The sequence below is a fragment of the Cellulosimicrobium sp. BMG9.22 genome, assembly GCF_059159975.1.
On record NZ_JBZGBY010000032.1, the window covers coordinates 1 to 44,436 of the forward strand.

Below are 44,436 nucleotides of genomic sequence, written 5' to 3' on the forward strand. Positions count from 1 at the left end.
GGCCTCTCCGCAGACGCCGAACCCCGGGTCACGCGTCGATCGAGACCACGATCGGCGCACAACCCGGGGTTCGGCGTCGTCCTGACTACTCGGCGGCGGGGGCGCCACCCTGCTGCTCGACCGGCTTGCCGCCGCGCGTGCGACGACGGCTGCGCGAGCGACGACGGCGCTCGCCACCCTCGGCGGACCCGGCCGGGTCCTCACCCGTCGCGGCGGCACGGTCGCCGTCGGGACGCTCCTCGGTGCGGCCCTGCTCGGCCGGACGGCCACCACGCTCAGCGCGCCCGCCACGGTCGGAACGCCCGCGGTCGCTGCCGCGCTCGCCCGACCGGTCGCGCCCGCCGCGGTCGCCCTGCTCGGGCCGGCCGCCGCGCGACCCGCCCGCCGGCGTGTGGCGCTTGCCGGTCTCGCCGAGGTCCTCGATCTCCTCCGCGTCCAGACCCGCGAGCGTGCGCTGGTCCCTCGGCAGGCGTCCCTTCGTGCCCTCGAGGATGTGGAGGTCGGCGTACAGGTGCGGCGAGCTCGAGTACGTCTCCGCCGGCTCGGGGATGCCCAGGTCGAGCGCCTTGTCGATGAGGCCCCAGCGGGGGAGGTCGTCCCAGTCGACGAACGTCACTGCGGTGCCCTTGTTGCCCGCGCGGCCGGTGCGGCCGGTGCGGTGCAGGTACGTCTTCTCGTCCTCGGGGCACTGGTAGTTGACGACGTGCGTGACGTCGTCGACGTCGATGCCGCGCGCCGCGACGTCGGTCGCGACGAGCACGTCGATCTTGCCGTTGCGGAACGCGCGCAGCGCCTGCTCGCGCGCGCCCTGGCCGAGGTCGCCGTGGATGGACCCGGCCGCGAAGCCGCGGTCGACGAGCTCGTCCGCGACCTTCGCCGCCGTGCGCTTGGTGCGCGCGAAGACGATCGTGCGGCCCCGGCCCTGGGCCTGGAGGATGCGCGCGAGGACCTCGACCTTGTCGAGCGCGTGCGCGCGGTAGACGACCTGCTCGATGTTCTTGACCGTCTGGCCGCCGTCGTCGGGGTCGTTCGCGCGGATGTGCGTCGGCTGCTTCATGTAGCGGCGCGCCATCGACACGACGGCGCCCGGCATGGTCGCCGAGAAGAGCATCGTGTGCCGCTGCGCCGGCGTGCGGGCGAGGATCTTCTCCACGTCGGGCAGGAAGCCGAGGTCGAGCATCTCGTCGGCCTCGTCGAGCACGACCGTCGCGGCCCGTGTGAGGTTGAGGTGCCCCTGGTTCATGAGGTCGATCATGCGGCCGGGGGTGCCGACGACGACCTCGACGCCGCGCGTCAGCGCGTCGACCTGGGGCTCGTAGGCGCGCCCGCCGTAGAGCTGGACGATGCGCACCGAGCGGCGCTTCGACGCCGTGGCGAGGTCGTTCGCGACCTGGACCGCGAGCTCGCGCGTCGGCACGACGACGAGCGCCTGCGGCTTGCCGGGGGAGGGCAGCTCGTCGAAGCCGGGCTCGCCCGGCGCGACGACGCGGTGCAGCAGCGGGACGCCGAAGCCGAGCGTCTTGCCCGTCCCTGTCTTGGCCTGGCCGATGATGTCGTGGCCCGACATCGCGACCGGCAGCGTCATCGCCTGGATGGGGAAGGGGTGCGTGATGCCCGCGTCGGCGAGCGCCTCGACGATCTCGGGGCGCACCCCGAAGTCGGCGAAGGACGTGTTGGCGGCCTGCACGCTCGCGGCGACGGCGGTCGCGTCGGCGCTCACGTCAGGGGTGGCGTCCGTGGTGGACGCGTCGGTGGTGGTCACTGGATGCCTCTGTCTCGTTCGGGCACGCGCGACCGTCCGCGGGCCCTGGGGCCCGGTCCCGGGAGGCTCCCGGTCGCGGTCGTACGCGCCTCGTGGCCGGCAGCCGATCGCGGGATGTCGTGGCAGGTCCGCGGGGCGGATCCGGCCTGCCGTCGTCGGGCGTCGTGCCGGACGACTGGAGTTCCTGGCGTATGAGGTCTGGACGACCGGGCAACCGATGTACGCGGGCCATGATATCCGAGAACTATCCTGGCGGGATGAGCGACGCCGAGCACGCCACCGAGACGACCCTGCCGTCGGCGGAGCCCGCCGACGCGACCGAGCTGCTCGGGCTCGTCGCGTACACCGAGCTCGCGGGCTTCGGTCGACTCGCGGGAGACGCCGCGCACGCGCCGACGCTGCGCCAGCGCCAGGCGCTGTCCCGCCTGGCCGCGGCGATGCTCGACCGGCAGGAGACGGTCCTGGACCGCGTGGCCGAGCTCGGGGGCGACCCCGCGACGTGCATGGCCCCGTTCGACGGGATGTTCGACGACTTCGACGCGCGCACGCGGCCGAGCACGTGGTGGGAGGGCATCCTCAAGGGCTACGTGGGCCAGGGCGTCGCCGACGACTTCTGTCTGCTCGCGGCGCAGGGACTCGACGAGCGGTCGCGCGGCGTCGTGGTGGACGCGCTCACGCAGGACGCGCCGTCGCAGCGCTACGCGCCCGTCATCGCGGAGGCGGCGCAGGCGGACCCGGTGCTCGCGTCGCGGCTCGCGCTGTGGGGCCGGCGCCTCGTCGGTGAGGCGCTCGGTGTCGTCGGGGTCGTGCTCGCCGAGCGGCCCGCGCTCGCCCGGCTCGTCGTGCTGGGCGTCGCCGCGGCGGCCGACGGCGCGGTCGCGAGCGGGACGAACGGCCCCGCTCCCGCGACCCAGTCGTGGGTCTTCGCGCGGCTCACCGCGGAGCACACGCGGCGCATGGACCGCCTCGGCCTGGCGGCCTGACCGCGCGAGGGCGCGGCCAGGCCGATCTGCCTGACCACCTGCCAGGCGACCGCGTCAGAGCGAGCCGAAGCCCACCTTGCGCTGCTCCTCGGTGCCGATCTCGACGTACCCGAGGGACCCCGTCGGGACGATCACGCGGCGACCGCGTGAGTCGGTGAGCTCGAGCGCAGGAGCGCCGCCCAGGGCGTCCGCGACCGCGGTCGCCACGTCCTCGGCGGACAGGTCCGTGTCGACGACGAGCTCGCGGGCCAGGTTCTGCACACCGATCGTGACTTCCACAGCTTCTCCTCACAGTGGCCGCGCGCGAGGCGCGGCGATGACGGCCCGGTGACGGACTCGACCGCACGGGGGGCGGTCCCACCGGCGACAACGCGAACGATAGTAGTCAGATTCCCTCGGCACCGGCGGCGTCGGGCGTGCCGGGTCGGTCCCGGCGCAGCATCCCGTGCACCCCGCGCCACACGAGCCGGGGCACGAGCCGAGTGACGTCGTCGGCGGTGGCGACGCCGTCGGCGCGCACCGCCTCGGTCGCCGCGGCGCGCCCGACCGCCGTGCACGTGCGCGCGACGACCAGCGCCTCGTCGGTGCGGAGCTCGGTGATCCGGACGAGCACGTCGGCGAACGCGCCCGCGATGTGCGTGTCGGGTGCGAGCACCCTGGCACGCACGACCGGGTCGCGCATGACGTCCGACTCGAAGAGCAGCGCCGCGGAGCGCCCGGCCGACAGCGCGTACGCGACGTAGGCGCGCACGATGCCCTCGATGACGGCGAGGCCGTCGACGGCGAGCGCGTCGAGGTCGCCGGGGGCGGTCCCGGGCGGGGCCTCGCGGAACGGGTCGAGCGTCGTCTCGACGGACCGCACGAGACGGTCTCCCTGCTCGTCGACGATCGCGAGGTAGAGGTCGAGCTTCGACGGGAAGTGCCGGTAGAGCACCGGCTTGCCGACGCCGGCCCGGTCGGCGATGTCGTCCATCGAGATGTGGTGATAGCCGTGGGAGGCGAAGAGCTCCTCCGCGATGCGCAGGAGCTGCGCGCGGCGCTCGTCGCGCGGCATGCGGGTGCGGGCCCCCGGCACGACGGCGGCTCGCGTCCCTCGCTCACCGGCTCCCGTCATGGGGCGAGGATACGGAAACGGGCCGCGGTGTCGACCGGTCGTCGCGAGGAGTGGGACGATGGGTCGGTGCCCGACAGACATACCGTCCCGAACCGCCCGATCGGCACCTCGACCGGTGCCGCGCGCAGACCCGCGCGGCGGCTGCGGCGGCTCACGGCGGTCGCGGCGTGCCTCGCCGTCGGGTTCTCGGCCGGTGCCGCGACGGCGGAGGTGTGGGACGTCCCGGGACGCGCGCCCGACCCCGGGGGCGCCGTCCCCGTGACCGCCGGCCGGGAAGCACCCCCGGAGCGCGACGGCACCGTCGCCGCGAGCCGCTCGGGCGTGGAACGCGCCGAGCACGAGGACGACGGGCCGGGGCTCGTCGACCTCGCGTCGCCACGACCGCTGCCGCTCGTCGCGCCCACGCCGTCCTCGTCGCCGTCCTCGTCGCCCGCACCGACCACCCCGCCGGCGCCGGCGCCGGAGCCCCCTGCGGCGCCGCCCGCCCCGGCCGTGCCGCTCCCCGAGCCGGGCTCGGGTCTGGTGGGCGAGGTCGCCGTGGTGCCCGACCTGGGCGGTGCGCTCGTCGTCGTGCCCGGCGAGGCGCCCGCGCCGGGGGCAGGCACCGTGCGCTCCGTCCGGGTCGAGGTCGAGGCCGGCCTGCCGGTCGACGGGGAGACGCTCGCGACGGCCGTCCTCGCCACGCTCAACGACGCCCGCGGCTGGTCCGTCCCGGACGGCGTCACGTTCTCCCGGACCGCGGCCGACGACGCGTCGATCCGCGTCGTGCTCGCGAGCCCCGCGACGACCGACCGCCTGTGCGCGCCCCTCGCGACCGAGGGGAAGTACTCGTGCGGCAACTCGGTCGCGGGCGTCGCGGTGCTCAACTTCGAGCGCTGGGTGGTCGGCGCGCCGGACTTCGGCGACGACGTCGCGACGTACCGCCAGTACCTGGTCAACCACGAGGTCGGGCACGTGCTCGGGCACGGGCACGAGGACTGCCCCGCACCGGGCGCGGTCGCGCCGGTGATGGTCCAGCAGACGATCTCCGCGCAGGGCTGCGTCCCGAACGGCTGGCCCGTCCCGTAGCCTCGCCCGTCGCGTCCCCGGGCGCGCCGCGCCCGCTCGTGTGGGTGGCCCGTGATGGGATCTGGACCGTGCTCAGGACCCGACCCCCGCAGGGGCCCCGCCTCGTCGCGAGGGCCCGCGACCACGAGACGGACGTGGAGCTCGACGTCTCCCAGCGCGCTGCGGTCGTGGCGGCCGCAGGACCGGGAGCCACCCTCGTCGTCGGTGCGCCGGGCACGGGCAAGACGCTCGTCGCGCAGGAGGTCGTGCTCGCCGCGCTGGCCGACGGCGTCGCACCCGAGCGCGTCCTGCTCCTCGCGTCCTCGCGCCGCGCCGCCGCGGCGCTGCGCGACCGGCTCTCGGCCCGGGCTCGCCGCACGGTGGGCGCCCCCATGGTCCGCACCGCGGCGTCCGTGGCGTTCGCGGTGCTGCACGAGCGGGCGGCCGCACTGGGCGACCCACCGCCCACGCTCATCTCCGGGCCGGAGCAGGACCTCGTCCTCGCGGACCTCCTCGAGGGACACCTCGAGGGCGAGGGCGCACCGCTCGCGCTGCCACCCGGCGTCCCGGAGGAGGTGCTCGGCCTGCGCGGTCTGCGCCAGGAGCTGCGCGACCTGCTCATGCGCGCCGCCGAGCGCGGGCTCACGCCCGCCGACCTCGAGGCGCTCGGGCGTCGGTACGACCGGCCCGAGTGGACGATGGGCGCGCACCTGTTCGCCGAGTACCTCGACGTCACCGCGCTGCGCGCGGGCACGCCCGACGCGGGGGCGCGGTTCGACCCGGCCGTCGTCGTGGACGAGGCGGCGGAGGCGCTGCTCGCGTGGGACGACGAGGTGCCCGACGCCCCGCGGCCGCGCTGGGACCTCGTCGTCGTCGACGACTACCAGGAGGCGACCGTCGCCACCGCGCGCCTGCTCCACGTGCTGCACGACGACGGGGCGCGGCTCGTCCTGCTCGGCGACCCGGACTCCGCGGTCCAGACGTTCCGCGGCGCGAGCCCCGGCCTCGTCGGCCGGGCGTCCGCGCCGGCGCGTCGTGACGGTGCGCGCCGCGGGGAGCTCGGCGCGCGCGTCACCGTCCTCGGGACGGCGTGGCGCCAGCCCGCCGCGCTGCGGGCCGTGACGCGACGCGTCACGACGCAGGTCGGCACGGTCGCGGGAGCCCTCCACCGCGGCGCCGCAGCGCGCCCGGACCCCGAGCGCGCACCGGCGGTCGAGGTCGCGGTGCTCGCGGGCGCGGCGCAGGAGGCGGCGTACGTCGCGCGCGAGCTGCGCGCGGAGCACCTGCTGCACGCCACGCCGTGGCACCGCATGGCGGTCGTCGCTCGCACAGGGACGCGGCTGGCCGCACTGCGGCGCGAGCTGGTCGCCGCGTCCGTCCCGGTCACGCTCCTCGGCTCGGACGTCCCGCTGCGCGACGAGCCGGCCGTCGCGCCGCTCCTGGCCGCGGTCCGCGTGTGCGTCGCACCGCGCGGCGACGTGTCGGAACCGTTCGGAGCCCTCGACCCCCTGACCGCCGCGGCGCTGCTCACCTCCCCGTTCGGCGGGCTCGACGTCGTCGCCCTGCGCCGGCTGCGCAGGGCGCTGCGCGCGGAGGAGCTCGACGGCGGGGGCGGGCGCTCGTCCGACACGCTGCTCGTCGAGGTGCTCGACGACCCGGCGCGGGCTGCGACGCTCCCACCGGCGGTGCGGCGCGGGCCGGTCGCGGTCGCGCGGGCGCTCGCGGCGGGACGCGCGGCGGCGGCCGAGCCGGGCGCGACCGCGCAGACCGTCCTGTGGGCCGTGTGGGCGGCGACCGGGCTGGCCGAGCGCTGGCGCTCGGCTGCGCTCGACGGAGGACCCTCGGGCGCGCGTGCCGACCGCGACCTCGACGCGGTGCTCGCGCTGTTCCGCGCGGCGGAGACGTTCGTCGACCGCATGCCGGGCGCACCCGTCGAGGCCTTCGTCGAGTACCTCGCCTCGCAGGACCTGCCGGCGGACTCCCTCGCGGCCAGCACGGGCGGTTCCGACGCCGTCGCCGCACTCACCCCCGCGGGCGCGGCCGGGCGCGAGTGGGACGTGGTCGTCGTCGCCGGCGTGCAGGACGGCGTGTGGCCGGACCTGCGGCTGCGCGACTCGCTGCTTGGGTCGCAGGCGCTCGTGGAGCTCGTCGCGGGCCGCGCGCAGGATGCGCACGGCGTCGGTTCCGAGGCGCGCGCGCAGGTCCTCGCGGACGAGCTGCGCGGCTTCGTCGTCGCGACCTCGCGCGCGACGCGGCGCCTCGTCGTCACCGCGGTCGACGACGCCGAGGAGACCCCGTCGGTGTTCTGCGACCTCGTCGTCCCGCCCGGCGAGCCGGACGGCGACCCGACGGGTCCGGGGGACGGCGGCGGTGAACCGGGCGGTGACGGGCCGGGCGGCGACCGCGGGCCGGACGGCGGTGTCGCGCCCGGTCAGGAGGTGCCCGGTGACCGCCGCCGGGTGCTCGTGGGCGCGCCGCTCGACCTGCGCGGCCTCGTCGCGTCCGCGCGCGCCGTCCTCGTCGCCGACGCGGCGCGCGACCAGGCCGCCGGCCGGCCGGACGACGAGGTCCCGGTCGGTCCGGTGCCGGGTGACCCCGGGCCTGGGCTCGACCCGCGCGCCGTCGCCGCCGCGACGCTGCTCGCCGACCTCGGGGCGCTCGATGTCGCCGAGGCCCGGCCGGAGTCCTGGTACGGCGTCTCGGGCGTGTCCAGCACGGCGGCGCTGCGCCGCGAGGACGAGACGGTGACGGTCTCGCCCTCGAAGGTCGAGACCGTGACGACCTGCCCGCTGCGGTGGTCGCTCGAGGCCGCGGGCGGGACGGCACCCGACGCGACGCACCAGAACCTCGGCACGCTCGTGCACTCGATCGCGGAGACCACGCCGTCGGGCTCCCTGGCCGAGCTGCGGGCCGAGCTCGACCACCGCTGGGCCGAGCTCGCCCTGCCCGAGGGATGGCCCTCGCGCCAGCTGCGCAAGCGGGCCGACCGCATGATCGAGAAGCTCGCGGCCTACCTCGCCCAGGCCGGGGAGCCGCTGCTCGTCGAGCCCACGTTCGACGTGACGGTCGGGCGCGCGCGCCTGCGAGGAACCATCGACCGGGTCGAGGACGCGGGCGACGGGAAGGTCCGGGTCGTCGACCTCAAGACCGGGCGCCGGACGGCGACGAAGGCCGAGGGGGCGGAGCACCCGCAGCTCGGCGCGTACCAGCTCGCGGTCGAGGTGGGCGGTCTCGACGTGCCCGAGGAGACGCGCAGTGCAGGGGCCCAGCTCGTCTACGTGGGCAGCACCCACGTCGGGCCGGCCGTCGTCACGCAGCCCGCGCTCGACCCCGCGCCCGACGGCACGAGCTGGGCGCGCGACCTCGTCGACGACGCGGCGACGACCATGTCGTCGGCGACGTTCACGGCCCGGGTCAACGGGCTGTGCGAGATGTGCCCCGTGCGCCGGTCGTGCCCCGTGCAGCCCGAAGGACGGAAGGTGGTGGCATGAGCAGCGAGCTCTTCGAGCTCCCGGAGCCCGAGCCGCGGGTGCGGCTCGTGGCGGCGGAGGAGCGGGCGGTCGAGCCGGCGCGTCCGATCCTCTCCGCGACCCGCATCGCCGACCTCCTCGGCCGTCCGCGGCCCACGCCGGAGCAGGTCGAGGTCATCGAGGCGCCCCTCGAGCCCGCGCTCGTGGTCGCGGGCGCCGGGTCGGGCAAGACCGAGACGATGGCCGCGCGCGTCGTCTGGCTCATCGCCAACGGGCTGGTCGCACCCGACGCCGTGCTGGGCCTGACGTTCACCCGCAAGGCCGCGGGGGAGCTCGCCGAGCGCGTGCAGGTGCGCCTCGCGCAGCTCGCGCGGGCCCGGGGTGGCGCGACGTCGGCGCTCTCGTTGCTCGACCGCCCGACCGTCGCCACGTACAACGCCTACGCGGCGTCGCTCGTCGCGGACCACGGCCTGCGGGTGGGCGTCGAGCCCGGGTCGCGGCTGCTGGGCGAGGCGCAGCAGTGGCAGCTCGCCTCCGAGGTCGTCGAGGGCTGGGACGAGGACCTCGGCACGGAGCGTGCCGTGAGCACCGTCGTGGCCGCCGTCCTCGGCCTCTCGGGCGCGCTCGGTGAGCACCTGCTCGAGCCGCGGGAGGCGCGCGACCGGCTGGAGGAGATCGTCGGGGCGCTCGACGCCCTGCCGCCCGGCCCCAAGCAGAAGGCGCGGACCAAGGAGGTCGAGAAGCTGATCGGCGACGTCGCGGAGCGTGTCCGGCTCCTCGACGTCGTCGCCGAGTACCGCCGGCGCAAGCGCGCGACGGACTCGCTCGACTTCGGCGACCAGGTCGCGCTCGCGGCGCGCCTCGCGGCCGATGTCCCGGTCGTCGGGGTGACGGAGCGCTCGCGCTTCCGCGTCGTGCTGCTCGACGAGTACCAGGACACGTCCCACGCCCAGGTCGAGCTGCTCGCCGGCCTCTTCGGCGACGGGCACGCGGTCACCGCGGTGGGCGACCCCCACCAGTCGATCTACGGCTGGCGGGGGGCGAGCGCGGGTGGCCTCGCGCGGTTCCCCGAGCGGTTCCGCCGCGAGGCGGGCCGGCCCGCAGCGGTGCACTACCTGTCCACGTCGTGGCGCAACGACGCGGCGGTGCTCCGGGCGGCGAACGTCGCTGCCGCGCCCCTGCGCGCCGCAGCGGGTGGCGCCGGGAGCGACGGGGCGCACGGTGCTCGGGGCGACCGGGTGGACGTCCCGCCGCTCGCGCTGCGCCCGGACCACGGACCCGGGGCGGTCACCGCGCACGTCGGGGCGACCGCCGAGGAGGAGGCGGCCGCCGTCGCGGAGTACGTCGCAGCCCGCTGGCGGCCGGCGGGCGCCCCCGGCGGCCGCGTGACGGCCGCCGTCCTGTGCCGCAAGCGCAGCCAGTTCGCCGCGCTGGAGGTCGCGCTGCGCCGCCGCGGCCTCCCGGTCGAGGTCGTGGGCCTCGGTGGGCTCCTGACGACGCCGGAGGTCGTCGACGTCGTCGCGCTCCTCGAGGCCGTGCACGACCCGTCGCGCGGGGACGCGCTCGTCCGGCTGCTCACCGGCCCCCGGATCAACCTCGGCGCCGCCGACCTGCACGCGCTCGGCAGCCGGGCGGCCGACCTCGCGCGCCGCGAGGAGCGGCTCGGCAGGCGCCGCTCGCCCGGTGCCGGGCAGGACGGGGACCCGGTCGTCGTCGAGGGCGACGTGGCCGACCACCGGTCGATCGTCGACGCGCTCGACGACCTGCCCGAGCCCGGCGAGGCGGCGGGCGACGGGCGCACCCTCACCGCGGACGGTCACGCCCGTCTGCGGGCGCTGTCGGCGACCCTGCGCACGCTGCGCGGGCTGACCTACCTCTCCCTGCCGGAGCTCGTCGTCGAGGCGGAGCGCGCGCTGGGCCTCGACGTGGAGGCCGCGACCAACGCGGCGCTCCTGCAGTCGCACCGGCTCGTCGACCCGGACGCCGTGAGCGACCGCGCACGCGAGCACCTCGACGGCCTCCGGGACGTCGCGGCGACGTTCGCGCAGACGGCGGACGTGGTGACGCTGGGGGCGTTCCTCGCGTGGCTCGGTGTCGCCGCGAACCGTGAGAACGGTCTCGACCTCCCCGTGCGGGAGCCGGACCCCGACGCGGTGCAGGTCATCACGGTGCACGCGGCGAAGGGCCTCGAGTGGGACGTCGTCGCGGTCCCGGGCCTCGTCGACGGCGTGTTCCCCACGGTCGTGCAGTCCTCGACCGGTGTCCGGGCGGACAGCGGCTGGCTCACCGACGTCTCCCAGCTCCCGTACCCGCTGCGCGGGGACGCCGCCGACCTGCCCGCGTTCCGGCACGAGCTGGCCGCGGACACGAAGGAGCTCGTGGCGCGCAGGGAGGAGTTCCGTGCGGCGTGCGGCGAGCACCAGCTCGCCGAGGAGCGCCGGCTCGCCTACGTGGCTTTCACCCGTGCACGACGCGAGCTGTTCCTCACCGCCTCGTGGTGGCAGGGCGGCTCACGGCCTCGCGTCGTGTCCCCGTTCCTCCTCGAGCTGGTCGAGGCGGGCGTCGTACGGGCCGACGGCTGGTCGGCGCCTCCGGGCCCCGACGACACCAACCCCCTGGAGGACCTCGAGGTCACGGGCACCTGGCCGGCCCCGGACGACGCGGCGCCGGGCACGGCCCGGTCGGTGCTCCGCGCGACCGCGCGGCGCGTCGAGAGCGCGGCGCGCGAGCGCGCCGGGGTCGCTCCGGACGCCCTCGGCGTCACGGCGCCCCAGGGGGTGCTCGTCGACCGCGACGGCCGCGACCTGGTCGCCCTCGCCCGGGTGCTCCTCGCCGAGCGGGCCGAACGCTCCGGGCGGGAGGTCGAGATGCCCGCGCACGTGTCGGCGTCCGCTCTGGTCCGCCTCGCCGCCGACCGTGCCGAGTTCGCGCTGCACCTGCGCCGCCCGGTGCCGGGCGAGCCGACCGTGCACGCCCGCCGCGGCACGCGCTTCCACCTGTGGGCCGAGCGCTACTTCACGACGTCGTCGCTCCTCGACGTCGAGGACCTGCCCGGTGCGGACGACGAGGACCTCGACCCGGACCTCGACCTCGACCGGCTGCAGCGCACGTTCCTCGCGTCGCAGTGGGCGGCGCGCACGCCGCTCGCGGTCGAGGTCGACGTCGAGACGCCCGTGGGCGCGACGGTGCTGCGCTCGCGCATCGACGCCGTGTTTCCCGAGGTTCCGGACTCCCCGGACACCGGCGCGCCCGACGGCGTCGTCGTCGTGGACTGGAAGACCGGCCGGGCGCCGTCGGACCCGGCGGCGCGCAGCGTGCGCGAGGTGCAGCTCGCCGTCTACCGGCTCGCCTGGTCCCGGTGGTCCGGGCTCCCCCTCGAGAAGGTGAGCGCGGCGTTCTACTACGTCGCGTCCGACGAGACGGTGCGACCGGAGCGGCTGCTGGGCGAGGCGGAGATCGAGGCGCTGCTGCGGACCTGAGAGCCGCTCAGTCCTCGTCGTGCCCGCGCGTCGAGTCCTCGAGGTCGGCGAGCATGTCGAGCGCGTCGGCCACGACGTCGTCGAGCCGGTGCCGCACCCCGTGCAGGAGCCAGCGCGCGAGCGCGAGCTCGCCGACGAGCAGGGCGCGCTCGACGAGGTTCTTGTCGGTGAGCTCGGTCCGGCGCAGCTGGTACGCCTCCATGATCGAGTCGATCGACTCCGGGGGCGCCGCGACGAGCAGCCACGCGAGGTCGTCCGCGGGGTCCGCGACGCGCGCGTTCGCCCAGTCGGTCACGGCCGCGACGCGCCCGCGCGCCACGAGCACCTGCTCGGGGCCCAGGTCGCCGTGCACGACGACGGGCTGGAACCGCCACAGCGACACGTCCTCCAGCGCCGACTCCCAGCGGCGCAGCAGGGCCGGCGGCACCTTGCCGGTCGCGGCCGCCTCGTCGAGCTCGGCCATGCGCCGCGCGCGGTACTCCTCGACGTCGTACCCCGGGAGGCCCGCGTCGTCGACGATCGAGCGGGGGAGCTCGTGGATCGAGGCGAGCACGCGGCCGAGGTCCGCGGCGAGGCCCGGCCCGGGCCGCAGGGTCTCGACGTCGAGCGGGGTCCCGTCGAGCGCCGGGTGCACGACGGCGCGACCGCCCTCCGGCAGGAGCGCGGACCCGCTGACGCGGGGGACCGTGAATGACAGGACCCCCGCCTCGGCGTACATCTGGAGCGACGCGAGCAGCTCCGCCTCGGCCTCGAGGGCGGCGCCCGCCTGGAGGCTCCGAGGGGCTCGCACGGTCCAGCGGGTGCCGTCGGCATCCGTCACGACGGCCGTGTCGTAGTCGCCCGGGTCCTCCACGGGCTGCGCGGTGCGGGCGTCGAGGCCGGGGACGGCCGCCGTCGCGAGCGCGGCCAGGGTGAGCGGAGAACGAGGCACCCGACCACGGTAGTCGCTGCTACCCAGGTCCCCTGGGCCCCACGCCGACCATCATTCGGCCGAGCATGCGGTTGCGGGCTGTTTCGACGCTCGGACGAGCGACGACCGCATGTTCGGCGGTCGGCATCAACATGGTCGTCGCGCGGGCGTGGCCTACGGTCGGAGCGTGAGCACCCCACCCGCCGGCCCGTCGTCGGACACCACCCCCCGCAGCCCTTTCCCGCCCGGCCTTGCCCTGCCCCCGCTGAGCGACCTGCCGCTCCCGCTCGACGGCACGCTCGTCGACCGCGCCGCGCACCGCCGGACCGAGCCGCACCTCGTGCGCACGCTGCGCGGGGAGCCGACGACACGCGTCCTCCTCGTCCACCGCGGCCGACTTGCGCTCGACGACGGCGGCGGCGGGGTCGCGCTCCTCGACGCTGGGGCGGTCGCTGATGTCGATCCCGCGACCGACGACGAGCAGGCCCGCTGGCTGTTCCTCGGCGAGGACGGGGGCACCGCGTACGTCGCGCTCGTGCTTCCGGACGACGCCGACGCCGAGGAGGTCGACATCGAGGGGGTCGACGCGTCGGACCCGGCCGCGGTCCTCGTGCGCGGGCACGCCTGGTCGGGGCTGCGCGAGCTCGTCGGCGGACTCGGGTCAGCGACCGCGGGGCTCGCGACGGAGGCCGTGGCGCTCGCGGCGTGGCACGCGAACCACGAGCGCTGCCCGCGCTGCGGTGGGCGCACGACCGTCGAGAACGCCGGGTGGACGCGGCGGTGCGTCGCCCAGGGCGTCGAGATCTACCCGCGCACCGACCCGGCGGTGATCATGGCGGTTGTGCACGGGGAGGGCGACGACGAGCGCCTCCTGCTCGGGCACGCCGCGCACTGGCCCGAGCGGCGCTTCTCGACGCTCGCCGGGTACGTCGAGCCGGGGGAGTCGCTGGAGAGCGCCGTGCGGCGCGAGGTGCTCGAGGAGGCGGGGGTCGTCGTCGGCGACGTCGCGTACCGGGGGAGCCAGCCGTGGCCGTTCCCCGCGTCGCTCATGCTGGGGTTCACGGCCCGGGCACGCACCAGCGAGATCCACGTCGACGGCGTCGAGCTCACCGACGCACGCTGGTTCACGCGCGCCGAGCTCGACCGGGCTGCGCGCTCCGGCGAGGTGCTGCTCCCCGGCCGCACGTCGATCGCGCGCTCGCTCGTCGAGGACTGGTTCGGCGGTCGCCTCCCCGACGCCTGAGGAAGGGAACGGACCCGGTCAGGACGACCTGACCGAGCCCGTTCCCTGCCCACAGCGGGTCAGGCGGCGAGGCGCTGCTTGACCTCGGCGAGCGACGGGTTGGTCGCGGCGGTCCCGTCCGGGAAGACGACGGTCGGCACGGTCTGGTTGCCGTCGTTGACGGACTCGACGAACTCCGCGGTCCCCGGGGTCTCCTCGATGTTCACCTCGGTGTAGCCGATGCCCGCGGAGTCGAGCTGCGTCTTGAGGCGACGGCAGTAGCCGCACCAGCTCGTCGAGTACATGACGATCGAGCCGGACTCGGGAAGGGTCGGGGCGGTGGGCATCGGGAGCTCTCCTGTTCGGGGGGTCGGACGGCCGAGACGTGACCGTAACACCGGCGCCGGACGCACTGTTCCCGGCGCTGGAGGGTGGCTCCGGCCCGGGCGGCGACCTGTGGATCCTCGGGAGCCGGTGTCACCGGAGCCTGCGAGAATCGCGGGTGATGTCCACGCCACCGGTCTCACGCCCGCCCTCGCTCCGCTCCGCCGACGAGATCCTCGACGCGCTCGACCCTGACCAGCGCGACGTCGCGCTCGCGCTGCGCGGGCCGGTGTGCGTCCTCGCCGGCGCGGGGACGGGCAAGACGCGAGCGATCACGCACCGCATCGCGTACGGCGTCCGCACCGGCGTCTACGCCCCGACGAGCGTGCTCGCCGTGACGTTCACGGCGCGCGCGGCGGGGGAGATGCGCACCCGCCTGCGCGAGCTCGGTGCCACCGGGGTGCAGGCCCGCACGTTCCACGCGGCCGCGCTCCGCCAGCTCGGCTACTTCTGGCCCAAGGTCGTCGGCGGTGCGCCGCCGCGCATCCTCGAGTACAAGGCACCGGTGATCGCCGAGGCGGCCCGACGGCTCGGGGTGGGCGTCGACCGCGTCGCGGTACGCGACCTGTCGTCCGAGGTCGAGTGGGCGAAGGTCTCGCTCGTCACCGCGGACGACTACGTGCGCGCGTGCGAAGCGATCGACCGCGAGCCCCCTGCGGGCTACGACCATCAGACCGTGGCGCGCCTCGTCACCGCCTACGAGGACGTCAAGACCGAGCGGTCCGTCATCGACTTCGAGGACGTGCTGCTCATGCTCGGCGACATGCTCTCGACGCAGGGCTCCGTCGCGGACGAGGTCCGGCGCCAGTACCGGCACTTCGTCGTCGACGAGTACCAGGACGTGTCCCCGCTCCAGCAGTTCGTCCTCGACCAGTGGCTCGGAGGCAGGGACGAGCTGTGCGTCGTCGGCGACCCGTCGCAGACCATCTACTCGTTCACGGGCGCGTCACCGCACCACCTCCTCACGTTCTCGCGCACGCACCCGAAGGCCCAGGTCGTCCGTCTCGTCCGGGACTACCGTTCGACCCCGCAGGTCGTGAACCTCGCGAACCAGCTCCTCGCGCGCGCCGGCCGCGCGGGCGGGGCGCACCAGGCGCTCGAGCTCGTCGCCCAGCGGCCCGCGGGCCCGCCCGTCGCGTTCACCGCGTACGACGACGACGAGGCGGAGGCGAAGGGCATCGCGCAGCGGGTCTCGCGTCTCCTCGCCGCCGGGACGCGCGCGAGCGAGGTCGCGGTGCTCTACCGCACCAACGCGCAGTCGGAGGCGTTCGAGTCGGCGCTCGCCGACGCGGGCATCGGCTATCTCGTGCGCGGCGGCGAGCGGTTCTTCCAGCGCAAGGAGGTCCGCGACGCGATCGTGCTCCTGCGCGGGGCAGCGCGGTCCGCGGACCCCGAGGTCCCGATGCCGGAGATGGTGCGCGACGTCCTCGCCTCCGCGGGTTGGGCACCCGGACCGCCCGCGGCGCGCGGCGCCGCGCGGGAGCGCTGGGAGTCCACGCAGGCGTTGGTCGCGCTCGCGGACGACGTCGCGGCCCTCGCGCTGGCGGCCGAGGGGCCGGCTCCGACCGTCGCGACGTTCGTCGCCGAGCTCGACGAGCGGGCCGCGGCGCAGCACGCGCCGACCGTCGAGGGCGTGACGCTCGCCTCCCTGCACGCCGCGAAGGGTCTCGAGTGGGACGCGGTCTTCCTCGCGGGCATGAGCGAGGGGCTCATGCCGATCTCGCTCGCGGAGACGGACGAGGCTGTCGCGGAGGAGCGCCGACTGCTCTACGTCGGCATCACGCGGGCGCGCGAGCACCTGGAGGTGTCGTTCGCCCGTTCGCGCAACCCGGGCGGTCGTGCCACACGGCGTCGGACCAGGTTCCTCGACGGGCTGTGGCCCGACGAGCCGGGCGCGTCCGGCCACGGACGGCGCCCGCGCTCGGGGCAGGCGAAGCTGCGCCTCACGGGCGAGTACGACCGCGAGCTCTTCGAGCGGCTGCGCGAGTGGCGGCTGCAGGTCGCGCAGGAGACCGACAAGCCGGCGTTCACCGTGCTCGTCGACACGACGCTCGCCGCCATCGCCGAGACGCGTCCGACGGACCCCGCCGGACTCGCCCGCATCGACGGGCTGGGCCCGGCGAAGATCGAGCGCTACGGTGCCGCGCTCCTCGAGATCGTGGGGCGCGCCGGCTCGTGAGCGGGACCACAGGGTGGTCCTCGAAAACTCGTCGAAGAAATCTCCGCAAATAAGTTGTGCGTCTCCTGAGGGGCGGCATATGGTCGACGAGTCCTGTTGGGGAGGGACCGCGCCGAGAGGCGGGTCCCTGAACGGAGAGAGGGGGTGGGAAAGCTGATGAAGAACCAGATCGCCATGGCGAACCTGCTGGATATCGCGACCGTGTACACGGGCACGCCAGGAGGACTCCGTCCCCGTGCGACCGCGCACCGCGGCGGCATCTTCGTCTCCCGCCCCGCGCCCGACTCCGCCCCCAGGACTCGTCCGGTCTGACCGACCGAACCTTCCAGGCCGCGGAGTCCATCTCGGACCCGCGGCCTTCGTTCTCTCCAGAGCACGACTGCCGATGAGGATCACCGGTCTTTCCCGTCTCTCCACTGACGGGACAGCGGTCCCTCGGGTCCTGTGACGACGACGTTCACACCCACGACAGGACATCACTGGAGGACATCGTGCGGCTCACCGCGCTGCTCGACAACATCACTGCCCAGGGCGGATCCGGCCCCTGGGTCCCGCACCAACCACTCACCACACCGCTCGGCGAGCAGGACGCCGCCGAGTTCGACCGGCTCCTCGCGGGCCTGCTGCCCTGCCGCACGAACGACCCCGAGCTCTGGTTCGCCGAGCGCTCCTCCGAGGTCGAGCAGGCCAAGGCCCTGTGCCGCACGTGCCCGCTCGTCGAGGGCTGCCTCGCGGGCGCGGTCGAGCGTCGCGAACCCTGGGGCGTCTGGGGCGGCGAGGTCTTCGTGGACGGCGTCGTCGTCGCGCGCAAGCGTGGTCGTGGCCGCCCGAGCAAGGCCGAGGTCCTTGCCCGCGAGGCCGAGCGCCAGGCCGAGGAGGCCGTCCGCGCCGACGCCGAGACGTCAGCCGGCGTCTCGACGGCGGCGTGACATGCTGAGCGGCGCCCCGTCCGGGGGCGTGCGCGCGAGCTCGTCGCACCCGCACCGCGGGTGCCGTCCGGTCTCGCGCAGCCGCGGCACGGCATCGGGAGCAGGGATCTCGATGCATGCCGTGGCTGCGCGAGGCACCGCCCCGTCGAGGGCGGCGAGCACCTGGCCGGCAGCGAGCGCAGCCGCCGTGGCCGCGAGCACCGTCTCCTCGCGCTCCGGACGCGCCGACTCCCGCAGCTGCTGAGCGACCTGCGGCCAGCACGGGTCGACGTCCGCCCGGTGCAGGTCGACGCAGGTCAGGCACGGGCCGAGCCCCGGCCGCACGAACGGTCCGACGAGCACGTCGGCCTCGCGCACCACGACCGACAGGTGCGCCACACCCTCTCCCACGAGCCCGCGGAAGCTCTGCGCGTCCGCCGCGCCGTGCTCCACCACGACGACGACGTCCGGTGCCGCCACGGCGAGGCCGCCCCGACGGCCCTCGGTCGGCGTCCCGTCTGACGGGGACCGCAGCTCCGCGCCCGGCGCCACCTCGCCCACGACGCGCCGCACCGCCGCCTCGCGTGCCGCCCCGACGTCACGCAGCCGGAACGCGCCCACGCCGACGTCGGCCGCGAGCACGGGTGCCGGGTCGCGCAGCTCGAGCGTCCCGACCCCGGCGGTCGCGAGGATCGTCGCGAGCGAGGCCCCGATGCGCCCGAGTCCGACGACGGCGACGACGGCGCGTCGACGTGCGGCGAGGACGCGCTGCCCCGCCCCGTCCGGCCGGACGGCGGAGAGCACGTCGACGTCGGCCTCGCCCTGGCCCGGCGCGGGGGTCGCGGTGCGCCGCCGGCGCGGGACGAGGAGGTGGGCCTCGTCGAGGAGGCGCAGCAGCGCCTCCTGACGGGGTGCCGCGGGGCCGCGCCGCAGGGCCGTCGCGGGCGAGCGCGAGAGACCGCGCAGCCACCGCTCCTCGTCCGGGTCGAGGCCGACGAGCCGCACGGACCACCGCGGGTCCGTCCCGAACTGCAGCTCGCCGGGCGCGCGTCGCAGCACGGGAGTGTCAGGGCGCAGCACGCTGCCTCGGTGCACGGTTCCTCCTGGTCCGCCGGGGGCCGTCGCGTCGTGGCGGCCCGTGGCCAGCGTGGCACGCGGGCACGACCCGGCCGGGGTTTTCCACAGCCCCGGACGAGTTGGTGCTTCCGCGGGGACTGCTTGACCGTCTCGAGGTGCGGCGCCGGTCCTGCCGCGTCGCAGCACCCGCCGGATCGTCGTCGGGGTGCGCCAGGAACGGGATCTGTCCGGCGTGGACCCTGCCCTTTCGTGGCGTGAACCAGTACCGTCTGAGCGTGGTCCAGGAGACGGTCGTGGAGGTTCGGCGCAGCCGCCGACGCAAGAGCACGGTGAGCGCGTACCGCGACGGCGAGCGCACGATCGTCGCCATCCCCGCGCGCTTCACGCGGGCCCAGGAACGTGAGTGGGTCCAGCGGATGCTCGACCGCCTCGCCGACTCCGAGCGCCGGCGACGACCCTCGGACGACGAGCTCCACCGTCGTGCCGTCGAGCTGTCCGAGCGCTACCTCGACGGCCGGGCGCACCCGTCGAGCGTGCGCTGGTCGGGGAACCAGGACCGTCGCTGGGGGTCGTGCACGCTCATCGACGGCTCGATCCGCATCTCGACGCGCGTGCGGGGGATGCCGTCCTGGGTGCTCGACTACGTCCTGCTGCACGAGCTCGCGCACCTGCAGCACGCGGGGCACGGCCCGGGCTTCTGGAAGCTGCTCGAGGCGTACCCGCGCACGGACCGCGCGCGGGGGTTCCTCGAGGGCTTCTCCTACGCGCGTGACGCGGAGGTGGAGTCCGACGACGACGCCGGCTCCGGGACGGGAGACGACGCCGTCGACGGCTGAGCCGGTCGGCTCACCCGCGTCCTCCCTGCGCGTCGTCGTCCTGCCCGGTGTCCGGACCTGAGTCCGGCCCTGAGTCCGGCCCGGACTCCGGACCGCCGGCGGTGCGGAAGATCTCCTCGAGCGCGCGGTCGACGTCGGCCTCCTCGGCACGCGTCGCGTCGCGGCGGTCGGCGTAGCCTGCGGGGTCGTCGAGGTCGGCCGCGTCGGGCAGCAGGTCCGGGTGGTCCCACACGCCGTCGCGCGCCGCGCTCCCGGAGCGGGGGCCGGGCTGGGCGGCGATGAACGCCCACAGCGCGGCCGCGTCGCGCGACCGCCGCGGCCGCAGCTCGAGCCCGACGAGCGTCGCGAACGTGTGCTCGGCAGGCCCCCCGGCGGCGCGCCGCCGGCGCAGCATCTCTCGCAGCGGGACGGCGTGCGGCAGGTGCGGCAGCGCGGCGGCGGCCGTGACCTCGTCGACCCAGCCCTCGACGAGCGCGAGCGTGGTCTCGAGCCGCAGGAGCGTGGCCTGCTGCTCGGGAGTGTTCTGCACGCCGAAGACGCCACCGGACAGGGCGCGCTGGAGCGCGCCGGTGTCCGTCAGGTCGACGTCGGAGAGCTGTGACTCGAGCGCGGAGAGGTCGATCGTGATGCCGCGCGCGTACGCGTCGACGAGCCCCCGCAGGTGCCCGCGCAGCCACGACACGTGCGTGAACAGGCGCGCGTGCGCGGCCTCGCGCAGGGCGAGGAAGAGGCGGACCTCCTCGGCGGGGGCGTCCAGCCCGTCGGCGAACGCCTCGACGTTGGCGGGCAGGAGGACCGTGGCGGGCTTGTCGAGCAGGGGCAGCCCGATGTCGGTCGCACCGAAGACCTCGCGCGACAAGGTCCCGGCCGCCTGGCCGACCTGCATGCCGAACACGGCGGAGCCGAGACGCTGCATGAGGGCCGCGGGGTCGCCCGCCGGCATCCCCAGGGCGCCCGCGGGCAGGCCGGGGACCTGACCTGGCACGGTGAACCCGACGCCGGGCAGCGCCGACGGGCCCTCGTCGCCGAGGCCCTCGGGGAGCTGGTCGCGCAGCACCGTCGCGAGCGCGTCGACCACCGACGACGCCACGGGCGCCACGAGCTCGTTCCACGCGGGCAGCGTGTGCTCGACCCACTCCGAGCGGCTCCACGCCTGCGCGCGCCCGCCCGACGGCGGCAGGTCGGTCACCGCGTCGAGCCACAGCTCGGCGACCGACAGCGCGTCGGTGACCGCCCGCTGCTGCGCTGCCGAGACGGACGGGTCGCCCTCGGCGACCGCGACCTGGCGTGCGACGTCGTGCGAGACGTCGGTGTTCACCGGGCCGTCGCTCGGTGTCGACAGGAGCCGCTGGACCTGGGCGAGGACGTGCTGGAAGAGCTGGGGGTCGGCGGCCGGGCCGCCCGCCGCGGCGAGCGCCTGCGGGTCGAGGCCGCGGGCGCGCAGCTCGCGCAGCGCCTCGTCCGCGTCGGGGCCGAGCATCGAGCGGAGCAGCTCCTCGAACCCGGGGTCGAAGGGCGTGTCGTCGTCCGGTCCAGGGGTGCGGTCCGGGGGCAGGCTGCTCATGGGGACTCCTCACGGTAGCGTCGGGAATCACCGTAACCACGATCGAGCGCCGAGAACGGGGGCTGAGCCATGTCCGAGGGCCGGGTTCGCTCACGGCGCAGCGCCGCGGCCGGCGCGGAGGGAGCGCACCCGCGCGACCCGGGGGACGTCCCCCTGACCGACCGCTCCACGGCCGACGTCGCGCCGGAGACCGAGCCTCCGCCCGTGGTCGTCGGGGTCGGGCAGGTCGCGGACGCCGTGCGTGCGGGGCTGGGGGCTGCGGACGCCTCCCCGGTGGACGCCCTCACGTGGCCCGAGGGCGCCCGGAGGCTGGTCGTGGTCGCGCCCGCCGGGGAGTTCGGCGCGCCGCGCGCGCGGACCGACGACGAGCAGCGCGCCCGTCTCGCGCTCCTCGGCCGTCGCGCGGGGGAGGCCGCTCTCGCCGCCGGGATCGAGCACGTGGTCGCGGTGACGTCGGCCGCCGTCCACGGGGCGACGCCCGGCCAGGGCGTGATCGACGACGAGGCCCCGGTCGCCCCGCCCGACGGCCCCGGCTTCGCGGGCGACCTCGTCGCCTTCGAGGACGCGCTGCGCGAGGCCCTCGGCGAGGTGCCGCTCGCGCTCGTGCGCCCGGCCGTCGTCGTAGGCCCCGACGTGGACACGGTCCTCACCCGGCACTTCGAGGCGCCGCGACTGCTCACGGTGCGTGGCGGGGAGCGCACGTGGCAGCTCGTGCACGTCGAGGACGTGGTCGGGGCGGTGCGGGTCGCGCTCGACCGGCACCTCGTCGGCGGGCTCACCGCGGGCCCCCTGCGCGACGGCCGGCCCGACGAGCTCGACAGCGAGACGGTCGCCGCCGCGGCGGGGATGCGCACCGTGCAGCTGCCGCCCGCGTCGGCGTTCGGCGCGGCCGAGCGCCTGCACCGCGTCGGCGTGCTGCCCTCGCCCGCGGGCGACCTCGCGTTCGTCGTGCACCCGTGGTCCGTCTCGGCGCGCCGCCTGCACGACGCCGGCTGGTCGCCCGCCTGGTCGGGCGCGGCCGCGCTCGAGGTGCTGCTCGCGGAGGTGCGCGGGCGGGTCGGCGTGGCGGGCCGCCGACTCGGGGGCCGTGACGCGGCGGCGCTCGGGGCTGCGGGGGCCGCCGTCGCCGTCCTCGGGACGGCTGCGGTGTGGCGTCAGGCCCGGGCGGGGAAATCCCAGCAACCTCGGGGATGATGTCCCGGTGAGCGACAGCCCCTCCTTCGACACCCTTCTCACCGAGGACGACTACACCCCGCCGCCCGTGACGCGACGCTCCCTCACCTTCGGGATCTCCCTCCTCGCGACGACGCTGCTCGTCGCGGGTCTCGCGGTCCTCCCCGCCCCGTACGCCGTGCGGTCTCCCGGCCCGACGGAGGACACGCTCGGCGAGCAGGGCGGCACGCCCCTCATCTCGATCGCGGGCGCCGAGACCTTCGACTCCACGGGCGAGCTGCGCCTCACGACGGTCTCGGTGGCGGGCGGACCGGGGTACCCGGTGAACCTCGCCCAGGTGGTCCAGGGGTGGTTCGACGCGTCGCGCTCGGTGCGCCCCGTCGAGGAGGTCTTCCCGCCGGACCGCACCCAGGAGGAGACCGAGGAGCAGGGCCAGGCAGAGATGATCAGCTCGCAGGAGAACGCCACGGTCGCGGCGCTCACGGAGCTCGGCTACGAGGTGCCGGCCACGCTCACGGTCGAGGACGCGGTGCCCGGGAGCGGGTCCGACGGCGTCGTCGAGCCCGGGGACGTCATCGTCGCGCTCGACGGGGCGCCGGTGCCGACGTACCAGGACCTCATCGACGGCCTCGCCGAGGTCCCGCCGGGGGACGACGTGTCGCTCGGCGTGCTGCGCGACGGCGTCGAGACGGAACTCACGGTCACGACGACGGACGGCGGCGACACGGCGCTGCTCGGCGTGTTCATCGACCCGGCGTTCGACTTCCCGGTCGACGTGACGATCCAGATCGAGGACATCGGCGGCCCGAGCGCCGGGACTATGTTCGCGCTCGGGATCATCGACCAGCTCACGCCGGAGGACGAGGCGGACGGCGTCGTCATCGCGGGCACGGGCACGATGAGCGTCGAGGGCGACGTCGGCGGGATCGGCGGGATCCAGCAGAAGCTGTACGGCGCGCTGCGTGACGGCGCGACGTGGTTCCTCGCGCCGCAGGCCAACTGCGGCGAGGTCGCGGGCAACGTCCCCGACGGGCTCCGGGTCGCGGCCGTCGCGACGCTCGCCGACGCGCGGGCGGCGATGGAGGCGATCGGCGCCGGAGAGGGCGACTCCCTCCCGACGTGCGAAGCGCGCCCCTGACCGGGGCTCAGTCCTCGAGCGTCGCGCGCAGCGCGGTGACGAGCCCGGGCACGAGGTCGGGCCCGCCGGCGACGTCCGTGGCGGCGTCGTGCGCGCGCGACCGGACCGCGCACCAGCTCGGCCCGTCGCGCAGCACGCCGACGGCGAGCCGCACGTCCTGGCGGTCGGGGTGGGACGCGAGGTGCTCCAGCGCGGCGTCGGGGTCCGTGGGGACGCCCTCCTCCGCGGCGGGGGGCAGGACGATCCGCTCGACGACGAGCGCGGCGCCGTCGACGGTCGGGGGCCACGCGACGCGCGCGAGCGCCTCCTCGAGGTCGCCGTCCGTGGCGAAGCCCTCCTGCTCGACCGAGAGCAGGTGGTGCGGGTCGGCGGCCGCCGCGGCGACGACGTCGGACGGGAGGCGGTCCGCGAGCGTCGGGTCCGCGGCGAGCGCGCCCGCGGTGGCGACGAGCGCGAACAGGCGCGGCACGGCGTCCCAGCCGTCGTCCGCGACGTGCGCCTCGACCTCGTGCACCGCGAGAGCGAGCGCGTGCTGCGGCGTCGGGCCGCCGGGTGCGACGGGGGAGGGCTGAGGGGCGTCCGGGGCGGGCTCGTCGTGAGGCATGGACCTATCGTCGCGCATCGCTCCCCACGGCACGCCACCTCGTGGGAACCTTGGGGGAGGGCCGGGCGTTGACCCCGGTGCACGCCCGAGCCACGATCTGAAGAGGTATACCCACCGTGTCATTCGCCGCAGCGCCCCGCCGGCCGTCCTCCGGGGCGCGGCCCTCCCGGCGCCGGAGCCCGATCGGGATCGCGATCGCCGTCGTCGGTGCCCTCGTGGTCCTCCTGCTCCTGCTCGCCCAGTTCTGGACCGAGGTGCTGTGGTTCACACAGCTCGACTTCGAGTCGGTGCTGTGGACGCAGTGGGGCACGCGCATCGCGCTGTTCGTCGGGGGCTTCCTCGTCATGGGCGGGCTCGTGTTCCTGTCGTTCTCGCTCGCCTACCGGTCGCGGCCGATCTACGCGCCGTCGACGCCGGAGCAGGCGACCCTCGACCAGTACCGCGAGGCGGTCGAGCCCCTGCGCAAGGTCGTGATGATCGTCGCGCCGGCGCTCGTCGGGTTCTTCGCCGGCGCCGCGGCCGCCTCGCAGTGGCAGACGGTCCTGCTGGCGATGAACTCGGTGCCGTTCGGCACGAGCGACCAGCAGTGGGGGATCGACCTGTCGTTCTACGTCTTCACCCTGCCGGCGCTGCGGTTCGTCGTGAGCTTCCTCATGGCGGTCGTCATCATCTCCGGCATCGCGGCCGTGGCGACGCACTACCTGTACGGCGGTCTGCGCATCGGCGGGGGCGCCGACGCCGGGCCGCGCACGACGACGGCGGCGCGCGTCCAGCTCGCTGTCGTCGCCGCGCTGCTCATGCTGCTCATCGGCGCGAACTACTGGCTCGACCGGTACTCGATCCTCACCTCGGCCGGCTCCCGGTTCGACGGTGCGTCGTACTCCGACGTGCACGCCGTCATCCCGTCCAAGGCGATCCTCACCGCCGTCGCGGTGTTCGTCGCGGCGCTCTTCGTCGTCGCCGCGGTGCGCGGCAACTGGCGCCTGCCGGCGATCGGCGTCGGTCTCATGGTGGTCTCGGCGATCGCGATCGGCGGGATCTACCCGTCGGTCGTCCAGCGCTTCCAGGTCTCGCCGAACGCGCAGGAGTTCGAGGAGCCGTACATCCAGCGCAACATCGACGCGACGAAGTCGGCCTACGGCATCGCCGACGTCCAGACGGAGGCGTACAACGCCAAGACCGAGGCGGAGGCGGGCGCGCTGCGCGAGGACGCGGACACGACGGCGTCGATCCGCCTGCTCGACCCGGAGGTCGTCAGTCCGTCGTTCAGCCAGCTGCAGCAGAACAAGCAGTACTACCAGTTCTCGCAGTCGCTGTCGGTCGACCGCTACGCGATCGACGGCGAGAGCCGCGACACCGTCATCGCCGTGCGTGAGCTCAACCAGGAGGGCCTGGGCGCGGACGCCCGCAACTGGGTCAACGACCACACGGTCTACACGCACGGCTTCGGCGTGGTCGCGGCGTACGGCAACCAGATCGGCCCCGACGGCCGGCCGGCCTTCTACGAGGGCTCCATCCCGTCGACGGGCGCGTTCACGGACGCCGGCGGCTACGAGCCTCGCATCTACTTCTCGCCCTCGGCCCCGCAGTACTCGATCGTCGGGTCGCCTGAGGGCACGGACCCGTGGGAGCTCGACTACCCGGTCGACGACGAGGCCGGGCAGGTCAGCAACACCTTCCCGACCCAGGACATCGAGGCCGGGCCGAGCGTCGGGTCGTTCCTGAACAAGGTGCTCTACGCCCTGAAGTTCGGGTCCGAGGAGATCCTGTTCTCCGACCGCGTGACCGAGGACTCGCAGATCATGTACGACCGCAGCCCGCGTGACCGCGTCGCGAAGGTCGCCCCGTACCTCACGCTCGACGGGCGCGTGTACCCGGCCGTCGTCGACGGGCGGGTCAAGTGGATCGTCGACGGCTACACGACGTCGAACGCCTACCCGTACTCGACGTCGGAGTCGCTCGAGGACTCGACCCGCGACTCCCTGGTGGCGGCCAACTCGGTCGAGGCGCTCGCGCCGCAGCAGGTGAACTACATCCGTAACTCGGTCAAGGCGACGGTGGACGCGTACGACGGGTCGGTCGATCTCTACGCGTGGGACGCCGAGGACCCGATCCTCCAGGCGTGGACCCAGGTCTTCCCCAGCACGATCCAGCCGATCTCGGAGATCTCGGGCGACCTCATGAGCCACCTGCGCTACCCCGAGGACCTGTTCAAGGTCCAGCGCACGCTGCTCTCGGCCTACCACGTCGAGGACGCGAACGAGTTCTACACGCAGCAGGACTTCTGGCGCATCCCCGAGGACCCGACCGTCGGCGGGACGACCAAGCCTGCGCAGCCGCCGTACTACCTCACGCTGCAGATGCCGAGCCAGGACGCCCCGACGTTCTCGCTCATGTCGACGTACATCCCGGGTGGCGGCTCCGACCGCAACATCCTCACCGGGTTCCTCGCGGTGGACGCCGAGCCGGGGAGCGAGGCGGGAGTGCGGTCCGAGGACTACGGCACGCTGCGGCTCCTCGAGCTGCCGCGCAACGCGACCGTGCCCGGTCCGGGGCAGGTGCAGAACAACTTCAACACCGACCCGACCGCCGCCGACGGCCTGCTCGCGCTGCGGCGCGGCGACTCGACGGTGATCAACGGCAACCTCCTGACGCTCCCCGTCGGCGGCGGTCTGCTCTACGTCCAGCCGGTCTACGTGCAGTCCACCGAGGGCACCCGGTTCCCGCTCCTGCGCAAGGTGCTCGTCTCGTTCGGCGACGAGATCGGCTTCGCCGACACCCTGGACGAGGCGCTCAACCAGGTGTTCGACGGCGAGTCGGGCGCGTCCGCCGGCGACGCGGAAGGCGGGGTCGACACCGAGGTGCCCGACCAGCCGGCCGACGGCGGCACGACGGATCCCGGGACGACCGAGCCGGGCACCGAGGAGCCGGGCACCGAGGAGCCCGGCGCCGAGGAGCCGGCGCCGCCCGCGGACGGGGGCACGGTGGACGGCGACGCCCGTACGCAGCTCGACACCTCGCTGCGCGCCGCGCAGCAGGCGATCGAGGACGGCCAGGCGGCGCTCGCCGAGGGCGACTTCGCGGCCTACGGCGAGTCGCAGACGCGCCTGCAGGAGGCGCTCGAGTCCGCGCTCGCCGCGGAGGAGGCGCTCGACGCCGGCGCCCAGGGCTGAGTCGGCCTCGGGGACGACGACGGGCGGGACCACCGGACGGTGGTCCCGCCCGTCGTTCGTCGTGGGCAAGTTGTCTTTTCCCTGCGGGCACGCGAGGATCGCTCCTCGTGACCTCTGCAACTGTTTGCAGCAACGCTTTCAGCAACGCTCGGCACGACGTGCTCGACGACGTGTTCGGCGCCGCCGGCGACGTGCCCGCCGTGCGCCTTCGGCACCCTTCCGGTGCCGAGCTCGTCGTGGCGCTGCGCGGGGCGGCCGTCCTCGCGTGGCGCGCGCCCTGGCGTGGGCCCGACGGCAGCGAGACGATCGAGGGCCTCGTCGACGGGTACGCCGACCCGGCGGAGCTGGTGAACCACGACGCGGCCCGCTCGGCGATCATGGCGCCGTTCGTCAACCGCCTGTCGGGCGGTTCCTACGTGTTCGACGGCGTCCGCCACCACGTGCCGCCCGTCCTGCCGTGGGAACCGCTCACCATGCACGGCTTCGCGCGCACGCTCGACTGGGTCGTCCAGCGCCGGGCTGACGGCGTGAGCGGCGCGCCCGAGGGCGACCGGGTCGGGACCGACCGGCCCGTGTCGGTCACCCTGCGTGCGACCGTCGGGGCCGAGACGCGCCCCGGCTACCCGTTCGCGCTCGAGCTCGACGCCGAGTACACGCTCCGTGCCGGCGGGCTCGACGTCGTGCTGCGCGCACGCAACCTCGGCGCAGGTCCGGCCCCCGTCTCCCTCGGCTGGCACCCGTACCTGCGCGTGCCAGGCCACGCGAGCATCGACGGTCTCGAGCTCACGGTCCCGGCGCGCCGGGCCGTCGTGACGGGCGGCGATCTCTTCCCGCGCCCCGGTGCGGCCGCCTACGCGGAGATCGACGGCGTCGGGCCGCTCCCGCTGGCAGGTACGCGGCTCGACCACGCGTTCGGCGACCTGCGCCCCGACCCCGACGGCCGAGCGCGGACGCTCGTGCGCGACCCGAGGACCGGGCAGGGGCTGGCAGTGTGGCAGGACCGCGGCCTCGTGCACGTCTACACCGGCGACGGGCTCGAGCGTCGCGAGCGGGCCGCGCTCGCCGTCGAACCGGTCGAGACGCTCACCGACGCCTTCAACCGGCCGGACTGCGCCGACGACGTCCGGCTCGAGCCCGGGGCCGAGCGGGCCTTCGCGTTCGGTGTCGAGGTCCTGCCGTGACTCTGCGGCGGACCGACGTGACCCACGTCTCGTCCACCCGATTTGGCCGGGTCCGAATCCTCACGTAGAGTAGTGATCACCGACGCGGGGTGGAGCAGCTCGGTAGCTCGCTGGGCTCATAACCCAGAGGTCGCAGGTTCAAATCCTGCCCCCGCTACAAAAGAAGGGCCCCTGATCAGCGGAAACGCTGATCAGGGGCCCTTCGCCTTGCCCGCGAGCTTGCCGGGTTACGGTCTGGGCTCTGGTGCACCCGGATCGGCCAGGAGGAGTACGCCCGATACCTGGACGTCATGCCAAGCGTCCGGCGGGATCGTCGCCGGCGTGATGCGCCCGGCGTGGGATCCTCAGCCGGGTCAGTCTCGGGGGCCGACCCAGGGCAGGCCAGCGATCGCCTCGGTGATCCCCTTCCGGTCGTAGCTGCCGGTCGGCAAGGTCGCCGCGTGCGCGTGGCGGACGACACCGTCCCGGTCGATCAGGACGCTGCCCGACTGCTGCATGGTGCCGAACACCTTCCGCATCAGCCCCACTGTCTCGTGGGGTGAGCCGTGGCGGCCGGTCACCACCTGCACGGGCAGCTCGCGGCGTGCGTGCCAGGCGGACGCCTCGCTTCGGCCCTCGGGGATGACGACCAGCACGCGCACGTCGGCAGCAGCGAGCTCGTCGGCCCGGGCCGCGAGGTCCTTGACGTGCATGGCGCAGACCGGGCAGGTGACCGAGCGCATGAAGTAGAGCAACACGTTGTCCGTGCCGCGGTAGTCCGCGAGGCGGACGGGGGCCCCGGTGGTGTCTTCGAGCTCCAGGTCGGGGAGCACCGATCCGGTTTCGAGCATGAGGTCTCCAGGTGAGGTGGTGGTGAGGTGGTCGTGAGGTCGTTCGTCTGCGGGGACGTCAGCCGTGCAGCAGCAGCTCGCGGACCGTCGTCCGCGCCCGGTGGAGCCGGGACTTCATCGCGGGTGTGCTCAGGCCGAGGGCGTCGGCGACGGCCTTGCCCGGGTAGCCCTGGACGTCCCGCATGATGAGGACCCGGCGCTGGTCGGGAGGCAGCTGGGCGATGGCTCCGGCTACCCGTTCGGCCTCGAGCCGCTGCATGACGTCGTCCTCCGCCGAGATCGTGGTCGCGGGCGGTATCAGGTCCGGGTCGCCGCGCAGCGCCTGGCGGGTCCGCCGCAGGCATTCGTTGCGGACTATCCGGAACATCCACCACACGAGCGCACCGGACGCCCGCAGCGTTCCGATCTTGCGGTAGAGGATGATCAGCGCCTCCTGGGCGGAGTCCTCCGCGTCCTCGGGCGAGGCGCACAGGGAACGCGCGAAGCGCTGCACGTGCGGGTGCGATCCCGAGACCAGTGCCGCGAGGGCGGCCGGGTCCCCGGCCTGCGCGGCGACGACCAGCGACTGCTGCGGCCAGGCGGTCTCAGCCATGCCTGTGCTCCTCGATCTGCCCGTGCCGCTGACCCGCGGCGTTCGCCTGGACCGCTGTGCTCGTCGTCAAGGTGACCTCCTCCGGTGCCGGGCGCGTCCCGGCCCCTATAAGAGTCGGTGCGGGGGTCCGAGGATTCAGGGCGGCGAGTGCCCGCGTCCGAGGCACGGTTGGTCTCCGGTCACGCGACGGCGATGGGTCCGTACGCACCGGTCGTTGCGCGCCAGGCTGTGCGCCTCAGTCGGGTACGGCACCGCGGGCGAGGAGGCGCCGGTTGCGTTCGGGGATCTGGGCCGGGAGCGACCCGACGAGCTCAGCCATGCTCACAGACCGAAGACTGTCCTGCCAGGCAGCGTGTGCGGCGTCCATGGTCGCGGCGAGCGCGCACCGTTCGCCGCACTCATCGGCCGGGAGCGCACCGCGCCCCTGCCGACGGATCTCGCGGCACTGGTAAGGGTTGCCACCACCCTCGATCGCCTCCACCACGTCGAGCACGGTGATCCGTGCCGGCGGACGCCCGAGACGGAACCCGCCGCGTGGACCGGTCGTACCGGAGAGGACCCCGGCCCGGACGAGCCGTGCGAGCTGCTTCGCAAGATACGCGGGCGGCAGATCGAAGTGCTGGGCGAGCTGCGCCGTGCTCACCGTGGTGCCGGGCACCTGCGCGAGAAGCGTCATGCAGTGCAGCGCCCACTCCATGCTCTCCGGCAGCTTCATGCCGCAAGACTAACGAGCACGACCGCTCGAACCGCCCACGCGGCAACCTCCGTCCGATATTCACGCTATTGTCGACCTTCAATATCCATAACAAGGAGCGGAGCCGCTGTGCGCATCGCAGTCGTCGGAGCCACCGGAAACATCGGAAACCTCACCCGGAGCGCCTTGGAGCGCGACCGCCACGACGTCGTGCCCATCAGCCGCAGTCATGGGGTCGACGCCTTCTCGGGTGCCGGCCTGGCAGCCGCGCTCGCCGGTGTGCACGCCGTCATCGACGTCACGAACTGCACCGCGAGCCTGGAATCCGAGAACGTCAGCTTCTTCACCACGGTGACGGAGAACCTCCTGGAGCAGGGACACCGGGCCGGCGTCGGGCACCACGTCACACTGTCGATCGCCGGGGTCCGGAAGGTCCGCGGCAACGCGCACTACGCGGGCAAGCGCGCACAGGCGGCGGCGGTCGAGGCCGGGGGCGTCCCCTACACGATCGTGCCGGCAACCCAGTTCCACGACTTCGCCGCGATGGCCGCCTCCTGGTCCGAGCACGACGGCGTGGCCGAGATCGCCCCGCTCCTCATCCAGCCGGTCGCACCCGCTGACGTTGCCGCCGTGCTCGCCAACGTCGCGACAGGCGCGCCCCAGGGCCAGCACGTCGACATCGCCGGCCCGGACCCGCACGACCTCGTCGACATGGCCCGCCGCACCTACGCCGCGCGCGGGCTACCCATCCGCCTGGTGCCGACGTGGGACGGCGGTATCTTCGACTCGACCATGGCGGGCGACGTGCTCCTCCCCGGTGCGGACGCGAGGATCACCTCGATGTCGTTCGACGACTGGCTCGCCGAGGAGCGGGTGCGGCGGCACCGGTCGGACTGACCCCGTCCTTCCCGTCCCGGCTCCTGGGGTCAGGTGACGGGCCACTGCTGTGGTGAGGTGGCGTGGCCAGGCAGGCAGGTCGGAGTCAGGCCAGGACAGGAGCCCGGCGACGGAAGTACGCGACCGTCAGCACCGCAAGCAGCGGGCCCCACGCGAGCAGCGGCACATAGCAGACCAGCAGGACCACCTTCTGCATGAGCGTGGGGAAGATGTGGTCGAAGCTGCCACTGGTCGTCCCGTTCAGCATGTTGACGACGGCGAACGGCCAGATCCCGGTGAGCGCGATCGCCCCGAGTGCCGCGGGGACGGTCGCGACAAGCCGATGGATCTGACGTCCGCCGATCAGCGGCAGCCAGCCCGGTACCACCTCGCCCCACCGCTGGACCAGGCCGAGGGACAGCAGCGCCGCCGCCTCGGCGAGGAGCGAGAGCCCGACGATCTGGATCCGTTCGGAGAGCGGGAGCACGATCGCCGTGTTCGCGACGGGCAGCCCGGCCACCAGGGCGATCCGCCACACGCCCGCCGGCAGGGTGATCAAGGCCAAGAGGTGCGCCAGCCGTCGTGCGCCGGAAGAGGCCCTCGGGGCAGGCCGGAGACGGGAGTCGGTGTGAACGCTCATGGCTTCGATCGTGGCCGGGATATGCACCGACCGGATCACCCAGGAGAGGGGTCCGCTCCCCCGATCGGGTGACCCGTGCAACCCGCACGGTTGCGGCCCACCCGTGGTGGGTAGCGGCAGTCGGGCGAGGGCCCCCGCACCGGCTCGAACCGCCGTTCGAAGCTGAGAGGTGTTCTCACCGGTCTGTCAGCGGGTTCCGCGTCGACGATGGAGTACCACGAGGGCTCTCACGAGCCGCGGACGATGGCCAGGACCGCTCTTCGTGCGGCGTCCGCAGGGATCGCCACGCCGCCCGCCTCACCGCTCGTCGCAGGTGCTCCGACGAGGACGCCGAGCACGGCGCCGTCCTCGTCGTCCACTCGCAGCGCAGCGATGTCGACGCCGTCCGCACGTCCCAGCACCTGCGCGGTCTGCGTTCGGCCGTCCCGCTGGGTCACGGTGACCTCGTCCTGTCCCGTCACCAGCCGAGCGCTGGTCACGAGGATGCCGGGCAGCGCGACGCGGAAGGCGGAGCCACCAGGCGGTCCCGCCAGGCCGACGACGCCGTCCGGCACTCGGGCCGCGCCACCGCTCGACGCGGTCGGCGCGCTTGTCCGGGCCGAGCTGTGCCCACTCGCCCGGTTCGAGCCGGTCCACCAGCTCGAGGTCGTCCGGGGTTCTCGCAGAGATGGCGGCCTCCTCGCCCTCACTGATCCCGACCGGTGGCGAGAGCGCACCCGGGTACACGCCATGGGCTGGCAACCCACGTCCCGACATCGCCTACCGGCCGGTCACCGACGCCAGCCGGTACACGGTCGCCATCGCTTGGCCCGAGACCTCGCGCGCCCCGCACCTCGCCGAGCTCGTCCGCACCGCCACCGACCTCCACGCCGCACAGAGGATCGCGAGCTGACGGTCGAGCGCCGGGGCGTCGCTGTGACGCGGCCCACCTGTCGTCCGGGTCACGCGGGAAGTCTCAGGGTGTGGCGCGGCGTTATCGTCAGTGGCCGGTGCCCCCACCCGCGGGCGCCCGACACCCGGAAGGTCACCATGCACCGTCTGCGTACCCGTCCCGTCACCCTCGCCGCGCTCACCGCGGCCACCGCGCTCACGCTCGCGGCGTGTTCGTCCGGCGGCACGGACGGGGGCGACGCGCAGGACCCGACCGGTGCCGCGTCGTCGGACACCGAGCAGTGCGAGCCCGGCGCTCTCCCCACCCTCACCGACGGCGTGCTCACCGTGGGTGCCGGCGAGGCGTACTCACCCTGGTACGTGGGCGAGCACGACTCCGGTGAGGGCTTCGAGTCCGCGCTCATCTACGCCGTCGCCGACCGTCTCGGGTACGCCGCCGAGGACGTGCAGTGGGAGGTCGTGACGTTCGAGCAGATCGTCAGCCCTGCCATCAAGCCGTTCGACGTCGCGGCGTACCAGACCTCGATCACCGACGAGCGCAAGCAGGCCGTCGACTTCTCCAGCCCGTACCTCACGACGCGCCAGGGCGTCATCGTCATGGAGGACGGCCCGTACGCGGGCGCGACGACCCTCGCCGAGCTCGACGGCGCCCGCATCGGCGTGACGGCCGCGCAGACGAGCCTCACGCTCACCGAGGCTGCGTGGGGCGAGGACGCCGACATCTCGCCGTACAACGCCGCGGGCGACGGCATGCAGGCGCTGCAGTCCGGCACGATCGACGCGATGGTCATGGACGTCGACCAGGGCGTCGCCGCGTCGACCGAGTACTTCCCGGACTCCGTCGTCATCGGCACGCTGCCCGACCAGGGTGTCGTCGAGCAGTACGGCCTCGTGCTCGACCTCGATTCGGAGCTGACCGAGTGCGTCTCGCAGGCCGTCGACGACCTCGAGGCCGACGGCACGCTCGCCGACCTGCGCACGACGTGGCTCAAGTCGGACGACGTCCCCGTCCTCGAGTGAGCCTGCCGTGACCGTGCCCCAGGTGCCCGACGACGCACGCTCGCCCGGGAGCGACATCGTACCCGGGGGCGGGGCGGGGGTCGTGTGGTCGCCGTCGCCGCTCGCGCTCGATCGCGCCGCGTTCCGGCGCGCGCAGCGGCGCCGGTCGCTGCTCGTCGCGCTCGTGAGCACGGTGGTCGTCGTGGTCACGGTCGTGCTCGTCGTGGTCAACGCTCCGGGCTGGGAGCGGGCGCGCACCGCGTTCTTCGACCCGGCCAACGCGTGGGAGTCGCTGCCCGCGATCCTCGAGGGACTGTGGCTCAACCTGCGGGTGTGGGTCGTGGCGGGCGTCGTGGGCACGCTGCTCGGGCTCGGGCTCGCCATCGTCCGCACGAGCCGCATCCCGGCGCTGTTCCCGCTGCGCGCGTTCGCGATCGCCTACGTGGACCTGTTCCGCGGGGTCCCGCTCCTGCTCGTGCTGCTGCTCGTCGGCTTCGGCCTGCCCGCGCTGCGTCTGGAGTGGCTGCCGACGTCGGGCGCGTTCCTCGGCGCCCTCGCGATCGTCCTCACGTACACCGCGTACCTCGCGGAGGTGTTCCGCGCGGGCATCGAGTCCGTGCACCCGTCGCAGGTCGCGGCCGCGCGCTCGCTCGGGCTCACGCGTGCGCAGACGACGAGGCGGGTCGTCCTGCCCCAGGCGGTGCGCAACGTCACCGCGCCGCTCGCGAACAACCTCGTCTCGCTCCAGAAGGACTCCGGCCTCATCTCGGTGCTCGGCGCGGTCGACGCGATCCGGGCCGCGCAGATCGCGACGACCGGGAGCTACAACTTCACGCCCTACGTCGTCGCCGGGGTGCTGTTCTTCCTCGTGTCCTTCCCGCTCACGCGCGCGGTCGACGCGTACCAGTCGCGTCGTGGCTGGGGTCGCTCGCTCGCGACCGTGAGCGGAGCGGGGGACATCCGGTGACGGCGGCGGACCGCGTGCCGGACGGGGCATCGGAGCACCTGCTGTCCCTCCGGGGCGTGCGCAAGACGTACCCGGCGGCGTCGGGCGGTCGGCGCGTCGTGCTCGACGGCATCGACCTCGACGTCGACGCGCACCGGTGCGTCGTGCTCGTCGGCTCGTCCGGGTCGGGCAAGTCGACGCTCCTGCGCGTGGTCAACCTGCTCGACGAGATCGACGACGGGCAGATCCTGCTCGACGGCGAGGACGTCGCAGACCCCCGGCTCGACGCGAACGCGGTCCGCGCGCGCATGGGCATGGTGTTCCAGGCGTACAACCTGTTCCCGCACCTGCGCGTGCTCGACAACGTGACGCTCGCGCCGCGCCTCGTGCGCGGCCGCTCGCGTGCGGAGGCCGAGGCCGCGGCTGTCGAGATGCTGCGTCGCGTCGGGCTCGCGCACAAGGTCACGGCGTACCCCGACCAGCTCTCCGGCGGCGAGCAGCAGCGCGCCGCCATCGCGCGGGCGCTCGTCAACTCACCCGAGCTGCTGCTGCTCGACGAGGTGACGTCGGCGCTCGACCCCGAGCTCGTGGGCGAGGTGCTCGACCTGCTGGCCGAGCTGCGCGCGGAGGGCCGCACGATGCTCGTCGCCACCCACGAGATGGGCTTCGCGCGGCGGGTGGCCGACGAGGTGTGCTTCCTCCACGACGGGCGGGTGCACGAGCGGGGCACCCCGGAGCAGGTGCTCGGCGACCCCCAGCGCGACCGCACCCGCGAGTTCCTGCGCCGCCTCCACGCCTGAGCGCTGAACCCTGCTCCGCCGAACACGACGTTGCTGTCGTTCTGGCGCTCAGAACGACAGCGACGTCGTGTTCGACGGCGCGTGGTGTCGTTCTCGCCGAAACGGCACACGAGGCGCAGGGTGACCCGACGGACCGGCTGGTAGGGTCCTTGCCAGCGTCGCGTGCCGGTGGCGGACCACGTCAGGCATGGAGGCGCCGAACCCGGAAGGGGGCACCCGATGGATCGGGCCCTTTCCTCGTTCCTCACCGGTGAGTGAGGGCGAGAAGACCAGGCTCCTGGCCTGGTACGACGAGATGCGAGCCGTGCACGGCCGGCTGCGCCGGGCGCTCGAGCTCGTCCGCGACACCGCCGACAACGACGACCCGACGACCGGCACAGCGACCGACACCGACCCGGCCGCCGAACTGCTCGTCTACTGCCGTGGCTTCTGCACCGCACTGAGCCGGCACCACACGGCGGAGGACGTCGTCCTGTTCCCCGAGCTCGAGGCGCGACACCCCGAGCTCGGTGACGTCCTACGACGGCTGCGGCAGGACCACGGGATGATCGCGTACCTCGTCGCGGACCTCGAGCACGCGCTCGACCGGGCGACGGACCCCGAGGCGTCGCGGGACGCCGTCGTGCGCCACCTCGAGGGGGTGGGCGCGATCATGGAGTCGCACTTCCGGTACGAGGAGAAGGCGCTCGGCGGCGTCCTCGCCGCGCTCGACCTGAGGGCTCCTCGCGAGGACGTGCTCGGGCCGCTCTGAGCGGTGGAGGTCAACCGCGCACGACCAGCAGCGCCGTGGCGCAGAACGACGCCGCGGCGACGAGGGCGTAGAGCCACGTCCACGTGCGCAGGCCCGCGACGCGCAGCACGACGGCGACGACGAGCGCTGCCAGGGCGAGCACGGGACCGTCGGCGAGCGGGGCGAGGTCGGCCGGGACGCGCAGGGTCTCGAGGAGCTGCGGTGGAAGGCTGAGGAACGGCCGGCTGTCCTGGGCGGCGCCCTCCGGCACGAGCCACAGCGTGCGCAGCACGGCCAGGACCGCGAGCAGGAGGGGCACCGTGCCGAGGAGAGCGACCGCGACCCGGGACCGGTTGCCGCCGGACGTGGTCGACGAGGCGGGTCGCGCAGGTGGGCCGGGTCGTTGCGGGGGGACCCGTGGGGGAGTGGCAGGCGCAGCCACCGCCGGGACCGGCGACGGCCGCGGTGCGGGCCCGAGATGCTGGACGGAGCTCCGGCGAGGCGGGACCGACGGCGGGACCGGTCGCCCGACCTGCGTCGCGACGACGTCGGGGGAGGTCATCACCCGGGTCCGCGCGACCGTCGCGGGCGCCGGCTCGTCCCGAGAGGGTGCCGACGGGGACCGGCCCAGCGTGGAGACGCGCTGCACGGGCACCGGCCGGGCGCGGTCGCCCGGAGGGCCGACCACCGGGACGGAGACCGGTCGGTCCCGGTACGGCCGGATGGCACGGACCACGGGGTCGGCGCCGCGCGCGGTCGCGTGCGTCGGCTGCCGGTACGCCCGCCACCCGCGCAGGGTGTCCGCGTGCCCTGCCGGAGGAGCGGCGGGCTGCCACTGCATCGCCTGCCAGAGCCAGTCCTTGAGCTCGGCCGGGGTGCGGCCGTCGGCGACGTGCGCGCCGATGCTCCCCACGTGGTCGGCGATGACCTCGGCGGCGGCGCCGTCGAACCCGTCGCCGTGCACCTCGGAGAGCACGCTCATGAGCGTGGCGTCGTACACCAGGGCGTGCCACGGTTCCCGGGCACGGTCCGGGACCGCTCCCGACCCCGCGGGCACGGCCTCCGCCGGCGGCTCGGGCGGCACGGGGACGCCGGTCGCGGCGGACAGCGCGGCGACCGGGCCCAGAGCGCGCTCGGCCGCGGTGGCGCCGTCGGCCACGATCCGCCGGGTGAGGAGCAGCGTCTCGTCGGCCGCCTCCCCGGCGAGCCGGGCGCTCAGCACCGCGACGACGCTCTCCAGCGCGGGGCGGTGGTCCGGCTGGTAGCGGGTCATCGACAGGATGAGGTCCCGCAGGTGCGGGTCGATCTCGGGCAGCTCGGCCGGGGACGGGGTGCGCTCCATCCCCGCCGGCACGCCGACCAGGTCGTCCGGGACCTCCTGGACGAGGTCCGCTGCCTCGAGGTCCCGGCCGAGGAAGTTCAGGTCCGCCGGCACGACGCCGGTGCTCGCGAAGATCAGCAGGAGGCCGAGGGCGTACACGTCCGAGCGCGGGTGCACGCGGCGGGCGAACAGCTCCGGCGCCATGTACGCGAGCGTCCCGACCGGCTGCGTGGAGGTCGCCGTGTCGAACAGCTTGGCGATGCCGAGGTCGATGAGGACCACGCGGTCGCCGTCGACCATGACGTTGGCGGGCTTCAGGTCGCGGTGCACGCCGTGCTGCTCCTGCAGCACGAGCAGGGCCTGCGCGACCTGCGCCGCCAGCCGCAACGCTCGTGGACCGTCCAGGGGGCCGGCTTCGCGGACGTGCTCGCGCAGCGTGGTGCCGGGGACGAGCTCCATGGCGAACCAGGGCTGGTCGTCGTCCAGGCCGGAGCGCACGAACCGGGGGAAGCCCCGCCCGCCCACGGCCTCCAGCAGCCTCGCCTCCTGGACGAAGCGGTCGCGGGCACCCTCCTGCAGCCCGGTCAGCACCTTCACGGCGACCTCCGCACCGTCCGCGCCTACGGCGCGGTACACGTGCGCGAACCCGCCGTGACCGAGCACCTCGTGAAGGGTGAAGGGGCCCGTGCGGTCGCCGCTCGCCGGCACGTGGCGGACGGGCCGTCGAGGCAGCGGCGCGGGCGCCTGCGCGCTCGGGTTCGTGTCGTCGTGGGTCGCCACCGCGAAGGCGGACCGCTCGGAGCCGGGCATGGGCGCAACGTTACAAGCGCGCACGTCCGGGACGTAGCAGACAACACCGACGTCCCCGTTCCGCGCCGGCCGCGCCGGCCGCGCCGGCCGCGCCGGCCGCGCCGACCTGGCAGGCTGGACGGCATGGTCAACCGCCTCGCCGACGCCGTGAGCCCGTACCTGCGCCAGCACGCGGGCAACCCCGTCGACTGGTACCCGTGGGGCGCCGAGGCGTTCGCCGAGGCACGCCGTCGTGACGTGCCGGTCATGGTCTCGGTCGGGTACGCGACCTGTCACTGGTGCCACGTCATGGCGCGCGAGAGCTTCTCCGACCCGGAGATCGGCGCCCTGCTCGCGCGCGGGTTCGTCGCGGTGAAGGTCGACCGCGAGGAGCACCCCGACGTCGACGCGAGCCTGCTCGCCGCGGCGAGCGCGTTCACGCCCGACCTCGGGTGGCCCCTCACGGTGTTCACCACGCCCGACGGCGCCCCGTTCTACGCCGGCACGTACTGGCCGCCCGTGCCCGTGGCCGGGCGGGCCGCGTTCCGGGACGTGCTCGACGCCGTCGGGCAGGCGTGGGAGCAGCGGCGCGACCAGGCGCGGGAGACCGGAGAGGTGATCCGCGCGGCGCTGCGCGACGCGGCGGGCAGGCCAGGCGTCTCGGCCGGCGGTTCTCCGGACGGCGCCGAGGACCTCGCGACGGCGGGTTCCGCCGGTCTCGTCGTCGACCTCGGCGCGCACGCCCGCGCCGTCGTCGACCGGCTCGAGGCGCACGAGGACCGCCACCACGGGGGGTTCGGCGGCGCCCCGAAGTTTCCGGTCGTCCCCGCGCTGGAGCTGCTCCTCGACGTCGCGGCGTCGTCGGTGGTCGACGACGACGTGGCGCGCCGTGCGCTCGCGCTCGCCGGCCGCACGATCGACGCCATGGCGGCGAGCCCGTTGCACGACGACGTCGACGGCGGCTTCTTCCGCTACGCGACGCGGCCGGACTGGTCGGAGCCCCACTACGAGCGGATGCTCTACGACAACGCGCAGCTCCTGTCGGCCTGCACGACGCTCGCCGTCCTGCGCCGCACCGGCCTCGCCGATCACGTCCCCGGCACCGATCCCGGGCCGGCCGACGACCCGGGCGAGACGACCGCCCGCGTGGCGGCCGGCGTCGGGCGCTTCCTGCTCGACGTGCTGCGACTGCCCGGCGGCGCGTTCGCGAGCGCGCAGGACTCGGAGTCGACGGTCGACGGCGAGCGGGTCGAGGGCGGGTACTACCTGCTGCCGCCGGGCGAACGCGCCGACCACGAGGCGCCGTCGCTCGACACCAAGGTGCTCACGGGCTGGAACGGGCTCGCGATCGAGGCGCTCGCGCGGGCCGGGCACCACCTCGACCTGCCCGAGCTCACGGACGCCGCGCGCGCCGCGGCCGACCACCTGCTCGCGACCCACGTGCGCCCCGACGGGACGCTCGTGCGGGCGTCCGAGGGCGGCGTCGTCTCGGCGGCCGTCGCGACGCTCGAGGACCACGGAGCGTTCGCCACGGCGCTGCTCACCCTCGGAGGTCTCATCGGGGAGCCGCGCTACCTGCGGGAGGGCCTGCGGCTCGTCGAGGCGACGGTCGGGCCCGACGGGCGGCTGCGCGCGCCCCAGGGCACGGACCCCGTGCTCGTGTCGCTCGGGCTCGACGCCGGGGCGGCCGCCGACCCGTCGGAGGGGGCGGTGCCCTCCGGTCCGACGGCGGCCGCACGCGCCGCGCTGCTCGCCCACCTCGCGACGGGCGAGCCGCGCTACCACGATGCCGCGCTCGCGCACGTCGTGGCGTCGTCCACGGCGCCCGTGCCGAGCGAGCGCCCGCTCGCGACGGGCGGCGTCCTGCGCCTCGCCGTCGGGCTCGCCGAGCCGCCGCACCAGCTCGTGCTCGTCGCGGACGACGCGCTGCGTGAGGCGTTCCGGCGCGCCGCGCGGGACTGGTACCACCCCGGCGCTCTCCTCCTCGGCGCCGCGCCCGCCGACGTCGCGGCGCTCGCCGACGAGGGCGTGGCCGTCCTGGCGGGGCGCGGTCCGGGCGCGTACCTCTGCGCCGACTTCGTGTGCCGACTGCCCGCGTCCGACGCCGACGCCCTGCGCGCCCAGCTCGCACCCTGACCGCCGGAGTCGCGCGGGTCGCGTCCGGAGGTCCACGGTCGCATGATGGGAGGACGGGACGCGGGGTCACGACGGGGCGGCTCCGCGGGGCCAACCAGTCGTGGGAGGGGCCATGAGGGCATCGGTCGGAGACAGGATCGTCACCGCGTCGGGGGTCGTCGGTGGCGCGGTGCGCGACGGGGTGGTGGTCGAGCTGCGGCACGACGACGGATCTCCGCCGTACCTCGTCGAGTGGACGGACACGGGCGAGCGCACGCTCGTGTACCCGGGGTCGGACAGCTACGTCGAGCACGTGCCCGGTGCCGAGACCGGCGCCGGCACGGACGCGACCAAGATGTGGCGCGTGCAGATCAGCGTCGTCGAGTCGGAGGGGCGCACGACGGCCGAGGCCGTCCTCGTCGCGGAGACCCCCGAGCACGTGCGGACCGTGGGCCGTGCGCGCCGGGACCCGCACGACACGGACGTCCCGCTCATCGGCGACGAGATCGCCGTCGGGCGCGCGCTACGCCGGCTCGCGGACCGGCTGCTCGACGACGCGGAGTCCGACATCGAGTCGTCCACGGGCGCACCGGCGCACGTGCACCTGTGACCCGAGCGGGCGACGGGCCGACGACGCGCGTGCGCGCCGTCGTGCACGGGCACGTGCAGGGCGTCGGATTCCGCTGGGCGACGCGCGAACGCCTCGCCGTGCTGGGGCTCGACGGGGAGGCCGTCAACCGGGCCGACGGCACGGTCGAGGTCGTCGCGGCAGGTGCGGCGGGCGCCGTCGACCGGCTCGTCGCGTGGCTGCGCGACGGCCCGACGCCGGGTCGCGTCGTGCACGTGGACGTCGACAGGTCACCCGTGCCGTGAGGTCCGCCGACGACGAGCGGAGGGTCAGCCGGCCTGGACGCCGACCCCGTCGTCCACGCGAGCCAGCACGGACTCCCAGTGCCACGGCTCGGGCACGCGCCCGTCGGGCTCGGCGAACTCGGGGTGCGTCCAGCCGAAAGCCTCGGCGTTGGCCTTGAGCCAGTCGTACTGGGCCGTGCCGAACGCCTGCACGCCGCCGCCCAGGTCGACCGCGAACCCGAGGCCATGGTTCGAGCAGCCCGGGGGTGCGGCGATCGGCGACGACGGGTCGTAGAGGCCCGCCTGCTCGTCGAACGTGCGGTACGACGAGCTGATCGTCAGGTGCACCCCGAACCGCTCGACGTACGCGGCGTCGAGCGCGACCAGCCCGTCGAGCACGTCGGCCCGCACCCGGTCGGCGGGTGACCACGGGATCGCAGCGAGGGCCGAGTCGGGCACGCGACCGCTGTCGGGATCCCACACCTGATCGGGCGCGGGGCACGAGACGGCATCCTGCGCGGTGATGAGCTCCTCCGTCGAGGTGGCGACGGTCGACAGGCTCGCCTCGAGGTCGAGCACCGCCTGCTCCAGCGCGCCGAGGTCGTCGCCGGCGACACCGGACTCCGCGGAGCCCGCCGTCGCGACCGACGCGTCGAGCGCCTCGCGCAGGCCGGCGCGGACGGCCTCGTCGGCGCCCAGACCCTCCGTGGCGGCGAAGATCCTCTCGCCCTGCTCCTCGACGGGCGCGAGGCTCGCCCGGGCCGCGGCGACCTCCTCGCGCGCGTGCTCCAGCATCGAGGCGTGCACCGCGTCCGACGTCGACGCCAGGGACGCGCTCGCCCCGGTCGTCCCGGTGGTCATGCGGGTGAGGAACGACGCGTCCAGAACGTCGCGCGCGTCGTCCACCTCGATCGCCAGGTCGTCCCGGACCGCGGGGTCGGCGACCTTCCCGTCGGAGGTCGCCAGCAGCTCCTGCGCGGACGCGGCCTGGACCGCCAGCTCGTCGTACGTCGATCCCCGGTACCAGACCAGCCCACCGGCGGCCGCCCCCAGGAGCAGCGCGAGCGTGACGATCACGGCGATCCACGCGCCGCGGTGGCGGCGCGAGCCACGAGCGTGCCGTCGCTCCGTCCCGGTCGGGAAGCCCGAGGGGTCGGTGGAGGGCGCGGTGCTCGTCACGGTCACATCGCCAGAACCTACGCCACGGGCAAGCCCTCTCGGACCGTTCGGCCGGTGATGGCGGACACGCTCACCGAAGGCTCACGATCCCGGCGCACGGACCGCCGTCGTGCATCACGGTGCACACCCCAGCACTCCCCACATGGTGTCCCTCGGCGACGGCGCCGGGGCGGTCACAGGAGGGGTCATGAAGCGGCTGGTGCTGTGCTGCGACGGCACGTGGAACTCGCCGGTGAACGCGAGCGTGTCGAACATCGAGAAGATCGCGCGTTCGGTCCGCACCGGCATCGCACCGGACGGCGTGCAACAGATGGTGTTCTCGGTCGAGGGCGTCGGGGCGCAGGGCTACCTCGTCGACCGGTTGCTCGGCGGGGCGTTCGGGTACGGCCTCACGCGCAACGTCGTGGCGGGCTACCGGCACCTCGCGCTCAACTACGAGACCGGCGACGAGATCTACGTGTTCGGGTTCAGCCGCGGCGCGTACACCGCGCGCAGCGTCGTCGGCATGATCGCGACCGTCGGGCTCGTCACGCAGGACGCGCTCGTGCGCGACAAGCTGTGCGACGCGGAACGCATCTACCGGCTCCGGGACCCCGACGAGCGGTCCGCGCGGGCCGCGGAGTTCCGCGCCGAGCACTGCCACGCCCGCGTCCCCGTCGCTTTCCTCGGCGTGTTCGACACGGTCGGCGCGCTCGGGGTCCCCGGCCTGTCGCGACGACGCAGCAAGTTCCACGACGTGCGGCTCTCGACCGACGTCGAGTGCGCGCGCCAGGCGCTCGCGATCGACGACCGGCGCATCACGTTCGAGCCGTGCCTGTGGGACGTCCCCGCGTCGATGGCGGCACGCGTCAAGCAGGTCTGGTTCCCCGGCGGGCACAGCGACGTCGGCGGCGGCGCCCGGGCGCGCGCGCTGTCGGACACCGCGCTGCTGTGGATGGTCGGCGAGGCGATCGCCCGCGGTCTGACCTTCGACGAGGACCGCCTGTTCGCCCAGCTCCGCCACGAGGAGGAGTTCGTGTGCCGGTTCCGGCCGGGACTGCTCTTCGGCACCCTCAACCTCGTCAAGCGCGTGCGTCCTCGGCCGCGATTCCGCGGCGACCGCCGCGTGCTCGCCGGGGTCCCGACGCCCCCGGAGACGGTCGACGCCGTCTACCTCGCGGAGACCGCCGCGCGGCTCGTGGTCGACGACACGTCGGAGTACGCCCGGCACGCGCAGAACATCGCGTGGTGGCGCGAGACGGCGGGGACCGACCTCGAACGGCTCGTCGAGCCCGTGCCCGGCACCAGCACGGAGGATCGACCGCTGGTCCTCGCGTGAACGCCCGTCGTCGCGTGCCATGCTGAGACGCGTGACCGAGCAGACCGAGGACCAGGCCCCGATCCCCGCCGACAGGCTCGTTCCCGCCGACGCCCACGTGCTCGGGAACGCGGCCGCGCCGGTGACCGTCGTCGAGTTCGGCGACCTCGAGTGCCCGTACTGCGCCGCGGCCGCACCGGTGCTGCGACAGGTCGTCGAGTCGTCGGCCGGGCGCGTGCGCCTCGTCTTCCGCCACTTCCCCCTCTTCGAGATCCACCCGCACGCGCTCAGCGCGGCGCTCGCGGTCGAGGCCGCAGCGGCGCAGGGGCGCTTCTGGGAGATGCAGGCCGCGCTCTTCGAGCACCAGGACCAGCTCGGGGAGGCCGGCCTCGCCGACCGCGCCGAGGAGCTCGGCCTCGACGGCGCGTCCGTCGTCGGCGACGATGCGCAGCAGTACGCGGGCCCGGTCCAGCGCGACTATGCCGACGCCCTCGCCGTCGGCGTCCAGGGCACCCCGACCCTGTACGTCAACGGCGTCCGCTACCGCGGCCGCGTCACCCCGGAAGGCCTGCGCGCCGCGATCGACGCCGCCGCCCCGCCGAGGTAGAGCCTCAGTCGCGCGAGGTAGAGGCGTGGTCGCGCGAGGTAGAGCCGTGGTTCCTTGTCGGACGGTGCGTGGTC

Annotated in this window: 38 protein-coding genes and 1 tRNA gene; 24 read left to right on the forward strand and 15 right to left on the reverse strand. The window is 74.7% G+C overall.

What is annotated here, in order from left to right:
* Positions 1 to 85: 85 nt before the first annotated feature.
* Positions 86 to 1,762 (reverse strand): DEAD/DEAH box helicase, encoded by a 1,677-nt coding sequence (locus tag AC4H2H_RS16990; RefSeq protein ID WP_494372002.1) that lies wholly within the window; start codon positions 1,760 to 1,762, stop codon positions 86 to 88.
* Between the two features lie 257 nt (positions 1,763 to 2,019).
* On the opposite strand from AC4H2H_RS16990, the gene AC4H2H_RS16995 reads away from it, so the two are divergent.
* Positions 2,020 to 2,745, forward strand: coding sequence for a ferritin-like fold-containing protein (locus AC4H2H_RS16995; RefSeq protein ID WP_494372003.1), 726 nt, complete (start codon positions 2,020 to 2,022; stop codon positions 2,743 to 2,745).
* Between the two features lie 54 nt (positions 2,746 to 2,799).
* On the opposite strand, the gene AC4H2H_RS17000 is transcribed toward AC4H2H_RS16995, so the two are convergent.
* Positions 2,800 to 3,024 carry a DUF3107 domain-containing protein gene (locus AC4H2H_RS17000; RefSeq protein WP_494372004.1) on the reverse strand — a complete coding sequence of 75 codons (225 nt, stop codon included), beginning with the start codon at positions 3,022 to 3,024 and terminating at the stop codon, positions 2,800 to 2,802.
* A 106-nt stretch (positions 3,025 to 3,130) separates the two neighbouring features.
* Positions 3,131 to 3,859 (reverse strand): TetR/AcrR family transcriptional regulator, encoded by a 729-nt coding sequence (locus AC4H2H_RS17005; RefSeq protein WP_494372005.1) that lies wholly within the window; start codon positions 3,857 to 3,859, stop codon positions 3,131 to 3,133.
* Between the two features lie 66 nt (positions 3,860 to 3,925).
* Here AC4H2H_RS17005 and AC4H2H_RS17010 point away from each other — a divergent pair, with 66 nt between their 5' ends.
* The 3 genes from AC4H2H_RS17010 to AC4H2H_RS17020 all read left to right on the forward strand — a co-directional run bounded on the left by AC4H2H_RS17010 (position 3,926) and on the right by AC4H2H_RS17020 (position 11,855).
* Positions 3,926 to 4,927 carry a DUF3152 domain-containing protein gene (locus AC4H2H_RS17010; RefSeq protein ID WP_494372006.1) on the forward strand — a complete coding sequence of 334 codons (1,002 nt, stop codon included), beginning with the start codon at positions 3,926 to 3,928 and terminating at the stop codon, positions 4,925 to 4,927.
* A gap of 134 nt (positions 4,928 to 5,061) precedes the next feature.
* Positions 5,062 to 8,397, forward strand: coding sequence for a PD-(D/E)XK nuclease family protein (locus tag AC4H2H_RS17015; RefSeq protein WP_494372007.1), 3,336 nt, complete (start codon positions 5,062 to 5,064; stop codon positions 8,395 to 8,397).
* Positions 8,394 to 11,855 carry an ATP-dependent helicase gene (locus AC4H2H_RS17020; RefSeq protein WP_494372008.1) on the forward strand — a complete coding sequence of 1,154 codons (3,462 nt, stop codon included), beginning with the start codon at positions 8,394 to 8,396 and terminating at the stop codon, positions 11,853 to 11,855. The genes AC4H2H_RS17015 and AC4H2H_RS17020 overlap by 4 nt, the downstream gene beginning before the upstream one ends.
* Positions 11,856 to 11,862: 7 nt before the next feature.
* Here the strand turns inward: AC4H2H_RS17020 and AC4H2H_RS17025 are convergent, their stop codons facing one another.
* Entirely contained in the window at positions 11,863 to 12,786 is a 924-nt protein-coding gene (locus tag AC4H2H_RS17025; protein WP_494372009.1) for a phosphotransferase, read from the reverse strand.
* 166 nt (positions 12,787 to 12,952) lie between these two features.
* Between AC4H2H_RS17025 and nudC the strand changes: the two genes are divergently transcribed.
* A complete protein-coding gene (gene nudC, locus AC4H2H_RS17030) occupies positions 12,953 to 14,008 on the forward strand; it encodes an NAD(+) diphosphatase (RefSeq protein ID WP_494372010.1) in 1,056 nt (351 codons plus the stop codon).
* 59 nt (positions 14,009 to 14,067) lie between these two features.
* On the opposite strand, the gene AC4H2H_RS17035 is transcribed toward nudC, so the two are convergent.
* The gene (locus AC4H2H_RS17035) at positions 14,068 to 14,334 is read right to left on the reverse strand and encodes a mycoredoxin (RefSeq protein WP_494372011.1); all 267 of its coding nucleotides are present in this window, start codon (positions 14,332 to 14,334) and stop codon (positions 14,068 to 14,070) included.
* A 158-nt stretch (positions 14,335 to 14,492) separates the two neighbouring features.
* On the opposite strand from AC4H2H_RS17035, the gene AC4H2H_RS17040 reads away from it, so the two are divergent.
* From AC4H2H_RS17040 to AC4H2H_RS17050, 3 genes are all read left to right on the forward strand, one after another.
* On the forward strand, positions 14,493 to 16,550 hold the full coding sequence (locus tag AC4H2H_RS17040; protein ID WP_494372012.1) for an ATP-dependent helicase: 2,058 nt from the start codon (positions 14,493 to 14,495) through the stop codon (positions 16,548 to 16,550).
* Positions 16,551 to 16,694: 144 nt separating this feature from the next.
* Positions 16,695 to 16,862: a hypothetical protein gene (locus AC4H2H_RS17045; protein ID WP_494372013.1), complete on the forward strand. Its 168-nt coding sequence runs from the start codon at positions 16,695 to 16,697 to the stop codon at positions 16,860 to 16,862.
* A 179-nt stretch (positions 16,863 to 17,041) separates the two neighbouring features.
* On the forward strand, positions 17,042 to 17,479 hold the full coding sequence (locus tag AC4H2H_RS17050; protein ID WP_494372014.1) for a WhiB family transcriptional regulator: 438 nt from the start codon (positions 17,042 to 17,044) through the stop codon (positions 17,477 to 17,479).
* Here AC4H2H_RS17050 and AC4H2H_RS17055 read toward each other — a convergent pair.
* Positions 17,453 to 18,553, reverse strand: a complete 1,101-nt coding sequence (locus AC4H2H_RS17055) for a ThiF family adenylyltransferase (protein WP_494372015.1) — start codon at positions 18,551 to 18,553, stop codon at positions 17,453 to 17,455. The genes AC4H2H_RS17050 and AC4H2H_RS17055 overlap by 27 nt on opposite strands.
* Before the next feature lie 257 nt (positions 18,554 to 18,810).
* On the opposite strand from AC4H2H_RS17055, the gene AC4H2H_RS17060 reads away from it, so the two are divergent.
* Complete coding sequence (locus AC4H2H_RS17060; protein WP_494372016.1) at positions 18,811 to 19,371, forward strand: M48 metallopeptidase family protein; 561 nt, start codon at positions 18,811 to 18,813, stop codon at positions 19,369 to 19,371.
* Between the two features lie 10 nt (positions 19,372 to 19,381).
* Here AC4H2H_RS17060 and AC4H2H_RS17065 read toward each other — a convergent pair whose 3' ends face one another.
* Positions 19,382 to 20,935, reverse strand: coding sequence for a zinc-dependent metalloprotease (locus AC4H2H_RS17065; protein WP_494372017.1), 1,554 nt, complete (start codon positions 20,933 to 20,935; stop codon positions 19,382 to 19,384).
* Between the two features lie 69 nt (positions 20,936 to 21,004).
* Between AC4H2H_RS17065 and AC4H2H_RS17070 the strand changes: the two genes are divergently transcribed.
* Together AC4H2H_RS17070 and AC4H2H_RS17075 are read left to right on the forward strand one after the other, a co-directional pair.
* Entirely contained in the window at positions 21,005 to 22,129 is a 1,125-nt protein-coding gene (locus AC4H2H_RS17070; protein ID WP_494372018.1) for an NAD-dependent epimerase/dehydratase family protein, read from the forward strand.
* Between the two features lie 7 nt (positions 22,130 to 22,136).
* Complete coding sequence (locus AC4H2H_RS17075; RefSeq protein WP_494372019.1) at positions 22,137 to 23,246, forward strand: YlbL family protein; 1,110 nt, start codon at positions 22,137 to 22,139, stop codon at positions 23,244 to 23,246.
* Positions 23,247 to 23,253: 7 nt separating this feature from the next.
* On the opposite strand, the gene AC4H2H_RS17080 is transcribed toward AC4H2H_RS17075, so the two are convergent.
* Positions 23,254 to 23,850, reverse strand: coding sequence for a PPA1309 family protein (locus tag AC4H2H_RS17080; RefSeq protein ID WP_494372020.1), 597 nt, complete (start codon positions 23,848 to 23,850; stop codon positions 23,254 to 23,256).
* Between the two features lie 116 nt (positions 23,851 to 23,966).
* On the opposite strand from AC4H2H_RS17080, the gene AC4H2H_RS17085 reads away from it, so the two are divergent.
* From AC4H2H_RS17085 to AC4H2H_RS17095, 3 genes are all read left to right on the forward strand, one after another.
* On the forward strand, positions 23,967 to 27,023 hold the full coding sequence (locus tag AC4H2H_RS17085) for a UPF0182 family membrane protein (protein WP_494372021.1): 3,057 nt from the start codon (positions 23,967 to 23,969) through the stop codon (positions 27,021 to 27,023).
* Positions 27,024 to 27,130: 107 nt separating this feature from the next.
* Positions 27,131 to 28,204, forward strand: coding sequence for an aldose 1-epimerase (locus AC4H2H_RS17090; RefSeq protein WP_494372022.1), 1,074 nt, complete (start codon positions 27,131 to 27,133; stop codon positions 28,202 to 28,204).
* 83 nt (positions 28,205 to 28,287) lie between these two features.
* A tRNA-Met gene (locus AC4H2H_RS17095) sits at positions 28,288 to 28,361 on the forward strand.
* Positions 28,362 to 28,557: 196 nt separating this feature from the next.
* On the opposite strand, the gene AC4H2H_RS17100 is transcribed toward AC4H2H_RS17095, so the two are convergent.
* The 3 genes from AC4H2H_RS17100 to AC4H2H_RS17110 all read right to left on the reverse strand — a co-directional run bounded on the left by AC4H2H_RS17100 (position 28,558) and on the right by AC4H2H_RS17110 (position 30,341).
* Entirely contained in the window at positions 28,558 to 29,016 is a 459-nt protein-coding gene (locus tag AC4H2H_RS17100; protein WP_494372023.1) for a peroxiredoxin family protein, read from the reverse strand.
* A 76-nt stretch (positions 29,017 to 29,092) separates the two neighbouring features.
* On the reverse strand, positions 29,093 to 29,626 hold the full coding sequence (locus tag AC4H2H_RS17105; protein WP_494372024.1) for an RNA polymerase sigma factor: 534 nt from the start codon (positions 29,624 to 29,626) through the stop codon (positions 29,093 to 29,095).
* Between the two features lie 235 nt (positions 29,627 to 29,861).
* The gene (locus AC4H2H_RS17110) at positions 29,862 to 30,341 is read right to left on the reverse strand and encodes an RrF2 family transcriptional regulator (RefSeq protein WP_494372025.1); all 480 of its coding nucleotides are present in this window, start codon (positions 30,339 to 30,341) and stop codon (positions 29,862 to 29,864) included.
* A 108-nt stretch (positions 30,342 to 30,449) separates the two neighbouring features.
* On the opposite strand from AC4H2H_RS17110, the gene AC4H2H_RS17115 reads away from it, so the two are divergent.
* Complete coding sequence (locus tag AC4H2H_RS17115) at positions 30,450 to 31,217, forward strand: SDR family oxidoreductase (RefSeq protein ID WP_494372026.1); 768 nt, start codon at positions 30,450 to 30,452, stop codon at positions 31,215 to 31,217.
* Between the two features lie 85 nt (positions 31,218 to 31,302).
* Here the strand turns inward: AC4H2H_RS17115 and AC4H2H_RS17120 are convergent, their stop codons facing one another.
* Both AC4H2H_RS17120 and AC4H2H_RS17125 read right to left on the reverse strand, forming a co-directional pair.
* Complete coding sequence (locus AC4H2H_RS17120) at positions 31,303 to 31,755, reverse strand: hypothetical protein (RefSeq protein ID WP_494372027.1); 453 nt, start codon at positions 31,753 to 31,755, stop codon at positions 31,303 to 31,305.
* A 308-nt stretch (positions 31,756 to 32,063) separates the two neighbouring features.
* On the reverse strand, positions 32,064 to 32,273 hold the full coding sequence (locus tag AC4H2H_RS17125) for a hypothetical protein (protein WP_494372028.1): 210 nt from the start codon (positions 32,271 to 32,273) through the stop codon (positions 32,064 to 32,066).
* 592 nt (positions 32,274 to 32,865) lie between these two features.
* On the opposite strand from AC4H2H_RS17125, the gene AC4H2H_RS17130 reads away from it, so the two are divergent.
* The 4 genes from AC4H2H_RS17130 to AC4H2H_RS17145 all read left to right on the forward strand — a co-directional run bounded on the left by AC4H2H_RS17130 (position 32,866) and on the right by AC4H2H_RS17145 (position 36,223).
* On the forward strand, positions 32,866 to 33,747 hold the full coding sequence (locus AC4H2H_RS17130; protein ID WP_494372029.1) for an ABC transporter substrate-binding protein: 882 nt from the start codon (positions 32,866 to 32,868) through the stop codon (positions 33,745 to 33,747).
* 7 nt (positions 33,748 to 33,754) lie between these two features.
* The gene (locus AC4H2H_RS17135; protein WP_494372030.1) at positions 33,755 to 34,693 is read left to right on the forward strand and encodes an amino acid ABC transporter permease; all 939 of its coding nucleotides are present in this window, start codon (positions 33,755 to 33,757) and stop codon (positions 34,691 to 34,693) included.
* Entirely contained in the window at positions 34,690 to 35,472 is a 783-nt protein-coding gene (locus AC4H2H_RS17140; RefSeq protein WP_494372031.1) for an amino acid ABC transporter ATP-binding protein, read from the forward strand. Before AC4H2H_RS17135 ends, AC4H2H_RS17140 begins: the two co-directional genes overlap by 4 nt.
* Before the next feature lie 250 nt (positions 35,473 to 35,722).
* Positions 35,723 to 36,223, forward strand: a complete 501-nt coding sequence (locus AC4H2H_RS17145; RefSeq protein WP_494372032.1) for a hemerythrin domain-containing protein — start codon at positions 35,723 to 35,725, stop codon at positions 36,221 to 36,223.
* A 10-nt stretch (positions 36,224 to 36,233) separates the two neighbouring features.
* On the opposite strand, the gene AC4H2H_RS17150 is transcribed toward AC4H2H_RS17145, so the two are convergent.
* Entirely contained in the window at positions 36,234 to 38,333 is a 2,100-nt protein-coding gene (locus AC4H2H_RS17150) for a serine/threonine-protein kinase (RefSeq protein ID WP_494372033.1), read from the reverse strand.
* A 123-nt stretch (positions 38,334 to 38,456) separates the two neighbouring features.
* Here AC4H2H_RS17150 and AC4H2H_RS17155 point away from each other — a divergent pair, with 123 nt between their 5' ends.
* From AC4H2H_RS17155 to AC4H2H_RS17165, 3 genes are all read left to right on the forward strand, one after another.
* Positions 38,457 to 40,448: a thioredoxin domain-containing protein gene (locus tag AC4H2H_RS17155; protein ID WP_494372034.1), complete on the forward strand. Its 1,992-nt coding sequence runs from the start codon at positions 38,457 to 38,459 to the stop codon at positions 40,446 to 40,448.
* Positions 40,449 to 40,560: 112 nt separating this feature from the next.
* The gene (locus AC4H2H_RS17160) at positions 40,561 to 41,037 is read left to right on the forward strand and encodes a dsRBD fold-containing protein (RefSeq protein WP_494372035.1); all 477 of its coding nucleotides are present in this window, start codon (positions 40,561 to 40,563) and stop codon (positions 41,035 to 41,037) included.
* A complete protein-coding gene (locus AC4H2H_RS17165; protein ID WP_494372036.1) occupies positions 41,034 to 41,300 on the forward strand; it encodes an acylphosphatase in 267 nt (88 codons plus the stop codon). The genes AC4H2H_RS17160 and AC4H2H_RS17165 overlap by 4 nt, the downstream gene beginning before the upstream one ends.
* Positions 41,301 to 41,324: 24 nt before the next feature.
* On the opposite strand, the gene AC4H2H_RS17170 is transcribed toward AC4H2H_RS17165, so the two are convergent.
* Positions 41,325 to 42,464: a M15 family metallopeptidase gene (locus AC4H2H_RS17170; RefSeq protein WP_494372037.1), complete on the reverse strand. Its 1,140-nt coding sequence runs from the start codon at positions 42,462 to 42,464 to the stop codon at positions 41,325 to 41,327.
* A gap of 181 nt (positions 42,465 to 42,645) precedes the next feature.
* On the opposite strand from AC4H2H_RS17170, the gene AC4H2H_RS17175 reads away from it, so the two are divergent.
* Both AC4H2H_RS17175 and AC4H2H_RS17180 read left to right on the forward strand, forming a co-directional pair.
* The gene (locus tag AC4H2H_RS17175; protein WP_494372038.1) at positions 42,646 to 43,776 is read left to right on the forward strand and encodes a T6SS phospholipase effector Tle1-like catalytic domain-containing protein; all 1,131 of its coding nucleotides are present in this window, start codon (positions 42,646 to 42,648) and stop codon (positions 43,774 to 43,776) included.
* A gap of 31 nt (positions 43,777 to 43,807) precedes the next feature.
* On the forward strand, positions 43,808 to 44,362 hold the full coding sequence (locus AC4H2H_RS17180) for a DsbA family protein (RefSeq protein WP_494372039.1): 555 nt from the start codon (positions 43,808 to 43,810) through the stop codon (positions 44,360 to 44,362).
* Positions 44,363 to 44,436: the final 74 nt, after the last annotated feature.

What these genes read in the sequence shown, in the direction of transcription:
- AC4H2H_RS17005 (WP_494372005.1), bottom strand. Translation starts at nt 3,859, where the DNA reads ATGACGGGAGCCGGTGAGCGAGGGACGCGAGCCGCCGTCGTGCCGGGG.
- AC4H2H_RS17020 (WP_494372008.1), top strand. Translation starts at nt 8,394, where the DNA reads ATGAGCAGCGAGCTCTTCGAGCTCCCGGAGCCCGAGCCGCGGGTGCGG.
- AC4H2H_RS17040 (WP_494372012.1), top strand. Translation starts at nt 14,493, where the DNA reads ATGTCCACGCCACCGGTCTCACGCCCGCCCTCGCTCCGCTCCGCCGAC.
- AC4H2H_RS17065 (WP_494372017.1), bottom strand. Translation starts at nt 20,935, where the DNA reads ATGAGCAGCCTGCCCCCGGACCGCACCCCTGGACCGGACGACGACACG.
- AC4H2H_RS17105 (WP_494372024.1), bottom strand. Translation starts at nt 29,626, where the DNA reads ATGGCTGAGACCGCCTGGCCGCAGCAGTCGCTGGTCGTCGCCGCGCAG.
- AC4H2H_RS17035 (WP_494372011.1), bottom strand. Translation starts at nt 14,334, where the DNA reads ATGCCCACCGCCCCGACCCTTCCCGAGTCCGGCTCGATCGTCATGTAC.
- AC4H2H_RS17070 (WP_494372018.1), top strand. Translation starts at nt 21,005, where the DNA reads ATGTCCGAGGGCCGGGTTCGCTCACGGCGCAGCGCCGCGGCCGGCGCG.
- AC4H2H_RS17155 (WP_494372034.1), top strand. Translation starts at nt 38,457, where the DNA reads ATGGTCAACCGCCTCGCCGACGCCGTGAGCCCGTACCTGCGCCAGCAC.
- AC4H2H_RS17150 (WP_494372033.1), bottom strand. Translation starts at nt 38,333, where the DNA reads ATGCCCGGCTCCGAGCGGTCCGCCTTCGCGGTGGCGACCCACGACGAC.
- AC4H2H_RS17175 (WP_494372038.1), top strand. Translation starts at nt 42,646, where the DNA reads ATGAAGCGGCTGGTGCTGTGCTGCGACGGCACGTGGAACTCGCCGGTG.
- AC4H2H_RS17160 (WP_494372035.1), top strand. Translation starts at nt 40,561, where the DNA reads ATGAGGGCATCGGTCGGAGACAGGATCGTCACCGCGTCGGGGGTCGTC.
- AC4H2H_RS17130 (WP_494372029.1), top strand. Translation starts at nt 32,866, where the DNA reads ATGCACCGTCTGCGTACCCGTCCCGTCACCCTCGCCGCGCTCACCGCG.
- AC4H2H_RS17110 (WP_494372025.1), bottom strand. Translation starts at nt 30,341, where the DNA reads ATGAAGCTGCCGGAGAGCATGGAGTGGGCGCTGCACTGCATGACGCTT.
- AC4H2H_RS17080 (WP_494372020.1), bottom strand. Translation starts at nt 23,850, where the DNA reads ATGCCTCACGACGAGCCCGCCCCGGACGCCCCTCAGCCCTCCCCCGTC.
- AC4H2H_RS16995 (WP_494372003.1), top strand. Translation starts at nt 2,020, where the DNA reads ATGAGCGACGCCGAGCACGCCACCGAGACGACCCTGCCGTCGGCGGAG.